Annotated in this window: 54 protein-coding genes; 35 read left to right on the forward strand and 19 right to left on the reverse strand. The window is 75.1% G+C overall.

The genetic code is table 11. The features are described 5' to 3' along the window. Both ABD994_RS22840 and ABD994_RS22845 read left to right on the forward strand, forming a co-directional pair. Positions 1-317: hypothetical protein (locus tag ABD994_RS22840; protein WP_345420650.1), on the forward strand; the 317-nt coding region annotated here is incomplete at its 5' end. Positions 318-496: 179 nt separating this feature from the next. After that, entirely contained in the window at positions 497-3,613 is a 3,117-nt protein-coding gene (locus tag ABD994_RS22845) for an arabinosyltransferase domain-containing protein (RefSeq protein ID WP_345420656.1), read from the forward strand. Here ABD994_RS22845 and ABD994_RS22850 read toward each other — a convergent pair. After that, complete coding sequence (locus ABD994_RS22850) at positions 3,610-4,236, reverse strand: endonuclease (protein WP_345420659.1); 627 nt, start codon at positions 4,234-4,236, stop codon at positions 3,610-3,612. The genes ABD994_RS22845 and ABD994_RS22850 overlap by 4 nt on opposite strands. A 42-nt stretch (positions 4,237-4,278) precedes the next feature. Between ABD994_RS22850 and ABD994_RS22855 the strand changes: the two genes are divergently transcribed. The 4 genes from ABD994_RS22855 (at position 4,279) to ABD994_RS22870 (ending at position 7,308) form a co-directional block, all read left to right on the forward strand. Beyond that, positions 4,279-5,088: an HAD family hydrolase gene (locus ABD994_RS22855; protein ID WP_345420662.1), complete on the forward strand. Its 810-nt coding sequence runs from the start codon at positions 4,279-4,281 to the stop codon at positions 5,086-5,088. Positions 5,089-5,246: 158 nt separating this feature from the next. Further along, on the forward strand, positions 5,247-5,792 hold the full coding sequence (locus ABD994_RS22860) for a phosphatase PAP2 family protein (protein WP_345420665.1): 546 nt from the start codon (positions 5,247-5,249) through the stop codon (positions 5,790-5,792). Next, positions 5,789-6,838, forward strand: coding sequence for a decaprenyl-phosphate phosphoribosyltransferase (locus ABD994_RS22865; protein WP_345420668.1), 1,050 nt, complete (start codon positions 5,789-5,791; stop codon positions 6,836-6,838). Before ABD994_RS22860 ends, ABD994_RS22865 begins: the two co-directional genes overlap by 4 nt. Next, the gene (locus ABD994_RS22870; RefSeq protein ID WP_345420671.1) at positions 6,835-7,308 is read left to right on the forward strand and encodes a GtrA family protein; all 474 of its coding nucleotides are present in this window, start codon (positions 6,835-6,837) and stop codon (positions 7,306-7,308) included. The genes ABD994_RS22865 and ABD994_RS22870 overlap by 4 nt, the downstream gene beginning before the upstream one ends. Positions 7,309-7,314: 6 nt before the next feature. Here the strand turns inward: ABD994_RS22870 and ABD994_RS22875 are convergent, their stop codons facing one another. The 3 genes from ABD994_RS22875 to ABD994_RS22885 are packed head-to-tail and all read right to left on the reverse strand — an operon-like array spanning position 7,315 to position 10,021. After that, positions 7,315-7,776, reverse strand: coding sequence for an FHA domain-containing protein (locus tag ABD994_RS22875; protein WP_345420674.1), 462 nt, complete (start codon positions 7,774-7,776; stop codon positions 7,315-7,317). Continuing rightward, a complete protein-coding gene (locus ABD994_RS22880; protein WP_345420810.1) occupies positions 7,773-9,005 on the reverse strand; it encodes a PP2C family protein-serine/threonine phosphatase in 1,233 nt (410 codons plus the stop codon). Before ABD994_RS22880 ends, ABD994_RS22875 begins: the two co-directional genes overlap by 4 nt. 5 nt (positions 9,006-9,010) lie before the next feature. Further along, positions 9,011-10,021 carry a protein kinase domain-containing protein gene (locus ABD994_RS22885; RefSeq protein WP_345420677.1) on the reverse strand — a complete coding sequence of 337 codons (1,011 nt, stop codon included), beginning with the start codon at positions 10,019-10,021 and terminating at the stop codon, positions 9,011-9,013. 365 nt (positions 10,022-10,386) lie between these two features. On the opposite strand from ABD994_RS22885, the gene ABD994_RS22890 reads away from it, so the two are divergent. Both ABD994_RS22890 and ABD994_RS22895 read left to right on the forward strand, forming a co-directional pair. Beyond that, positions 10,387-10,782, forward strand: coding sequence for a hypothetical protein (locus tag ABD994_RS22890; protein WP_345420680.1), 396 nt, complete (start codon positions 10,387-10,389; stop codon positions 10,780-10,782). A 131-nt stretch (positions 10,783-10,913) separates the two neighbouring features. After that, positions 10,914-11,291, forward strand: coding sequence for a hypothetical protein (locus ABD994_RS22895; protein ID WP_345420683.1), 378 nt, complete (start codon positions 10,914-10,916; stop codon positions 11,289-11,291). On the opposite strand, the gene ABD994_RS22900 is transcribed toward ABD994_RS22895, so the two are convergent. The 4 genes from ABD994_RS22900 to ABD994_RS22915 form a co-directional block, all read right to left on the reverse strand. Continuing rightward, positions 11,288-12,907: a peptide chain release factor 3 gene (locus ABD994_RS22900; protein ID WP_345420686.1), complete on the reverse strand. Its 1,620-nt coding sequence runs from the start codon at positions 12,905-12,907 to the stop codon at positions 11,288-11,290. The two genes, ABD994_RS22895 and ABD994_RS22900, sit on opposite strands and share 4 nt — an antisense overlap. Before the next feature lie 62 nt (positions 12,908-12,969). Then, a complete protein-coding gene (locus ABD994_RS22905) occupies positions 12,970-13,938 on the reverse strand; it encodes a TIGR03557 family F420-dependent LLM class oxidoreductase (RefSeq protein ID WP_345420689.1) in 969 nt (322 codons plus the stop codon). A gap of 162 nt (positions 13,939-14,100) precedes the next feature. Continuing rightward, the gene (locus tag ABD994_RS22910) at positions 14,101-14,385 is read right to left on the reverse strand and encodes a PASTA domain-containing protein (protein ID WP_345420692.1); all 285 of its coding nucleotides are present in this window, start codon (positions 14,383-14,385) and stop codon (positions 14,101-14,103) included. A 20-nt stretch (positions 14,386-14,405) separates the two neighbouring features. Next, positions 14,406-14,912 carry an ATP-binding protein gene (locus ABD994_RS22915; protein WP_345420695.1) on the reverse strand — a complete coding sequence of 169 codons (507 nt, stop codon included), beginning with the start codon at positions 14,910-14,912 and terminating at the stop codon, positions 14,406-14,408. Between the two features lie 170 nt (positions 14,913-15,082). On the opposite strand from ABD994_RS22915, the gene ABD994_RS22920 reads away from it, so the two are divergent. From ABD994_RS22920 to ABD994_RS22990, 15 genes are all read left to right on the forward strand, one after another. After that, positions 15,083-16,588, forward strand: a complete 1,506-nt coding sequence (locus ABD994_RS22920; RefSeq protein ID WP_345420698.1) for an alpha/beta hydrolase — start codon at positions 15,083-15,085, stop codon at positions 16,586-16,588. A 119-nt stretch (positions 16,589-16,707) separates the two neighbouring features. Continuing rightward, positions 16,708-18,003 (forward strand): Na+/H+ antiporter NhaA, encoded by a 1,296-nt coding sequence (gene nhaA, locus ABD994_RS22925; protein ID WP_345420701.1) that lies wholly within the window; start codon positions 16,708-16,710, stop codon positions 18,001-18,003. Between the two features lie 128 nt (positions 18,004-18,131). Beyond that, the gene (locus tag ABD994_RS22930; RefSeq protein ID WP_345420704.1) at positions 18,132-19,241 is read left to right on the forward strand and encodes a ParA family protein; all 1,110 of its coding nucleotides are present in this window, start codon (positions 18,132-18,134) and stop codon (positions 19,239-19,241) included. Continuing rightward, positions 19,238-19,954 carry a PadR family transcriptional regulator gene (locus tag ABD994_RS22935; protein WP_345420707.1) on the forward strand — a complete coding sequence of 239 codons (717 nt, stop codon included), beginning with the start codon at positions 19,238-19,240 and terminating at the stop codon, positions 19,952-19,954. The genes ABD994_RS22930 and ABD994_RS22935 overlap by 4 nt, the downstream gene beginning before the upstream one ends. Before the next feature lie 441 nt (positions 19,955-20,395). After that, positions 20,396-21,442, forward strand: a complete 1,047-nt coding sequence (locus ABD994_RS22940) for a hypothetical protein (RefSeq protein WP_345420710.1) — start codon at positions 20,396-20,398, stop codon at positions 21,440-21,442. Further along, entirely contained in the window at positions 21,435-22,670 is a 1,236-nt protein-coding gene (locus ABD994_RS22945; RefSeq protein WP_345420713.1) for an SRPBCC family protein, read from the forward strand. The genes ABD994_RS22940 and ABD994_RS22945 overlap by 8 nt, the downstream gene beginning before the upstream one ends. A 104-nt stretch (positions 22,671-22,774) precedes the next feature. Further along, complete coding sequence (gene gvpJ, locus ABD994_RS22950) at positions 22,775-23,158, forward strand: gas vesicle protein GvpJ (RefSeq protein WP_345420716.1); 384 nt, start codon at positions 22,775-22,777, stop codon at positions 23,156-23,158. A gap of 10 nt (positions 23,159-23,168) precedes the next feature. Further along, positions 23,169-23,975 carry a GvpL/GvpF family gas vesicle protein gene (locus ABD994_RS22955; RefSeq protein ID WP_345420719.1) on the forward strand — a complete coding sequence of 269 codons (807 nt, stop codon included), beginning with the start codon at positions 23,169-23,171 and terminating at the stop codon, positions 23,973-23,975. A gap of 17 nt (positions 23,976-23,992) precedes the next feature. Next, positions 23,993-24,226, forward strand: coding sequence for a gas vesicle protein GvpG (locus ABD994_RS22960; RefSeq protein ID WP_345420722.1), 234 nt, complete (start codon positions 23,993-23,995; stop codon positions 24,224-24,226). Beyond that, positions 24,223-25,263, forward strand: coding sequence for a gas vesicle protein GvpO (locus ABD994_RS22965; RefSeq protein WP_345420725.1), 1,041 nt, complete (start codon positions 24,223-24,225; stop codon positions 25,261-25,263). Before ABD994_RS22960 ends, ABD994_RS22965 begins: the two co-directional genes overlap by 4 nt. 27 nt (positions 25,264-25,290) lie before the next feature. Next, complete coding sequence (locus tag ABD994_RS31715) at positions 25,291-25,830, forward strand: gas vesicle protein (RefSeq protein ID WP_425550110.1); 540 nt, start codon at positions 25,291-25,293, stop codon at positions 25,828-25,830. Next, positions 25,827-26,597 carry a GvpL/GvpF family gas vesicle protein gene (locus ABD994_RS22975; RefSeq protein ID WP_345420728.1) on the forward strand — a complete coding sequence of 257 codons (771 nt, stop codon included), beginning with the start codon at positions 25,827-25,829 and terminating at the stop codon, positions 26,595-26,597. The genes ABD994_RS31715 and ABD994_RS22975 overlap by 4 nt, the downstream gene beginning before the upstream one ends. Next, a complete protein-coding gene (locus ABD994_RS22980) occupies positions 26,594-26,905 on the forward strand; it encodes a gas vesicle protein (RefSeq protein WP_345420731.1) in 312 nt (103 codons plus the stop codon). The genes ABD994_RS22975 and ABD994_RS22980 overlap by 4 nt, the downstream gene beginning before the upstream one ends. Further along, positions 26,898-27,185 carry a gas vesicle protein K gene (locus tag ABD994_RS22985; protein ID WP_345420734.1) on the forward strand — a complete coding sequence of 96 codons (288 nt, stop codon included), beginning with the start codon at positions 26,898-26,900 and terminating at the stop codon, positions 27,183-27,185. Before ABD994_RS22980 ends, ABD994_RS22985 begins: the two co-directional genes overlap by 8 nt. A 72-nt stretch (positions 27,186-27,257) precedes the next feature. Continuing rightward, the gene (locus tag ABD994_RS22990; protein ID WP_345420737.1) at positions 27,258-27,743 is read left to right on the forward strand and encodes an Asp23/Gls24 family envelope stress response protein; all 486 of its coding nucleotides are present in this window, start codon (positions 27,258-27,260) and stop codon (positions 27,741-27,743) included. 2 nt (positions 27,744-27,745) lie between these two features. Here ABD994_RS22990 and ABD994_RS22995 read toward each other — a convergent pair whose 3' ends face one another. Further along, positions 27,746-28,354, reverse strand: a complete 609-nt coding sequence (locus tag ABD994_RS22995; protein ID WP_345420740.1) for a dTDP-4-dehydrorhamnose 3,5-epimerase family protein — start codon at positions 28,352-28,354, stop codon at positions 27,746-27,748. Positions 28,355-28,422: 68 nt separating this feature from the next. On the opposite strand from ABD994_RS22995, the gene rfbB reads away from it, so the two are divergent. Both rfbB and rfbA read left to right on the forward strand, forming a co-directional pair. Further along, positions 28,423-29,448 (forward strand): dTDP-glucose 4,6-dehydratase, encoded by a 1,026-nt coding sequence (rfbB, locus tag ABD994_RS23000; protein ID WP_345420745.1) that lies wholly within the window; start codon positions 28,423-28,425, stop codon positions 29,446-29,448. Beyond that, positions 29,445-30,329 (forward strand): glucose-1-phosphate thymidylyltransferase RfbA, encoded by an 885-nt coding sequence (rfbA, locus tag ABD994_RS23005; RefSeq protein WP_345420751.1) that lies wholly within the window; start codon positions 29,445-29,447, stop codon positions 30,327-30,329. The genes rfbB and rfbA overlap by 4 nt, the downstream gene beginning before the upstream one ends. A 41-nt stretch (positions 30,330-30,370) precedes the next feature. On the opposite strand, the gene ABD994_RS23010 is transcribed toward rfbA, so the two are convergent. The 3 genes from ABD994_RS23010 to ABD994_RS23020 all read right to left on the reverse strand — a co-directional run bounded on the left by ABD994_RS23010 (position 30,371) and on the right by ABD994_RS23020 (position 31,329). Next, on the reverse strand, positions 30,371-30,766 hold the full coding sequence (locus tag ABD994_RS23010; RefSeq protein WP_345420754.1) for a DUF2267 domain-containing protein: 396 nt from the start codon (positions 30,764-30,766) through the stop codon (positions 30,371-30,373). 50 nt (positions 30,767-30,816) lie between these two features. Then, a complete protein-coding gene (locus ABD994_RS23015; protein ID WP_345420758.1) occupies positions 30,817-30,969 on the reverse strand; it encodes a hypothetical protein in 153 nt (50 codons plus the stop codon). 111 nt (positions 30,970-31,080) lie between these two features. After that, the gene (locus ABD994_RS23020; RefSeq protein ID WP_345420761.1) at positions 31,081-31,329 is read right to left on the reverse strand and encodes a hypothetical protein; all 249 of its coding nucleotides are present in this window, start codon (positions 31,327-31,329) and stop codon (positions 31,081-31,083) included. Positions 31,330-31,477: 148 nt separating this feature from the next. On the opposite strand from ABD994_RS23020, the gene ABD994_RS23025 reads away from it, so the two are divergent. Next, a complete protein-coding gene (locus ABD994_RS23025) occupies positions 31,478-31,738 on the forward strand; it encodes a hypothetical protein (RefSeq protein WP_345420764.1) in 261 nt (86 codons plus the stop codon). A 13-nt stretch (positions 31,739-31,751) separates the two neighbouring features. Here the strand turns inward: ABD994_RS23025 and ABD994_RS23030 are convergent, their stop codons facing one another. After that, complete coding sequence (locus ABD994_RS23030; RefSeq protein ID WP_345420767.1) at positions 31,752-34,994, reverse strand: arabinosyltransferase domain-containing protein; 3,243 nt, start codon at positions 34,992-34,994, stop codon at positions 31,752-31,754. A gap of 168 nt (positions 34,995-35,162) precedes the next feature. Here ABD994_RS23030 and ABD994_RS23035 point away from each other — a divergent pair, with 168 nt between their 5' ends. The 3 genes from ABD994_RS23035 to ABD994_RS23045 all read left to right on the forward strand — a co-directional run bounded on the left by ABD994_RS23035 (position 35,163) and on the right by ABD994_RS23045 (position 39,202). Further along, the gene (locus tag ABD994_RS23035) at positions 35,163-37,115 is read left to right on the forward strand and encodes an aconitate hydratase (protein WP_345420770.1); all 1,953 of its coding nucleotides are present in this window, start codon (positions 35,163-35,165) and stop codon (positions 37,113-37,115) included. A gap of 84 nt (positions 37,116-37,199) precedes the next feature. Then, positions 37,200-38,498, forward strand: coding sequence for a lipopolysaccharide biosynthesis protein (locus ABD994_RS23040; RefSeq protein WP_345420773.1), 1,299 nt, complete (start codon positions 37,200-37,202; stop codon positions 38,496-38,498). Next, positions 38,495-39,202, forward strand: a complete 708-nt coding sequence (locus ABD994_RS23045) for a class I SAM-dependent methyltransferase (protein ID WP_345420776.1) — start codon at positions 38,495-38,497, stop codon at positions 39,200-39,202. The genes ABD994_RS23040 and ABD994_RS23045 overlap by 4 nt, the downstream gene beginning before the upstream one ends. A gap of 13 nt (positions 39,203-39,215) precedes the next feature. Here the strand turns inward: ABD994_RS23045 and ABD994_RS23050 are convergent, their stop codons facing one another. Further along, entirely contained in the window at positions 39,216-42,578 is a 3,363-nt protein-coding gene (locus ABD994_RS23050; RefSeq protein ID WP_345420779.1) for an arabinosyltransferase domain-containing protein, read from the reverse strand. Positions 42,579-42,782: 204 nt separating this feature from the next. On the opposite strand from ABD994_RS23050, the gene ABD994_RS23055 reads away from it, so the two are divergent. From ABD994_RS23055 to ABD994_RS23065, 3 genes are read left to right on the forward strand one after another with little or no spacing between them, the layout of a single operon-like run. After that, positions 42,783-43,952, forward strand: coding sequence for a glycosyltransferase family 4 protein (locus ABD994_RS23055; protein ID WP_345420782.1), 1,170 nt, complete (start codon positions 42,783-42,785; stop codon positions 43,950-43,952). Positions 43,953-43,985: 33 nt separating this feature from the next. Then, complete coding sequence (locus tag ABD994_RS23060) at positions 43,986-44,723, forward strand: class I SAM-dependent methyltransferase (RefSeq protein ID WP_345420784.1); 738 nt, start codon at positions 43,986-43,988, stop codon at positions 44,721-44,723. Next, positions 44,720-46,192 carry a hypothetical protein gene (locus ABD994_RS23065; RefSeq protein ID WP_345420785.1) on the forward strand — a complete coding sequence of 491 codons (1,473 nt, stop codon included), beginning with the start codon at positions 44,720-44,722 and terminating at the stop codon, positions 46,190-46,192. The genes ABD994_RS23060 and ABD994_RS23065 overlap by 4 nt, the downstream gene beginning before the upstream one ends. Here ABD994_RS23065 and ABD994_RS23070 read toward each other — a convergent pair. From ABD994_RS23070 to ABD994_RS23090, 5 genes are all read right to left on the reverse strand, one after another. Continuing rightward, a complete protein-coding gene (locus ABD994_RS23070) occupies positions 46,189-48,069 on the reverse strand; it encodes a glycosyltransferase (protein WP_345420787.1) in 1,881 nt (626 codons plus the stop codon). The genes ABD994_RS23065 and ABD994_RS23070 overlap by 4 nt on opposite strands. Positions 48,070-48,124: 55 nt before the next feature. Further along, positions 48,125-50,209 carry an acyltransferase family protein gene (locus ABD994_RS23075; protein WP_345420790.1) on the reverse strand — a complete coding sequence of 695 codons (2,085 nt, stop codon included), beginning with the start codon at positions 50,207-50,209 and terminating at the stop codon, positions 48,125-48,127. A gap of 148 nt (positions 50,210-50,357) precedes the next feature. Continuing rightward, the gene (locus ABD994_RS23080; RefSeq protein WP_345420793.1) at positions 50,358-51,305 is read right to left on the reverse strand and encodes an SGNH hydrolase domain-containing protein; all 948 of its coding nucleotides are present in this window, start codon (positions 51,303-51,305) and stop codon (positions 50,358-50,360) included. 91 nt (positions 51,306-51,396) lie between these two features. Beyond that, positions 51,397-52,302 carry a class I SAM-dependent methyltransferase gene (locus ABD994_RS23085; RefSeq protein ID WP_345420796.1) on the reverse strand — a complete coding sequence of 302 codons (906 nt, stop codon included), beginning with the start codon at positions 52,300-52,302 and terminating at the stop codon, positions 51,397-51,399. A 4-nt stretch (positions 52,303-52,306) separates the two neighbouring features. Beyond that, positions 52,307-52,957: a hypothetical protein gene (locus tag ABD994_RS23090; protein ID WP_345420799.1), complete on the reverse strand. Its 651-nt coding sequence runs from the start codon at positions 52,955-52,957 to the stop codon at positions 52,307-52,309. Between the two features lie 187 nt (positions 52,958-53,144). Between ABD994_RS23090 and ABD994_RS23095 the strand changes: the two genes are divergently transcribed. The 3 genes from ABD994_RS23095 to lysS form a co-directional block, all read left to right on the forward strand. Next, positions 53,145-54,020 (forward strand): DMT family transporter, encoded by an 876-nt coding sequence (locus ABD994_RS23095; RefSeq protein ID WP_345420801.1) that lies wholly within the window; start codon positions 53,145-53,147, stop codon positions 54,018-54,020. Continuing rightward, entirely contained in the window at positions 54,017-54,778 is a 762-nt protein-coding gene (locus tag ABD994_RS23100) for a hypothetical protein (RefSeq protein ID WP_345420804.1), read from the forward strand. The genes ABD994_RS23095 and ABD994_RS23100 overlap by 4 nt, the downstream gene beginning before the upstream one ends. Position 54,779: 1 nt before the next feature. Then, positions 54,780-56,365 (forward strand): lysine--tRNA ligase (lysS, locus tag ABD994_RS23105; RefSeq protein ID WP_345420807.1); only part of this gene is annotated, 1,586 nt, incomplete at its 3' end.

Raw genomic sequence — 56,365 nt, forward strand, 5'->3', positions numbered from 1 at the left:
ACCTCGGCGTGCTCGACCGCCACCACCACCGCGCCAAACACCACGGCGGCTGGACCCTCCATCAACCCGCGCCGGGCCTCTTCTGGTGGCGCACCCGCGCCGGCATCCACCACACCACCAGACCCCGAAAGATCCTCCACGAACCCGTCGCGCCCCGACCCGCCGCCACCCCACGCCCGCTGCCCGACGACGGTCCGGTCTGGACCGACGACGACCACCCCGACTGGCGCGCCCGCTACCGACGCACCACAGGGCTCGCCGAGCCCGAGGTCACCGCACCCGCCGTCCACGCCGCCGACGACCCACCACCGTTCTGAGCCGGACAGCGCTGCTGACACTCTCGGAAGATCGACGTGGAGAGCAGCCACCACCACATCGAGGTGCGGGGACACGCGTCCACCCCACCCCCTTCACGGGGTCCTGACGACCTACGCTCCGTCCTGGTGCCTTCTCCCCGGTCGACCCCACCCGTGGTCACCCGCCCCCGGAGCGCGTGGTGACCGCGCTGGCGCACGCCGACCGGACGGCCTCTCCCCAGGATGATCCCGCCGACGCGGCGGCCCACCCCGGCGGTCGCACGGTCCTCGTCTGGGCCCTGATCACCCTCGTGCTCGGGATCGCCATCCCGCTCGCCCCGGTCACGGTGCAGGACACGACGGTCACGTGGCCCGCCCCGGCGGCGACGCCCGGCGCGCCGGTGTCCACCCAGCTCGCGCTCAACCCGCCCCGGCCCCTGGGCTTCACCGCGACCGTGCCGTGCACCGCGCTCCGCGCCGGCGGCGACGTCCTGCGCACCCTCCCCGGCAACCCCGCCAACGGCGGGTTGGTGCTCAGCTCGGGTGGCGGGCTGGCGAGCCTCGTCGTCTCGGGGCAGACGGTCGCCGCCGGGCTGCTGCCCGCCGGCGACTGCGGTGTGGGCATCACCGTCGACGAGGCCGGGCTGCGCGTCACCCAGGGCGGCGTGCGGCTGCCCCTGGCCTGCGGTGCCTGCGCCGACGTCCTGCCGCCGCGGATCGCCGAGCTCACCACCAGCACCGACGGCACCCCGGCGACGGCCGGACTCGCGGTGTCGGTCCGCACCGACGACCGCTACGACTCCTCGCCCGGCGTGCTCAAGACGGTGCTGCTCGTGGCGCACCTCGGGGCGCTGGCGGTCCTGCTGGTGCTCGTCTACCGGCGCGGCAGCTGGCGGCGCGCCCGCGGCTGGCTCGGCCCGCGGGCCTGGCCCGGGCGGCTGCGACGACACCTGTCGTGGGCCGACGGCCTGGTGGTCGCCCTGTCGGCGGGCTGGGTGCTCGTCGCGCCGATGAACTTCGACGACAGCTGGTACCCGCTCATGGCGCGCGACGCCGGCGAGGCGGGCTACATCGGCAACGCCGTCTACATGTTCAACGTCACCGAGAACCCCTTCGTCGCCTCGCAGTACGCGATGCAGGCGTGGGGCGCGATCGGTGGCTGGGGACTGGTCTGGCAGCGCTGCCTGCCCCTGCTCTACGGCCTGCTGACGTGGGCGCTGCTGCGCACGTTCTTCGTGCTGATCTCACGACGGACGGCCGTGCGGCGGGCCTGGGTGCCCTGGGCGCTCGCGCTGGCCCACCTGCTGTGGTGGCTGCCGTTCGGGCTGACGCTGCGCCCCGAGCCGCTGATCGTGCTGCTCTCGGTCGTGGTGTTCCTGCTCGTCGAGCTGGCCCGCGACCGCGGCACGCCGTTCCTCTACGTCATCGCGATCATGGCGGCGGCCCTGGCGATCGCCTGCTCGCCGACCGGCGTGGTGGCCATCGCCCCGCTGCTCGTGGAGATCCCGCGCGCCTGGCCGAGCCTGCTGGCGATGCCCCGGCGCGACCAGGTGACCTACCTGCTCGTGCTCGCCGCCGCGGCCACGGTGGCCATCCCGGTGGCGTTCGCCGACGCGTCCCTCGGTGACGTCCTCGAGGCGTCCGCGGTGCACGCGTACTACTACGACACCGTCCCCTGGTACGACGAGCTCGTCCACTACCAGACCCTGCTCGGACCGGGCCGGACGCCGTGGGCCCAGCGGGCTCCGATCCTCATCACGCTCGGGCTGATGCTGCTGGTGGCCGCGGGCAGCGGACGCAGCGGGCCGGAGGACGACGCCCTGCGCCGCGTCCTGCTGCACGCCGCGGCGACGACGGCGCTCGCCTTCGTGCTCGTCGCGGTGAGCCCGACCAAGTGGGTGCTGCACTTCCCGGCGATCGCCGCCTCGGGCACCGTGCTCATCGCGCTCGCCCTCCTGCGGGGCCCGATGCCGCGCCACGACCGCGCCCTGGCCACCGTCGGCGGCGTCGCCGTGCTCGTCATCGCGACGTCGGTGAGCTACGCGGGCTGGAACCTCTGGCGCCCGTACACCGACCGCGGCCAGTTCTTCGGCGACCACGCCAACCCCTACCCGACGCCGCTGAGCCAGAACCTGCTCGCGCCACACCTCGGGCCGATCTTCCTGCGCAACCCGCTCGTCTGGGTGGCTGTCGCGCTGCTCGCGTCGGTGTGGGCCCACTGGTCGCTCAAGCGCTGGCCGAAGCGGTCGCTGCCGCGGCCCGCGCCGGACCGTGCGCTGCTCGCGGTCGCCGCCACCAGCGTCGTCGTCGGGCTCGTCGCGGTGATGGTGCTGGCCCCGGCACGCCAGTACCCCGGCTGGACGGTGGCGCTCGGCAACGCCAAGGACGTCGTCCGCGCGGGCTGCGGGCTCGAGGACAACGTCACCGCGCTGCTGCCCACGCCGACGCCCCTCGGCGCCCCGGTCGGACCGGCCCGCACCACCGGCGACTTCGTCGACGGCGCCGTCGAGCCACCACCGAACCCGGTACCCGGCCTCGGCGAGGTCTGGCACGACGTCACCGACGACTCCAGCGGCCGCGGGACGCTGGTCACGGGCTGGTACCCGGTGCCGGCCGGCACCGGGGCGACCGACGTCGTCGTGCCGATGCTCGAGTCCGGGCCGCCCGACGAGCGGGTGTCGGTCGAGTTCGGCGACGGTGCCGCGGCCGCGCCCCGCGTGCTGGGGCGGACGTCGATCGACTACCTGCCGCAGGCCGACGAGCGCACCTGGCAGCAGCGGCCGGTGTCGCTCGTCGACGCGCCCGGGGATCCCACGTTCGTGCGGGTCGTGATCGACAGCACCGGCACCCGCGGCACCGACCGGCTCGCCGTCGCCCAGCCGTTCCTCGCCCGCCCGCAGCCGGTCGCGCCGCTGCTGGCGGGCCAGCCGGTGCTGGTCGACCAGATGTCGGCCGTGCTCTGGCCGTGCGTCGACCAGGTTGCCTCGCACGACGGCCTCGCCCCGCCCTCGACGGTCCGCATCCACGCCGACGAGGACCTCACCAACGCCTACTACGGCCTGCAGGACAGCCAGAACCGCGCGGGCGTGTGGCGCCTCGACACCGTGGGGGCGACGTACGTCCGCCTCGCCACGGCCGTCGCGCCGGGCCGCGAGCCCGCGAAGCCGTGGGGCCGGATCGACCTCGTGTTCCGCGACCTACCCACCGGCCGGTACGGCGTCAGCACCGTCGAGCGCTCGCAGTCCGGCTGGGCGCGCGGCCCGACGCTGGCGGGGGAGGGCTACGCCGGGGTCCAGCCCCAGGGCGCGGTCGGCTAGTCGTCGAGCACGTCCTCGCGGACCTGCTCCTCGCGGTCGGCGCGCACGAGGGCCGCGGCGAGGCGGGCGAGGTCGTCCCCGTCGACCTGGTCGGCGAGCTCGGCCGGGTCCTGCGACAGGCCGAGCGCCTTCGCGCCGGCGAGCGCCCGGGCGTCGAGGTGCGGGCGGAACTCCGGCCACACCGCCTGGACCTCGCGGGTGAAGATGTCGGCGCCGACCGGCCCCAGCCGCGGCACCTGCGTCAGGTAGCCCTGCAGGGTCCCGGCGTCGCCGCCGGCGGCCTCCCGCATCCGGCGCAGGTCGCCGCCCCACTCGTCGAGCACCAGCTGCGCGCCCTCGCCCAGCGCCGTCGACGTCTGCTCGGTGCTGCGGTACCGCGCCCGGGCCAGGACGTCGATGCGGTCCTGCCAGGAGGCGTCGCGCATGCGCTCTGGCGTGCCGAGCCCGGCGTCGATCAGCTCGCGGCAGGCCCGGACGCCCAGCTGCGCCTGCACCCGCCGGGACAGCAGGACGCTGAGCACGAGCAGGCGGTACAGCGGCGCCGGCTCGTCGGACAGCGTGATCCCGGCCTCGTCGGCGAACGTGCGGCCGGCCTCGTCGAGCAGCGCGTCGATGGTGGTCATCGCCGGCCGGTTACCCGGCGCCGCAGGTCATAGTCTCGAGAGGTGGAGAGACCGCGGCTGGTCGCCAGCGACGTGGACGGGACCCTGCTCGGGGACGACGGACCCTCGCCGCGCACCCGGGCCGTCATCACGCGCATGGTCGACGCCGGCGTGCCGCTGGTGCTCGCCACCGGTCGCCCACCACGGTGGATCCCGCGGGTGTGCGAGGCCCTCGGCGTGCACCCGCTGACCGTCGCCGCCAACGGCGCGGTGCTCTACGACGCCGCCGCCGACCGGGTGCTCGCGGCCGAGACGCTGGACGTCGAGACGCTCGCGGCGGTGGTCGACGGCCTGCGCGCGGCCGTCCCGGGCTGCGGGATCGCCGTCGAGCGCGTCGGCGCCGGCGCGTTCGACCGCCGCGAGGAGCAGTTCGTCTCCGACCCGGCCTACGTGCACGCCTGGCCGCTGCCCGACCACCGCCACGTCGGACCGGGCGACCTGCTCGCCGAGCCGGTCATCAAGGTGCTCGCCCGCCACCCGACACGCCGCAGCGACGACATGGCCCGCGCCGCGGTGGCCGCGGTCGGCCACCTCGTCGACGTGACGTACTCGGCCGGCGGCGGGCTGCTCGAGTGCGCCGTCCGCGGCGTGACCAAGGCCCGGGGTCTCGAGCGGGCCGCGGCGCACCACGGGGTGCACGCCGCCGACGTCGTCGCGTTCGGCGACATGCCCAACGACCTGGCGATGCTGCGCTGGGCGGGGCACGGCGTGGCCGTCGGCAACGCCCACGCGGATGTGCTGTGCGTCGCGCAGGAGGTCACCGCGAGCAACCTCGACGACGGTGTGGCGTCCGTCCTCGAGAGGTGGTTCTGAGCGCCCGCACGAGGGGATCCGCTCGAACCATCCGCCCGCGTGGCGCGATGGACCACTGCGGGCCCCTTGTCAAGGGCCGCGTAGCATCCGCTCAGGCGACACCGATCTCCGCGATCAGGAGGGACCACCACGTGCTCGATCGTGCCGAGGGACCCGGCGTGACCGTCGGGCCCGCCCGGGGCGAGGTCGCGGTCCTGCGGGCCGTGCAGGGCCGCCTGGGCACGCCGCCGGTGGTGGGCGCCGCCCGCGCGATGTCGTTCTTCGGCGAGCACGCCGCCGGCTGGATCGCCCTCGGCGCCCTCGGGGCCGCGCTCGACGCGCCCCGGCGGCGGCAGTGGGTCACCGCGGTGGGCGGCGTCGTCGCCGCGCACGGCGTCTCGATCGCCGTCAAGCGCGTGGTGCGCCGCCGGCGGCCCCACGACCCCCGGGTCGCGGTGCACGTCGGCACCCCCAGCCGGCTGAGCTTCCCCTCGTCGCACGCGTCGTCGACCACGGCCGCCGCCCTGCTCTACGCGGGACTCGTCGGCGGCGCCGGAGCGGGTGCGGCGACCCTCCTCGTGCCCGGCATGGCGCTCTCGCGCCTGGTGCTGGGCGTCCACTACCCGACCGACGTGCTGGCGGGCTCGGTGCTCGGGACGGCGTGCGCGCTCGGCGCGCGCCGGGCCGTGCGCCGGGGCTCGGTCGGCCGCTGGAGGACCGCATGACCCCCGTGACCCCCACCGGCTCCGCCCGGCAGCAGGACGACGCGGCGAGCACCGAGCCCGCGGACGCGACGGTGCCCGCGCCCGAGCCCGAGCCGTCCGCCGCGGAGGCACCCGCGCGCCGTCCCCGCCCGGTGGCCGTGCCGCTCGGGCTGCTCAAGGCGATGCGGCCGCGGCAGTGGGTCAAGAACGTCCTCGTGCTCGCCGCGCCGTTCGCCGCGGGCAAGCTGCTCGACCTCGACGTGCTGCCCGCGGTGGGCCTCGCGTTCGTCGCGTTCTCGCTCGCCGCGTCCGGCGTCTACCTGATCAACGACACCAAGGACGTCGAGGCCGACCGGGCGCACCCGAAGAAGCGCTTCCGCCCGATCGCGGCGGGGATCGTGCCGCCGAGCCTCGCGGTCGTCACGGGCATCGTGCTCTTCGCCGCCGCGCTCGGGGTCAGCCTCCTGGCCAGCACCAACCTGCTGATCGTCACCGCGATCTACATCGCGGTGCAGCTGGCGTACTGCCTGTGGCTCAAGCACGAGCCCGTCATCGACATCTGCATCGTCTCCTCGGGCTTCCTCATGCGGGCGATCGCCGGCGGTGCCGCCGCGGGCCTGTACCTCTCGCCGTGGTTCCTGCTGACGATGGCCTTCGGCTCGCTGTTCATGGCCTCGGGCAAGCGCTACGCCGAGATGCGCCTCTCCGAGCGCACCGGCGCCAAGATCCGCAAGTCGCTCGAGCGCTACTCCGCGTCCTACCTGCGGTTCGTGTGGTCGCTCTCGGCCACCGTCGTGATCATGGCCTACGGCCTGTGGGCCTTCGGCATCGGCGTGACGGCGATGCCGGGCCGCCTGCCCAGCGCCCCCTCCACCTGGGCGATCGTGTCGATCGTGCCGTTCGTCGTCGCTGTCCTGCGCTACGCCGTCGACGTCGACGGCGGCAACGGCGGCGAGCCCGAGGAGATCGTCCTGGGCGACCGCGTCCTGCAGGTGCTGGGCGTCATCTGGGTGGTGCTCATCGGCCTCGCGGTCTACACGGCGCCGGGCGTGGCCCTCCCGGCGTGACCACCCGGGCCCGTCCGCTGGCCGAGCTCGTCGCGGGCCTCGTCCGCTACGGGCTGGTCGGGCTGGCCAACGCCGCCACCTACTACGGCACCTACCTGCTGGTCCACCCGCGCGCCGGCTACCTGACCGCGCACGTCGTCGGGCTCGGCGCGGCGATGGTGGTGTCGTTCCTGCTCAACTGCCGCTTCACGTTCCGGGTCCGCCCGACGTGGACGCGGTTCCTGCTCTACCCCGCCTCGCAGGTGGTCAACATCCTGGCGACGACGGTCGGGGTCGTCGGGCTCGTGCACCTCGGGGTGGACGAGCGCCTCGCCCCGCTCGTCGCGGCCGGCCTGGCGCTGCCGGTCAGCTTCCTCGCGGCGCGCTTCCTCATCACCCGCACGCTCACCGGCGTCCCCGAGCCGGCGCGGCCCGAGGTCGCGTTCGTGGACGCCGTCACCCGCCCCATCCCGCTGCCCGACCGGTACTGACGCGCGTCAGCGGCGCTCGATCGTCAGCGTCGTCCACGCCCCGACGTGGATGCGGTCGCCCGACGACAGCACGACGGGGGTGTCGGGCGCCAACGGGTCCTCGCCGTAGTTGAGCGTCGTGCCGTTGGTCGAGCCCGCGTCGATGACGACCCACCGGTCGCGCGGCAGGGCCATCAGCACGGCGTGGAGGTGCGAGACGCCCGGATCGCGGGGCGGCCCGCTGAGGTCGATCTCGGGCGGGTCCTGGCCCGCCGGGGCGCCGGCCCGCCCGACCCGCACCTCCTCGCCGCGCAGGACGACCTCGCGCGGCGCGAGCGTGGTGGGGAAGTCGGCGGCGACCGAGGCCGAGCCCGCGGTCTCCCGCGCACGGACGAGCTCGTGGTAGTCGGGATCGGCCCAGACCGTGACGACCCACGACCCCGGACCCGTCGCCGCGGGGGCGTCGGCGCCGGAGGTCCCGCCGGTCACCGGTCGACCACTCCGCGCCCGTCGAGCGGGATGGGCCCGGTGCGCTCGTCGGGCCCGCGCGCGTCGACGGCCACCGACGGGCGGTCGCCGGCGTCGGCGGGCGGGACGACGGGGACGAGCGCAACCGTCGCGTTGTCGCTGCCGCCGTCGTCCAGCGCGGCGGCGAGCAGCGCCGTCGCGGCCGCCAGGACGGCGTGGCCCGCCAGCTCGTCGTCCTCGGCGCCGGGGACCGGCGGGGGCACGTCACCGCCGAGGGCGGGGGCGGCGAGCCGCGCCAGCACGTCGGGGTCGGGCAGGTGGTTCCACAGGCCGTCGCTGCACAGCAGTAGCAGGCCGGGTACGCCGACCTGCACCCGGCGGGTGCGCGCGGGGGCGCCGGGGGCGTCGCGGCCCAGCCAGCGGGTCAGGACGTGGGCGCGCCGGTCGCGGGCGGCCTCCTCGCGCGACATGATCCCGGCCGCGGCGATCTCCTCGGCCCACGAGTCGTCGGTGGTCAGCAGGCGGGACGACCCGTCAGCGGCCAGCCAGTAGGCGCGGCTGTCGCCGACCCACGACACCACCGCGTCGCCGCCGCGCACGACGGCCGCGACGTAGGTGCAGGCGGGGCTGTCACCGCCGCCGTGCCCGAGGTCCGCCGCGGCGGTCGCCGCCGCGGCGGAGGCGGCCGTGGCCAGGGCGTCGAGCTCGCCACCGACGCCGGTCCCGGCGCGGCCCGGGGTGTCGGGGTCGGGCTCGGTCTCGCCGACGACCGGGATCGGGCCGGTGTCGTGCGTCGAGGACACCACCGGGAAGCCGGTCGGCGGGGTGGCCGGTGCGGCGGCGGTCTCCAGGGCGGCCCCGACGGCCGCGCCGACCGCCACCAGGGAGGCCTCGTCACCGCGGCGGGCGGACGCCACGCCGTCACAGACGACGGCGACCCAGGTCTCGAGGCCCCGGTCGAGCCGCCGGCCGAGCTCGACGGCGTCCTCGTTGCGCCGCCGGCGCAGCCCGCGGTCGGTGACCGCGGCGGCGTCGCCGAGCGTCAGCTCGACGTGGTCGCGCAGCGCGGGGCGGTGGGTGCCGCAGGTCGCGCAGGCGCCGTCCGCGGCCGGCGGCGCGGTGTCCCCGCACTGCGGACAGGGCGGGGTGCCGCCCTCGGCGAGCTCGGCGCGCAGGTCGGTGCGCGCGACCAGGGGGACGTCGCCGGTCTCGGCGTCCCCGGTCCCGCGCGTCGGGGAGCCCCCGGCCATCTCCGTCACGGGATCGCTGCTCCTCGGGCGTCAGGGATCTGGTCATCCTCCGCGCCCGCACGGGCGGTGTAGCGGCCGCGTACCCGGCGGGCGTCCGCGGCGAACGCCTCGACGCTGCGGTGCCGCCGGGCGGGGTCGGGATCGGTCGCGCGGTCGAGCAGCGCGACCAGCTCGGGGTCGTCGCGCAGCACCGGGACCGTGGCCGGGTCGGGCAGGCGCAGCGCGTGCCGGCGCGCGTGGTCGAAGTCGGCGAGCAGCACCGCGAGCGTCCGCCCCAGGGCGAACACCTCGGACGCCACCGAGGGCCCGGGCCCGCCGGGGTGGATCTCGGGGGCGACGAAGCCCGAGGTCGACCAGACGTCGCTGGTGCGGTCGGTGACCCGCCGGACGCTGCCGAGGTCGAGCACCGTGATGCCGTCCGGGCCCGTGAGCAGGTTGCTCGGGTTGAGGTCGGCGTGCAGCAGCCCGTGGGTGTGCAGGGCGGCCACCGGGGCCACCGCGCCGAGGACCGCGTCGAGGGCCTCGGCGGGCGGGCACGGCCGGCGCGCGGACAGCGGCTCGCCCGGCACGTGGTCGAGCACCAGCAGCCGCACGCGCCCGTCGCGCCCGTCGGCCTCGACGACGTCCCGCGCGTGCACCAGCCCGGGCACGTCGAGCCCGAGCAGCACCCCGGTCTCGGTGACGGCCAGCTCGCCCGCCGCCGGGCCCTCGGGGCCCTCGAGGCGTCCGAGGACGACCAGCGCGCCCGCGTCGAGGCGCGTGGCGGTGTACGACCAGCCCCGCGCGCCCCGTACGAGCGGGGCGCGGATGCGGTAGCGGCCCGCGGCACCGGCCAGCTCGAGACCGGCGGGAAGGTCCGGACGCACGTCGTAGGCCGCGCCGCACCACGGGCACCGGCCACGCTCGGGACCCGGCCGGCCGTGCCGCCCCCGCCCCACCGGCCCGTCGCAGCGCACGCAGAAGCGCGCCTGCTCGGGGACCGGGGGACCGGTGGTCCCCGGGTCGGGTGCGTCCATCACGTCTCCGTCGGCCGGTGGTCACGCGCACGTCTCGCGGCCGCCATCGTGTCATCGCCGGGCGGCTCGGTGCGCCCGGTAGGTCCCTCTCCGGGCGTCCGCGTGGATCATGCCCGCCGGGCCCGGGCCGTCGTCCGCCCGATCGGCGGGGGTCGCTCCCCCGTCCGGGTGGCGCTCGTCGCACCACCCGGCGGATGCGCACGTCACCCGCGATTTCCGCCCTGCGGCGAGAGGAGGGTGCGCGGGCCGTTCGGGGCGTCGCCTGCCATGCTGGTCGGCGCACCGAAGCCGATCGGGGGGCAGGGTGCCGCGTCCACCAGGGGCCCGGCGCGCCGCACTCCGAACGAGAGTCCGGAGGTCGTGCCGTGAGCGCCACCGACGACGCCGACCGTCACGTCGCGTCCGACGAGCAGCTGGGTGACCGGTCTGCCCAGCACCGTCGCCCTGACGGCGACGACGTCCGGGGCGGCAGCAGCATGCCCGCTCCGGGCGCCCCGTCACCCGCCGCCACGCCGGGCGCCGCAGGATCCGCCGGCACCGCGACCACCGCCACCGGGAGCGCCGACACCGGTTCCTCGGTGGCGGACGCGGCCGCCGAGGCCGAGCGTGCGCTGGCCCAGGCCGCGCGCGACGCCGAGCAGGCCGTGCGCGACGCCCACTCCGACGGCACCCAGGCCGTCGCCAAGGGTTTCGCGGACGCCCAGCGCGCCACCGAGCGCGCCTACGAGGAGGCGGCGTCGAAGAGCGACCGCCTCAGCTGAGCGCTCCCGCGGTGCTCCGGGGGCGGACGTGTCGCCGGGCGCGCGCCCGCCCCCGATCATCGCGGGTCGAAGGAGTCCCAGTGCCGCGCCGACCACGGTGCGCGGCCGGTCCGCGACGAGACAGGTGAGAGATGCCGGTCCAGCTCCGCGTCACCGCGGACGGAGTGGTCGTCCGCTTCAGCGGTTCCGACCGGGTCTGGGCCTGCTGTCGCGGGGTGTACCTCCCGCTGAGCCGGGTGCTGCTCGCCCGCACGCTCCACCGGCGCGACGCCGTGGCGGCCAGCCCGCGCGTGCACCTGCCGGGCGTGAGCGTGCCGCGCGTCCTGCGCGCGGGCTCCTACGGCGTGGGTGAGCGCCGGCAGCTGTGGATGGTCCGCCGCGCCGAGAACCTGCTCGCCATCTACCTGCGCGGCGACCCGTACCACCGCGTCGTCGTCGAGGTCCCCGACCCGGACGAGACGAGCAGGACGATCAACGAGGCGCTCCCGCCCCGCAGACTCCCGGCCTAGAGCGCGTCCGCCACCAGCGGCGCCAGCAGCAGATCCGGGTTGTTCTGCGCGACCGCCTGCAGCCGCCACTTGTGCGGGAAGAGCGCCAGCAGCTGCCCGTCGAGCCGGCGGGTGAGCACCTCGATGCCCACCGCGCCCTTGAGCGCCTCCGCGCCGGCCGCGTCGGTGGCGCGGGCCAGCTGGTAGTCGAGGCGGTCGAGCTTCACCGGCGCCCCGAACTCGTCGGCGAGCCGGGCCGACACGACCTCGAACTGCAGCGGCCCCACCGCCGCGAGCACCGGCGCCTGGTCGCCGCGCAGGTCCGAGGACAGTACCTGGATGACGCCCTCGGAGTCGAGCTGCTCGACGCCCTTGCGGAACTGCTTGGTCTTCGACATGTCGGCCACCCGGCACACCGCGAAGTGCTCCGGGGCGAAGCTCGGGATCGTCGGGAAGGTCACCGGCTCCTCGGCCCACAGCGTGTCGCCGGGACGCAGGGCGGTGGCGTTGACCAGGCCGACGATGTCGCCCGGGAACGCCTCCTCGATCGTCGACCGGTCGCGCCCGAACATCGCCTGCGCGTACTTCGTGGCGAACGGGCGCCCGGTGGCGTCGTGGGTGAGCACCATGCCCCGCTCGAAGCGTCCGGAGCAGACGCGCACGAAGGCGACGCGGTCGCGGTGCGACTTGTCCATCGACGCCTGCACCTTGAACACCAGCCCGGAGAAGGGCGCGTCGACCGGCCGCGGGTCGCCCTTCTGGTCGGGCCGGGGCCCCGGCGGCGGCGCGAGCTCGACGAGCGCGTCGAGCAGGCGGGCGACGCCGATGTTCGACAGCGCGGAGCCGAACATCACCGGGGTCGCCGTGCCGGCCTGGAAGGCCTCCTCGTCGTAGCCCGCGCCGATCTCGTCGAGCAGCGCGAGCTCCTCGGTGGCGCGCTCCCAGTCCGGGCCCTCCTCGGCGGCCGCGGTCTCCGGGTCGAGCACCTCGACCGTCGCCCGCGACGCGCCGTGCGCGGCCCGGGTGAAGCGGTGCATCGTGCCGTCGGCGCGCTCGACGAGCCCGTGCAGGTCGCCCGCGATGCCCACCGGCCACGTGATCGGCATCGGGCGCAGGCCGATCGTCTGCTCCACCTCGTCGAGCAGCTCGAGCGGCTCGCGGCCCGGCCGGTCCCACTTGTTGACGAACGTCAGCACCGGCACGCCGCGGTCACGGCAGACGTCGAAGAGCTTGAGGGTCTGCGGCTCCAGGCCCTTGGCCGCGTCGAGCAGCATCACCGCGGCGTCGACCGCGGCGAGCACGCGGTAGGTGTCCTCGGAGAAGTCGCCGTGGCCGGGGGTGTCGAGGAGGTTGATCACCTGGTCGCGGTAGGAGAACTGGAGCACCGCGGACGTCACGGAGATGCCGCGCTCGCGCTCCATGTCCATCCAGTCGGACGTCACGCCCTTGCGGCCGCCCTTGCCGTGCACGGCGCCGGCCGCCGAGATGACCTCGGCGTGCAGGGCGAGGGCCTCGGTGAGCGTCGACTTGCCGGCGTCCGGGTGGCTGATCACGGCGAACGTCCGGCGGCGCCGCGCCTGGGACAGCGGGTCGTCGCCGGTGGCGTCGGCGGCCTGCGCGGTGCTGACCGCGGTCATCCCTGTTCCTCCCTCGCGGGCCGTTGACCTCCGGCGGCCCGTACCGAGGGTACGACCCGTGGTCAGGAGGAGGGGCGCAGCGCCCGCAGCGGCTCGGCGAGCTCCTTCGCGACGTGGTCGAAGAAGCCGTCGACGTCCGTCCCGGCGTTGATCAGTGCCAGGTGGTCGTAGCCGGCGTCGACGAACTGCTGCGCGACCGCGAGCTGCCTGTCGGTGTCCGGCCCGCAGGCGAACGCCTCGCGCATGTGGTCGGCGGTGACGGTGGCCGTCGCGGCGTCGAAGTTGACGGGGTTGGGCAGCTCGGCCTGCACCTTCCAGCCGGTGATCCCGAACCGGAACAGCCGGCGGGCCTCCTCGGCGGCCTCGTCCTCGGTCGCGCCGTAGGCCATCGGCACCTCGGTGTAGCGCGGGCCGTCGCCGCCGGCGCCGGTGAAGGCCTCGATGAGGTCGGCGCGGGGCTCGGTGGCGAAGATGCCGTCGCCGACCTCGGCGGCGAGCTTCGAGGCCTGCGGCCCCCCGGTCGCGACGATGATCTTCGGGAGGGTCTCGGGCAGGTCGAACACCTGCGCGTCCTCGAGCGTGAGGTGCTTGCCCTCGTAGCTCTGGTACCCGCCCTGCCACAGCAGCCGGATGATCTCCAGCGACTCGCGGAACATCTGGTGCCGCACGCTGACGCTCGGCCAGCCGTGGCCCACGACGTGCTCGCTGAGCCGCTCGCCGGACCCGACGCCGAGGGTGAAGCGCCCGTCGGAGAGCAGCTGGGTGGTCGCCGCGGCCTGGGCGATGATCGCCGGGTGGTAGCGGATGAACGGGCAGGTCACGCCGGTGGCGAGCTCGATCCGCTCGGTCTTCGCGGCCATCGCCGCGAGCATCGACCACGCGAACCCCGAGTGCTGCTGCTCGGACACCCAGGGGTGGTAGTGGTCGGAGATCTCGACGAAGTCGAAGCCGGCCTCCTCGGCGCGCACACACTGGCGCACCATCTCGGTCGGCGAGTAGGCCTCGGCGATGAGCTTGTAGCCGATCTTCACGGACGGACACCTCCGGGGGTGGTGGGACCCGGCAGGTGTTCCCGGTCCCCGTCCGCCGACACGCGTAACGCCGCTCTCCCGCGCGACGACAGACCAGGTGACCCCGCGGGGCGGTGGACCCCCGACCCGCCGCCTCGCGGGGCTTCCCGTCTGATCGGCGCGCTAGTTGGCCCCGGCGCCGTCGAGCGGCTTGTCCGGCTCGATGCGCGGCACGTTGCCGCCGCCCCCGCCGCCGGAGTCGGGCTCCACCCAGATCGTCACCGCCTCGCCCGCGGGCACGCGCGTGCCGGCCTCGGGCTGCTGGGCGGTCACCGTGCCCTCCACCGTCGCCGGGGTGTCCGGGTCGGGATCGACGGCGACCACCCGGGCCGTGATGGCGACCTCGTGCGCCTGCGCCGCCGGCAGCCCGACCAGGGCGGGCACGAGCACGAGCTCGGGTGTCCTCATGGTGCGCGACCGTAGCCAGCTCACGGTGGGCGGTGCCACCACAGCCGCACGCGGGTGCCGTCCGGCGCGCGCTCGACCTCGTGCCCGTCGGTGACCTGGGAGAGCAGCAGGAGCCCGCGGCCGCGGTGCCCGGGGTCGTCGTCGGCGGGGCGCCAGTCGCCGCGGTCGGCCACCTCGATCTCCAGCCACGGGTGCGCGGGCGCGTCGTGCTCCGCCCCGTCGGAGAGCGTCAGACGGGCGACCAGGTGGATCGGCCCCGGTCCGCCGGTGTAGGCGTGGTCGACCACGTTCGTCAGCGCCTCGTACAGGCCGGACGCGACGTCCTCGAGACGGTCGGCGAACGCGGACGTCGCCGGTGCCGCCGACGTCGCCCGCACCCACGCGACCAGCTCGGTGCGCAGGGCCCGCAGGTCGGCGGGGCGGACCAGCTCGTGGGCGACCTCGTGGACGACGCGACGCGGGGTCTCGACCGACCGGGTTCCGATCGGACGGCCCGGTCCGGTCCGGGACCCCGTACTGGCGTCCATGGCCCGGGGGTCGTCGGTGCGGGCCGGCGTCAACCCTCCGTGCCGGGCCCGGCCGTGTGATCCGATGGTCACGGACGGTGGGACGGGAGCCGTGCGAGGTTGCGACAAGCGGCCGGGCATGATGGGCCGCCCGGCGCAGCCGGGCGCGGTGGCGGACGGCGGGAGAGCTCATGGCGCAGCGGCACGACGGTCACGACCGGCCCGCGCGGCCGCGCCGCGCCCTCCGGCTGCTCGTGCCCCTCGCGGCCGCGCTCGCGCTGGCCGGCTGCGGCCGCGCCCCCGAGCCGTCGGTGCCGCCGATCCCGATGAGCTCGGACGCCCCGGCCTCCCCGTCGGCGCCGCCGCCCGGCGCCGTGGGCGCCGCCCCGGACTTCCGGCCGTGCCAGGCCGGCCTGCAGTGCGCGTCGGTCACGGTGCCCGTCGACTACGCGAACCCGGCCGGGCCGACGATGCAGATCGCCATCGCGAAGCGCCCGGCCACGAACCCGGCCGCCCGCGCCGGGGTGCTGCTCGTCAACCCCGGCGGACCGGGTGGCTCGGGCATCGAGCTCGTCCAGGCCGACGTGCTGCCCCGCGCCGTCACCGACCGCTTCGACGTCATCGGCTTCGACCCGCGCGGCGTCGGCCAGAGCACGGGGCTGAGCTGCCCGCTCGGCCCGGAGACCCCCTACCTCGCCGACCCGGACCCGGGCGACCCGGCCGACGAGACGGCGACCAACGACGCGGTCGACCGCTACGACGCCGCCTGCGGGCAGCGCTACCCGCAGCTGCTGCCGTTCCTCGGCACCCGCAACGTCGCCCAGGACATGGACCGCATCCGCGAGGCGCTGCGCGAGGAACGCATCAGCTACCTCGGCTTCTCCTACGGCACGGCGATCGGGCAGACCTACGCCCAGCTCTTCCCGACACGCCTGCGCACGATCGTGCTCGACGGCGTCGTCGACGTGACCAAGCCCGGCCTGGACTCGGCGCAGGCGGAGAGCTTCGAGAACTCGCTGCGCCAGTTCGACGCGGCGTGCCGCACCGACCCGACCTGCCCGGTGCGCGCCGACCCCATCGGCACCCTCGACCGCGTGCGCGCCCGGGTGACCGCGGCCCCGCTGCCGGTCGCCGGCACCAGCCCGCTGTCGCCGGGGCTGCTCGAGATCGGCGTCGTCTATCCGCTCTACAGCCGGTCGAGCTGGCCGCAGCTGGCGTCGGCGCTGGCGGCCGCGGACCGCGGCGACGGCGCACCCCTGCGCCGCCTGGCCAGCGCCTACTTCGCGGGCAGCAACTCCGACACCTACAACGCGGTGACCTGCCTCGACAACGCCTGGCCGACCGACGACGCCCAGGTGTTCGACTCGGCCCGCGCCACCGAGGCGCGCGCGCCGCACTTCTCCGGCAACGTGCTCGTGAGCGGCCTGACCTGCGCCGACTGGCCGGCGCCGCAGCAGCCGCTCACCCCGCTGACGAACTACGCCGGACCGCCGATGCTCATCCTGGGCACCACCAACGACCCGGCCACGCCGTACCAGAACAGCGTCGCGCTGGCCTCCCGCCTCCCGGGCTCGGCGCTGCTCACCTACCGCGGCGACGGCCACACGGTCTACACCAACGGCGTGCCGTGCGTGGACGACGCGGTGAACCGCTACCTCACCGACGCCGTCCTCCCGCCCCCGAACACGACCTGTTAGCCGGGGTAACGACAGGCACACGACAGGTCCGGGGAACCGCGGCATCACGTAGGGTCGTCGCCGGTGCGCCGGGAAGTCTGGTCGGCAGTCCCTGACGCCTGCCCGCCGGAGGATCATCCGTGGCCCGGACGACGCCCCGCCTCTTCGCCCGCCGCTCCTGGCCCGAGACGGCGCGGATCGCCGACGTCCTGCGGCGCGAGACGGTCGGGGGGATCCTCCTCGTCGGCGCCGCGGCCCTCGCCCTGCTGTGGGCCAACTCCCCGTGGCGGGAGGCGTACACGACCCTGTCCGGGGTGCGGATCGGCCCGGCCGCGCTGCACCTCGACCTGACCCTCGCGACGTGGGCCGCGGACGGCCTGCTCGCCATCTTCTTCTTCGTCGCGGGCCTCGAGCTCAAGCGCGAGTTCGTGGCCGGTGACCTGCGGGCGCCCTCGCGGGCACTGCTCCCGGTGGCGGCGGCCGTCGGCGGGATGGCGGCCCCGGCCGTGATCTACACCGTGATCAACCTCGGCGGCGAGGGGCTGGCCGGGTGGGCGATCCCCACCGCCACCGACATCGCGTTCGCGCTCTCGGTGCTCGCGCTCATCGGGTCGTGCCTGCCGGACGCGCTGCGCACGTTCCTGCTGACGCTGGCCGTGGTGGACGACCTGCTCGCCATCACGATCATCGCCTTCTTCTACACCGAGGACCTGGCGATCACCCCGCTGCTGCTGGCGCTGCTGCCGCTGGGCCTCTTCACCGTCCTCGTCCAGCGACGGGTGCGGTCGTGGTGGCTGCTGCTGCCGCTCGCCGTCCTGACCTGGGTGCTCGTGCACGAGTCCGGCGTGCACGCCACCGTCGCCGGCGTCCTGCTGGGCTTCGCGGTGCCCGTCGTCCGGCGCGCGGCGGGACCCGGTCCCGGGCTGTCCGAACACTTCGAGCACCGGTGGCGCCCCCTGTCCGCCGGCGTCGCCGTCCCGGTCTTCGCGTTCTTCGCCTCCGGGGTGACGGTGGTCGGCGGCGGGCTGACCGCCGCGTTCACCGACTCGGTGACCTGGGGGATCATCGCGGGCCTCGTGGGCGGCAAGGTGATCGGCATCTTCGGCGCCACCTGGCTCGTCCAGCGGGTGACGCGCGCGCAGCTCTCGGAGGATCTCGCCTGGTCCGACGTGCTCGGCCTGGCGCTGCTCTCGGGGATCGGCTTCACGGTCTCCCTGCTCATCGGCGAGCTCGCCTTCGGGACCGGGAGCGCGGCCGACGACCACGTGAAGATCGGGGTGCTGACGGCGTCCCTGCTCGCCGCCCTGCTCGCGACGATCACGCTGCGGTACCGCAACGCGGTGCACCGCCGGATCCAGGAGCGCGAGCGGGTCGACGCCGACGCCGACGGCGTCCCCGACGTGTACGAAGCGGAGGCCCGCGACCCCGAGCGGTGAGCGCGTCACGGCGTCCGACGCAGCGTGATGGGCCACCCGAGACCCGTGTGCTGCGCCTACCGGACCCAACCTGGGCGGGCGGGGGTGTCGGCCTTGCCGCGGGCGGAACGGGCACGCACCCTCGCCGCATGACCGGAGCGGCGGGCCGCGGCGCCCGCACCGCCGGCCGCCGTGGAGGCAACGGGGGGCGGGCCCGGACCGCCCGGACCGCCCCCGCCGCCGCGCCGCCGGCCCCCCCGGCCGCCCCGACCGCCACCGCCGCGGCGAACGCCCTGCCCGACCGGGACGCGCTGGCCCGGACCATCGCGATGGTCAACGACAAGGGCGGGGTCGGGAAGACCTCGCTCGTCGCGAACCTCGCCGGGCAGTTCGCGGCCGCCGGGTACCGGTGCCTGCTGGTGGACCTCAACCGGCAGGCGAACCTCGCCGACGACCTCGGCTTCCGCGACGGCCCGGCCGACGACCAGGGCGCGGGGCTCCTGCTCTCGGTGGTCGCGGGCACGCCGCTGCGGCCGGCGACGGACATCCGCCCGGGCCTGGACGTCGTGCCGGGCGGGGCGCGGCTCGCCGACCTCGTGCCGGTCATGGTGTCGCGGGTGCAGGAGCGGGGCCGGCCCGCGTTCCTGGTGCTCGCCGACGTCCTCGCCCCGGTGGCCGGCGACTACGACCTCGTGTTCGTCGACTGCCCGCCCGAGACCACGATCCTCACCGACCTCGCGCTGGCCGCTGCCCGCTGGGTGCTCATGCCGACCAAGTCCGACGGCGGCGGCCTCGTCGGCATGCGGCTGGTCGGGGAGCGCTTCGCCCTCGCCCGCGAGCTGAACCCCGACCTCGGGCTGCTCGGCGCCGTGCTGTTCGCGACGGGCTCGCGCTCGCGGGTCGTGCACTCCGAGGTCCGCGAGGCCGTCGCGCAGGCGTTCGGCGGGAACTCGCCGCTGTTCTCGACCTCGATCCGGCACGCCGAGCGCACCGCCCAGGACGCGCGGCGCCTCGGGCGCCTCGCGCACGAGCTCGAGCAGGAGGTCGCCGCCCAGCCCGCGTGGTGGGCGGCGCTGCGCCAGGGTGGCGAGCCCACGGCGCGACGGCTCTCGCCCACCGCGGCGAGCGTCGCCGGCGACTACCGCGACCTCGGCGTCGAGCTGCTCACCCTGCTGCGCGCCGCCGAGGACGGCGCCGACAGCACCGGCAGCCCCGCCGCCACCACCGTCCCCGACCGCGAGCAGGAGGCCGCCCCGTGACCGCCGAGCCCCACACGAGCCGGGACCACGTCGGCGATCACGACGCGGCCGACGACCCGCACGAGGACCAGCGGCGGGACCTCAGCGCCGCGTTCGGTCCGCCGGCCGCGGCGAGCCTGCGTGGCCTGCTCCCGCCCCGGCCGCGGCGCACCACCGAGGAGACGGGCGGGGATACGGGCGGGGACACGGGCGGGGACACGGGCGAGCCGGTGGCCGAGCCGACCGGGCCGCCGACGTCGTCGGCCGTGCCCGCCGACGAGGCCCCGGCCCCGGCCGGGCCACCCGCGGTGCCCGCCCCCCGCCGCCGGTCGACGACCACCGGGACGGCACGCCCGGCACCGGCCGCGGCGCCGGGCGCGGGAGCGGGGACGGGGCGGCGCTGGGGCACGGCGCGCCTGGCGTCGCAGGAGCACGTCGAGCTGCTGGTGCTGGCGGCGTTGCGTGCCGGGCCGGCCGACGGGCGAGAGCTCGTCGCACGCCTGCGCAGCGACAGCGGCGGGGGTCTCGCGGCCCCGCCGACGACCGTCCAGCGCACGCTGCACCACCTCCTGCGGCGCGGTCTCGTCGAGCGTGTCGCCGACCCCGATCGGCGGCGCCTCCAGCTGACCGACACGGGTACCCGCGTGCTCCGCGCGCGCGTCCGTGCGTGGCGCGCGCTGCGCCGCGCGGTCGACGCCGTGCTCGACGTCGCCGACGTCGCCGACGTCGACTAGAGTCCTCCACCACACGGTCCGTCGAGGCATCTGGCCGTATCGCGCCTGACCTATCCGGACTGCGAACTTCGGCCGTTCGGCCTCATTTGCAGGGCCGAGTGACGCCGATCACTGCGCTGGGTGACGAGAAGGCGCATTCTGCGTGCCCTCCGTGCGCATGATCGAGAGCATCGGTGTTCGCGCATTCAGCTCATCTCGCTGTGGCGACGTGCCCATCGTGAATTGGGCGAACGGCCGTAGAGGAATACGCAGAAGAATGACACCCGAATGCCGGATGTCGCTTCGTGCCCACGTGATCTTCAATTGCGGCGATCGGCGCAGGCCTTTTTTGATCTTCATGGTCTAGCGCTTTCCCGAACGGCGCGATGTAATGTCCGGCCCGCATGGCGGCGGGCGAGTGGTCCACCGCGAAGGTGAGACCAATCCGTTCGGAGGTGCACGGTGCCCGGAACCGGCCTGAAATTGGCGCTAGCGGTCATCGGCGGCTATCTGCTGGGCCGCACGAAGAAGATGAAGCTCGCGATCATGCTGGGTGGCGCGCTGGCGGGGAAGAAGATCACCACCGACCCCACGCAGCTGCTGGGGATGGTCTCGAAGCTCGTGTCGTCCTCGCCCGAGCTCCAGAAGCTCGACTCCGCGGTGCGGGGCCGGCTGCTCGAGGCGGGCAAGGACGCGGCGCTGGCCGTCGCGAGCTCGCGCATGGAGGCCCTCACCGACAACCTCGTCAACCGCGTCGAGAACCTCGGCAAGCCCGCGGCCGACGCCGCCGGCGCGGCCGGTCAGGTGGCCGGCCAGACCGCGGGTGCGGCCGGTGACGCCGTCGGCCAGGCCGGCGGCGCCGTGGGCGACGTCGCCTCGGGCACCGGCAAGGCCGTCGGGGGCGCCGTCGGCAGCACCGCCCGCGGGCTCTCGGGCCGTCGCCGCAAGAAGCAGGCCGCGGAGGAGCCCTCGGAGGAGGGCGTCGACGCCGCCGAGGAGATCGAGGACGCCGACGACCTCGAGGACGACGTCGACGACGTCGAGGCCGAGGACACCGAGGACACCGACGTCGACGACGTCGAGGACAGCGGCGAGGACACCGAGGACGACGAGGCGCAGGAGACCGCGCCGAGCCGCTCGGCCTCCGGACGCCGTCGTGCCTCCCGGCCGCCGTCGGCGGGCCGGTCCTCGAGCAGCGGCTCGTCGAGCCGCAGCAGCTCGGGCAGCAGCTCGGGCAGCAGCTCGTCGGGCTCGCAGGAGCGCCGTCGCCGCTCGACCGCGTCGTCGGGCTCCTCGGGATCGTCGGGTTCGTCGGGCTCGTCGGGCGAGGGCAGCTCGTCGTCGCGCGGCGCCAGCAACGGCTCGAGCGCGAAGCGCTCCAGCGGTTCCTCGTCGAGCGGCCGTTCGCGGTCGTCGTCGAGCTCCTCGGGCTCGGGGTCGTCGGGCTCGCGCAGCCGCGCGACGGCGGGCTCGGGCTCGCGGCGCGGGACGGAGTCCGCCGATGACTGACGTCGCCGAGCAGGCCTCCTCGAACGGGCACCGGCCCGACACCGACGCCGGTTCGCTCACCGACATGCTGCCCACCGACCGTCTGAAGCAGGCCGCGCAGGCCCTGCTGAAAGCGGCCACGGACAAGGCGGTCAACACGGCCCTCGACCAGGTCGAGGGCCTCACCAGCAAGCTCACCGGCGTCGCCGGTGATCCGAGCACCCTCGGCTCAGCGTTCGGCGTCGGCTCGTCGGACGACGATGACGACGACTCGTCGGGCGGCGGCATCGGGGGCGCGATCAAGAGCGGTCTCTCGACGGTGAAGGACAAGGCCCTGGGAGCGGTCGGTCTCGGCGGCGGCGACGACGACGGCGACGAGGACTCCGACGGCAGCGGCGGCGGGGGCGGCGGCTCCGGCAGCGGCCGCGGCAAGTTCAAGTTCATGAACATCTTCGAGGTCCAGGACGTCGGGGTGCCGCTGCGCGTCGCCTACGACCAGTGGACCCAGATGGCCGATTTCCCGAGCTTCATGAAGAAGGTCGAGACGGTCAACCAGGAGTCGGACGAGAAGGTCGTCTGGACGGCCAAGGTGTTCTGGTCGCGGCGGTCGTGGACCACGACCATCCGCGAGCAGGTCCCCGACAGCCACATCCTGTGGGTGTCGGAGGGCGCCAAGGGCCACGCGGACGGCATCGTCACGTTCTCGGAGCTCGCGCCGAACCTGACGCGCATCGTCCTGATCATGGAGTACTACCCGCAGGGATTCTTCGAGAAGACCGGGAACCTGTGGCGGGCGGTCGGCCGGCGGGCGCGTCTGGAGTTCAAGCACTTCTGCCGCCACGTCATGATGGACACCCTCATCAACCGCGAGGAGCTCGAGGGCTGGCGCGGCGAGATCCGCGACTCCGAGGTCGTCAAGACCCACGAGGAAGCCCTCGAGGAGGAGCAGCGGGCGGCCGAGGAGGACGGCGAGGGCGACGAGCTCGAGGACGCCGAGGAGACCGACGAGGACCTCGAGGGCGAGCCCGAGGACGAGCCGGACGACGACCTGGCGGCCGAGGACGAGGAGCTCGAGGGCGAGGACGACCTCGACGACGAGTACGAGGACGACCTCGACGACGAGGATCTCGACGGCGAGCCCGTCGACGAGGACGATCTCGAGGACGAGGACGCCCCGGCCGACGAGGACGACGGCGAGACCGACGAGCGGCCGCGACGCCGCTCCCGGCGCCAGCGCACCCCGGCCTGAGCCGCCCTCCCGGTTGAGAGCACAGCCGGGTTGACCGTCACACCACCCATCACGGCGCCGGCACGCGTGCCGGCGCCGTGCCCCATCAACAGAGAGGGGGCCCCGTGACCGTCAGCCAACGGCAAGGCGGAGGCGGCGTCCAGAAGGAGCCCCAGGGCGGGCTCGCGGAGGTCCTGGACCTCATCCTCGACAAGGGCCTCGTCATCGACGCCTTCGTCAAGGTGTCGCTGGTCGGGATCGAGCTGATCACGATCGACGCCCGCATCGTCGTCGCCAGTGTCGACACCTACCTTCGCTTCGCCGAGGCCACCAACCGCCTCGACCTGCACCAGAAGGGCGGCAAGGACCTCGGCGAGTTCCTCGGCGGGGCCACCGAGGGCGTCGCGGAGGGCGGGGCGAAGGGCAAGGCCAAGGGCGTGCTCGACGCCGGCAAGGAGAAGTGGGACGAGGTCCGTGGCGAGCGCCAGAACAAGCGCGAGAAGGCGTGAGGGGGCCGACGTGACCACCACCGAGGAGACCTCGTCGAGCCAGGGCACCACCCGTGGCTCCTACATCTACGGCATCGTGCCGGCCGGGGTCCGCATCCCCGACGGCCTCGAGCCCATCCCCTACGGCGACGAGGACGGCGAGCTCGGCCTCGTCACCGAGGGCCGCCTGGCCGCCGTGGTCAGCGACGTGTCGACCGACCGCGCGCTCGGCACGCGCCGCGACCTCATGGCGCACGAGGCCGTGCTCAACGGCATCGCGCAGGAGACCCCGGTCCTGCCGATGCGCTTCGGGGCCGTCGTCACCGACGACGACGCCGTCGCCGACGAGCTGCTCGGCCCCCACCAGGACTACTTCGTGCGGGCGCTCGAGCAGCTCGAGGGCCACCAGGAGTTCCGGCTGCGGGGCGACTACGAGCAGGACGCGGTGCTCACCCGCATCCTCGAGGCCGACCCGCGCATCCAGCAGATGCGCGAGAAGATCGCCGGGGTCGACGAGGACGCGAGCTACTACGACCGCATCCGGCTCGGCGAGGCGATCTCCAACGCGATGGACCAGCTCCGCGCCGAGGACGCCCAGGCGTGCGTCGACGAGCTGTCGAAGTTCGCGGTGGCGACCGAGGTCAAGGAGGCGGGCGGCGAGAACGGCGCCGTGCACCTGGCGTTCCTCGTGCGCACCGACCACCGCAGCGACTTCGAGCGCGCCGTCGACGAGCTGGGTGACGCGTGGGCGGGCCGGGTCGACCTGCGGCTGATCGGCCCGACCGCGGCGTTCGACTTCCTCCCGGAGTTCGAGGCGCCCGAAGAAGCACAGGCCTGAGGGCGGGGGCCGACGACGTGGGTTTCTTCACCGGGCTCCTCCTGCTGCCCCTGGCGCCGGTGCGCGGCGTCGCGTGGGTGGGGGAGAAGATCGCCGATCAGGTCGATCACCAGATGAACGACCCGGCCGTGATCCGGGCGCAGATCGACGAGCTGGACGCGGCGTTCGACCGCGGTGAGATCACCGAGGCCGAGCGCGACGAGCAGCAGGAGGTCCTGTTGCAGCGACTCGTGGGCGGGGGCGGCGGGTGACGCGTTCCGCCGACCGCGAGGCCGCGCCGGACGACGACCGTCCGGCCCTCACGGACCAGGAACGACCCCGCCGGCGGCGATCGAAGGGCGACGGGGCCGAAAGCACGCGTGGCGGCGAGCAGGAACGGCCGCGACGCCGGCGCAGCAACGGCACGGGCAGCGACAGCGGTGACGGTTCGGGCGGCGAGGACCGCCCGCGCCGCCGTCGCCGGGCCGAGGGCGACGACGCGGAGCGCCCCCGACGCCGCCGTCGCCCCGCGGGGGACGCCGGCGACGCCGACGCGCCCGAGGAGCGTCCACGGCGGCGCCGTCGTGGGGCGAGCACCGAGGACCCACCGGAGCAGGCGGCGGAGACCGACCGTCCCCGCCGCCGGCGCCGCACGGCCGAGGACACCCCGGACGAGGAGCGTCCCCGCCGCCGGCGCCGCGCGGACGGCGACCGGGCGCCCGACCAGGAGCGTCCGCGGCGTCGCCGCGAACCGGAACCGGAGCCCGAACCCGAGCCGGAGCCAGAGGACCTCGACGAGCAGCCGGTCGAGGAGGACGTCCCGGAGGACGAGCTCGACGACGAGGACGACGTCGACGGCGAGGAGCTCGACGAGGACCTCGAGGACGAGGCCGAGGACGACCTGGACGACGAGGCCGAGGACGACCTGGACGACGAGGCCGACGAGGAGCTCGAGGACGAGGTCGAGGACGTCGACGAGGAGCCCGAACCCGAACCTGAACCCGAACCCGAACCCGAACCGGAGCCCGAGCCCGAGCCCGAGCGTCCGAAGAAGATCAAGGCCCGCGACATCGCGCGGTGGGCGGCGGAGCAGGTGGAGGAGATGAGCGGGAAGCCGAGCGAGGCCGTCACGTCGGTGCGCAAGGCGGACGACGGCTGGGTCGTCGGTCTCGAGGTCGTCGAGACCCGCAAGATCCCCGAGACCAACGACCTCCTCGCGACGTACGAGGCGGAGATGGACGCCGACGGCGACCTCATCAGCTACCGCCGCGTCAAGCGCTACACCCGCGGGCGGGGCGACGACGACTGACGCCGGGGGACGCGAGAGGGAGAGATCATGAGTGACCCGGTGCGCTGGACCGGGCAGATGCCGTCGGTGTCCCAACAACAGGGCCGGCAGCCGGCCCAGCAGGGCGGCGGCGACGGCACCAACCTCGCCGACATCCTCGAGCGGGTGCTCGACAAGGGCATCGTCATCGCGGGCGACGTCCAGATCAACCTGCTCGACATCGAGCTCCTGACGATCAAGCTGCGGCTCGTCGTCGCCTCGGTCGACCGGGCCAAGGAGATGGGCATCGACTGGTGGGAGCGCGATCCCACCCTGTCGTCGAAGCAGGGCGAGCTCGAGGAGGAGAATCGCCGCCTGCGCGAGCGGCTCGAGGCCCTCGAGGCCGGCAACGGCCACGCCCCGGCCCTCGACCGTGGCGACGAGATCGAGGACGCCCAGGAGATCGAGGACGCCGAGATCGAGGACGCCGAGGAGGTCGACGACCTCGACGAGCCGGAGCCCGAGCCGGAGGAGGAGCCCGACCCGGAACCCGCCCCGGCCAAGCGTCGCTCCGGGCAGGGCTCGCGGCGACGCGGGAGCAAGCAGTGAGCGACACGCTGACGTACGTCTACGCGCTCGCCCGCGACGTCGACCCCGGAGCCGCGGGGGCGCTCCGGGGCGTCGGCGGCCGGCCGGTGCGCACGGTCGAGGCCGCCGGCGTCGCGGCCGTGGTGAGCGACGTGGACCGTGCGGAGTTCGAGGAGCGGGCGCTGGAGGAGCGTCTCGAGGACCTCGAGTGGCTGGCGGCGACGGCGCGGGCGCACCACCACGTCGTGGACACCCTGGGGCGCGACCACCTCGTCGCGCCCCTCGCCCTCGCCACCGTCTACTTCGACGACGACCGCGTCCGCGCCGTCCTCACCGAGGGCCGCGCGACGTTCGCGGCGGTGCTCGACCAGCTCGCGGGACGGGCGGAGTGGGGCGTCAAGGTCTACGGCCGCCCGGGGGCGGCGCGCGAGCAGGCGGGCGACGAGAAGCCGCGCTCGGGCGCGGACTACCTGCGCCGGCGCCGGGCGGCGCTGCGGGAAGGGGACACGGCCCTCGACGCCGCCCGGGAGGTCGCGGGGGAGGTCGACGCCGCGGCGACGGCGCTCGCCGTCGCGTCCCGGACCCACCGCCTGCAGGACGCGACGCTGTCCGGGGAGTCGGACCCGATGGTGCTCAACCGCGCCTACCTCGTGCCCGTCGAGCGGACCGACGCGCTGCGGGAGCTGGTGGCCTCCTACGGGGGCCACCGGCAGGTTCGCGTCGAGCTCACGGGCCCGTGGGTGCCGTACTCGTTCGCCCAGGCGGCGCCGGAGGGGTCCACGCCGTGAGCTCCGGCGAGCTCGAGCCGCGGGCGACGTCGCTGTTCGGGGACGAGGAGGTCGCCCTCGTGGACCTCCTCGACCGGCTGCTGGCCGGCGGGGTGGTCCTCGCCGGGGACCTGACGATCTCGCTCGCCGGGGTCGACCTCGTCCGCGTCTCGCTGCGCGCACTGATCACCTCGATCGCCCCCGTCGAGCGTCCCGGGACGCTGGCGGTGCGGGCCGAGCGGGCCGAGCAGGCCGAGCGAGGCGACACGGAGCGCAGCGGAGCTGGCGCGCCGGAGGCCGGGACAGCGCTGGAGGCAGGTCGTGGTTGAGCGTCCGAACCGCGTCGAGATCGACAAGGACGAGGTCCGCCGCGACCTCATGAAGCTGGTGCTCACGATCGTCGAGCTGCTGCGCCAGCTGATGGAGCGCCAGGCGATCCGGCGCGTGGACCAGGGCGACCTCACCGAGCAGGAGGAGGAGGACCTCGGCACGGCGCTGATGCACCTCGCCGAGGCGATGGACGAGCTCACCGAGGAGTTCGGGCTCACCCCGGCCGACCTCAACCTGGATCTCGGCCCACTCGGCCCGTTGCTGCCCCGGGACCGCTGACCAGCCCTGAAGAGTCCCTGAGAGCACCCATCGGGCGGACTCCGTCGTGGCGTCGCGGGGTACTCGGCCGCCATGACCAGCGCTCAGCGTCCGAGCAGCACCCCTGCGAGCCCGACCCCGACGGCGACGTCCGTGCCCGGTGCCGCCGGCGACCCGACGACCGTCGAGGGCACCACCGAGGTCCTCCCGTCGGTCGTGCAGAAGGTGACGGCCTTCGCCGCGCGGGAGATCCCCGGGGTGGTGGCGCTCGGCGGCAGCGCGTCGCGCGCGGTGGGTGCCGTGCGCCAGACCCTCACCGGCAACACCGAGAACACCGCCGGCGTGCGCGTCGAGCTCGCCGACCAGACCGCCCGGATCGGCCTGGACGTGGAGATCGAGTACGGCGTGGGCGCCCGGGAGCTCGTGCGCGCCCTGCGCCGCCACGTGCCGAAGGCCGTCGAGGAGATCGCCGGCGTCACCGTCGTCGAGCTCAACGTCGTCATCACCGACGTCCACCTGCCCGGCGAGGCGGTCGACGCGGACGGCGGCGCGACCCCGCCGCCCCCCGCGAGCCTCTGACCTCACCGGCCGAGGGCGGCGACCCGCTCCCGGCACGCCGCCATCGTGGGCAGGGCACCCGTCTCCCGGGCCTCCTCGAGGGTGGGTGCCCGGCGGTCCTTCTCGGACAGCACGAGGTCCTCGGCGGCGATGTGCTGCGTCCACGGCAGCGCGAGGGCGGGATCGAGCGGGTCGACCCCGTGCTCGCCGCTGGGGTCGTACGGCGTCGAGCACAGGTAGCTGGCGACCGTCCCGTCCTCCAACGCCAGGAACGCGTGGCCCAGGCCCTCCGAGAGGTACACCGCCGACATCGTCTCCGGGTCGAGCCGGACGGCATCCCAGCGGCCGAAGGTCGGGGAGCCGACGCGGATGTCCACCACGACGTCGAGCAGGGCACCGGCCACGCACTGGACGTACTTGGCCTGGCCGGGCGGGACGTCGGCGTAGTGGACGCCGCGCAGGACGCCGCGGCGTGAGGTGCTCGTGTTGGCCTGGGCGACGGTCAGGCCGTGCCCGACGGTCTCGCGGAAGGGCTCGCCCTGGAAGGGCGCGGCGAAGACCCCACGGTCGTCGGGGAAGACGCGCGGCGTGAACCGCCACGCCCCGGGCACGGCCAGCTGCTCGATGTCCACCGGTCGACAGCGTAGGTGCTCGCCCGTGGCACGATCGCTGACGCTGTCCGGGTGCCCGGAGGAGGACGATGGCGTCGGTGCTGGTGACGGGTGCGGCGGGGTTCATCGGGTCGAACTTCGTGCGGTACTGGCGTGCGGAGCACCCGGGGGACCGGGTGGTGGCGCTGGACGCGCTGACCTACGCCGGGGTCCGCGAGAACGTGGCGGGCCTGGAGGGTGTGGAGTTCGTCGAGGGGTCGATCGCGAACACCGAGCTGGTGGCGTACCTGCTGCGCAGCCGTGGGGTGGACGTGGTGGTGAACTTCGCCGCGGAGTCCCACAACAGTCTGGCGATCCTGCGGCCCGGTGATTTCTTCGCGACCAACGTGATGGGCACCCAGGGCCTGTTGGAGGCGGTGCGGCGGGTGGGGGTGTCGCGGTTGCACCACATCTCGACCTGCGAGGTCTACGGCGACCTGCCCCTCGACGTCGACGACGCCTTCACCGAGGAGTCGCCGTACCTCCCCCGCACCCCCTACAACGCGGCGAAGGCCGGCGGCGATCATGTGGTGCGCGCGTACGGGCTGACCTACGACGTGCCGGTGACGATCACCAACTGCAGCAACAACTACGGGCCCTTCCAGTTCCCGGAGAAGGTCATCCCGCTGTTCACCACCCGCGCCCTGGACGGGCAGGCGTTGCCGCTCTACGCCAGCACGAAGAACCGCCGCGAGTGGTTGCACGTCGACGACCACGCCCGCGCGATCGACGCGGTGATCCACCACGGGCGGGTCGGGGAGACCTACAACGTCGGCTCCGGGCACGAGGTCGACATCGAGGGCATCGCCGACACGATCCTGGGCGCGCTGGGTCTGGGCCCCGAGTTCAAGACGATCGTGCCCGACCGGCCCAGCCACGATAGGCGCTACCTGCTCGACAGCTCGAAGCTGCGCGCCGAGCTGGGCTGGGCGCCGCGGGTGTCCTGGGACGAGGGCATCGCGGCGACCGTGGACTGGTACCGCGCCAACGAGGCGTGGTGGCGCCCGCTGATCGGGCGCAGCCCCGTGGTCGAGGGCGCCGGCACGGACTGGAGCGGCGCTGGGGCGACCCGATGAAGGGGATCGTGCTCGCCGGCGGCAGCGGGAGCCGGCTGCATCCGGTGACCCGGGCGGTGTCCAAGCAGCTGCTGCCGGTCTACGACAAACCGATGATCTACTACCCGATCTCGGTGCTGATGCTGGCCGGTGTCCGCGACATCCTGGTGATCTCCACCCCGGTCGACCTGCCCGCCTTCCAGCGACTGCTGGGTGACGGCTCCGAGCTCGGGGTCCGGTTCTCCTACGCCGAGCAGGCCGCTCCCAACGGGCTGGCCGAGGCGTTCGTCATCGGCGCCGAGCACGTCGGCGACGACACCGCCGCGCTGGTGCTGGGCGACAACATCTTCCACGGCCAGCACTTCTCCACCCTGCTCGCCGCCGAGGCCGCGCGCCTCGAGCGCGAGAAGGGCTGCGTGCTGTTCGGCTACCCGGTGCGCGACCCCGGCCGCTACGGCGTCGGCGAGGCCGACGACACCGGCCGACTGCTCTCGATCGAGGAGAAGCCGGCACGGCCGCGGTCCAACCGGGCCATCACCGGGCTGTACTTCTACGACAACGACGTCCTCGACATCGCCGCCGGCCTGACCCCCTCGGCGCGCGGGGAGCTGGAGATCACCGACGTCAACCAGGCCTACGTCGCCCGCGGCGACGCCCGCCTCATCGACCTCGGCCGCGGGTTCGCCTGGCTCGACACCGGCACCCACGAATCCCTCATCGAGGCCGGCCAGTACGTCCAGGTCCTCGAACACCGCCAGGGCGTGCGGTTCGCCTGCCTCGAGGAGATCGCCCTGGTCAAGGGCTGGATCACCCCCGCCCAGGCCCTCGCCCTCGGCGAACGCCAGGCCAGCTCCGGCTACGGCGACTACGTCGTCGACGTCGCCCGCCGCGCCGGAGCCTGACCAGGCTCCTCGGCTTGCCCCAGTGCTTGCTCAGTGCTTGCTCAGTGCTTCTGGACCGGCTCCGTGCCGAGGAAGTCCTGGAAGTCCTGGGGGAGCTGGCTCGTGAAGTTCTGCCACTCGCCGTCGGTCAGGGCGGTCTCGAGGCCCTTCGCGATGGCGCGGGCGTGCTGACGTGCCTGCGCGACGGCCACGCCGTCGCCCTCCTGCTCGGCGATGCGCTCGTAGAAGGTGTCGACGCCGAAGCGCTCACCGCCGCCCTCGGCGGGCAGCACGTCCTTGAGCCCGCCGGGGAGCTGGGACGCCAGGTCCTTGGCCTCGCCCCCGGCGAGGCGCTGGCCGAGGACGGTGAGCGTCGCGCGCACCGCGCGCTCGGCACTCTGGTTGTCGGGGAGCGAGAGGCTTTCCTTGACGGCGCTGACGAACTCGTGTTCCTGCATGCCCGCGGGCTGCCCGACGTCCCCCCGGGCTCACACGTGGGTGCGCTGGTTCAGAACAGCGCCGTCACGAAGGTGACGAGCGATGCGGCGAAGCTGGCCAGGATCGCGAGGATGCTGCTCACCGTGGCGGCAGCCGACTGCGGCGAGTCGATGATCCAGAACAGCACGAGGGCCAAGGCGAGCAGCCCTACCACGCGTTGCATGCTGCGCACGGTAACAACACGCGGCACATGCGTCACCGCCGGTGCGGTGAGCGGTGCTCTTGTTGACCTTGACGGAAGATCGAGATGCTCCGGATGGGGCAGGCTCCCGGGTCAGGCGTCGTCGATGCGCGCCGAGAGGCCCCGGTTGAGCTCGGACACCTCGAGCGTCCGCGGTCCCTCGGAGAACGTCGCCGACGCGATGACCCCGTAGTTGACGACGACCGCCTGGGTGTCCGCGAACGCGTAGCGGTGGACCTCCCCGTCGCGGATCAGCTGCTGGAAGCGCGTGACGACGGTGTCCAGGTCCTCCTCGAACTTCAGCGTCAGGGGAATCTGGGGCAACGAGACGTAGACGGTCACGATTCCTCCACCTCGATCCGTCCGGCAGAAGGCCATTCGGCCGGGCGCCACACCGAAAATGCTCCGAGTGCCGCGCGTGAGGACCACGGCGGCCACCGATCCTAGATCGCGGCCCGCCAACCGGGTCTCGGCGGAGAGGCGGAGTGCCATGGAGATCGACGGCGTCGAGGTCTTCGAGCAGACGGAGGACTACGGCTATTCGTGGCACTGGGACGATCCACGCGGATTCCAGTCCGAAATCATCTGGCACCGCGAGGTGGGCACGCTGTCGCTCGGCACGCGCCAGCTGCCCGGCGGCTGGGTCCACAACCGTCTCGACCCGAACGCCTGGGGCAGCGCGCGCACGATCTACGACGCCCGCCAGGTCGTCGAGGCCTACGTGACGCAGGCGGCGGCGAAGCCGGGCTGAGCGGGGCCGGGGCTCAGAGCCCGGGGAGGGTCTCCCGGCCGCGGGTCAGCGTGTAGCCGCCGACCGGGTAGGGCGGGCGCAGGTCGAACAGGTAGACGTCGTCGACCCGATCGCCGACGTCGCGTACCCGTGTGGTCAGCCGCGTGGCACCGCGCTCGGGCGCGGCCTCGCGCTCCGCGTGGCCGAGCAGGCCGCCCCGGTGGGCGTCGAACGTCCAGTCGGCGAGCGCCTCGTCGACGGTGGCGCCGTAGGCGATCGCGGCCACGGTCGCCTCGGTGATGCCGGCCTGCTGCACGGGCTGGCGCAGGCAGGGGAAGAACGGGCGGATCTGCCACGCCACGCCGACGGGCGTGCCCGGCGGCAGGTAGGTGGTCAGCGGCACCCACGAGCGCGCGACCGGCGCGCTGACCGCGACCCAGCCGCCCGTCACGGTGCTGCGGTCCTCGGCGACGAGGCGCACGACGTCGGACCCGGCGGGCGGGGCGGCGCCGTCGACGAGGGGCACGGTGCGCCAGGCGGTGGCCTCGTTGTCGGTCGCCACCGGACGGGACCCCGACGGGACGATCCCGCTCGGCGTCGCCCGCCCGTACTCGGCGCGCACGGAGACGTCGCCCCCGGTGCGGCCGGCGACCCCGACCACCACGCCGGACGCATCGCCGGGCGGCAGCCGGAACCAGTCCGAGGTGAACGTGCCGGTGCGGGTGTCCGCGGTGGTCCCGGCCGGCGCCCCCGGCGCCTCCGCCGGCACCAGGAAGCTGCCCCACACCGGCGTCCCCGCCGGCAGGTCGGGCGGGACGGGGTCGGTGGGGAAGGCCGCGCCGGGGACGAACCCGTCGCCCTGGCCGGCGGGAGCGGGGGCCGCGACCGGTAGCGGGCGGTTCGTCCGCGGGTCGAGGACGTCCATCTGCTGGGCGAGGCCGCATCGCGCCCCCCGGGGATCCCGCAGCGCGTCGACCTGCGGCGACCAGGTGGTGGCCGTGCGCGAGACCGCGCGGGCGCCGTCGGCGAGCGTCCAGCCCGTAGCCCCCACGAGCAGGACGCAGACGACCACCGGGACGGCGGCGCCCAGGGCGAGCCGGCGCAGCCCGGGCGCCCGCCGCCGCGCGGCGAGCCACAGGAACCCGGCGACCGCGGCGAGCCCGAGCGCCCACCACTGCGGCCCGCCGAGGTCGATGCCGTGCACGGCGGGGAAGTCGCCGTAGGACGGCATCCCGAGACCCCACTCGTAGGGCCACATGTCCCGGCCGCGCCACACCAGGGCGACGACGAGCACGGTCGCGACCGCTCCGGCGACGAGCGCGGCCTGCGGCACACGCCGCCCCCGGTCCAGCGCGGCGAGCAGGCGGACCCCGTCGACCAGCGCGAGCGCGAGCGCGACCGCCCCGAGCCCGGCGAGCGCGCCGAAGTGGTGGGTCGGCTTGCTCGGGGTGGGCAGCAGCAGCGCGAAGCCCAGCAGCGCTGACCAGAGCGCGAGCGGCACGCGGGCGGGCACGAGCAGCTCCCGCGCGCGGGCCGCGACCAGCAGGACGACGTAGACCAGCAGCGCGAGCAGGCCCACCAGCACGGCGGCCCGGCGGGCGTAGGAGCCGTGGTGGAACGTGGGGTTGAGCAGCGCCGCGTAGCGCAGCGCCTCCTCGTACCAGGTCTGCGCCCGCTGCAGCGGCGCGAAGATCTGCTGGGAGCGGGCGAAGTCGCGGTAGGCCCCGTCGGCGAACCCGAGCAGGCTGCCCACCGCGGCGGGCGCGAGGACGAGCACCAGCCGCCCGGCCAGCGCCCACCACGACGCGGACCGCTCGCGCAGCAGGCGCCACGTCGCCGGCGCCCCCGCGATCACCGGGGCGAGCGCCACGAACCCCGTCGGCGCGGCCATCAGCCCCGTCGCCGCGAGGCCGACCGCGAGCCCGAGCAGCGGCAGGAGACGCCGCTCGAGGCCCTCGGCCACGGCCACCAGCGACGCGACGGCGCAGAACGCGATCGCCGACTCCGGGCGGACGCCCATGTCGAAGGGCATCCACCACGCCAGGAACGCCGCGGCCATCGCCCAGCGCGCCACGGCCCCGGCCCAGCGGCCCGACACCATCCGCGGCCCGAGCAGCGGGGTCGACGACACGTACGCCCGGGCCAGGAACCAGGTCCCGAGCGCCAGCGCAAGGGCCGGGAGGCGCAGCACCACCGGCGCGTCCCCGGCGAGCCCCTGCCACCAGGAGAGGGCGTAGTACGGCCACGAGAAGGGCGTGTAGCCCTGGTTGAACAGCTGGTAGTAGTTCGTGACGTACCCGGAGAAGGGCACGTTGGCGGCCATCGCGCTGTAGTAGCCGTCGTCGTCGGTCAGGGGGGCGAGGAACACCCAGGCGACGAGCACGGCCGGTACGACGACGTCGACCACCCGCGGCCGCAGGCCCCACGGACGGGCGCCCTGCCGGCGCGCCAGGCGGTGGCGCACCCGCGCGGCCAGGCGGGCGCCGGCCCGCCCCGGACCGCGGGGACGGCCGGCGAGTGCGGCGACGACCACCGCGACCGCCCCGACGGCCAGCGCGACGAGCATCGTCGCGACGAGCGCCGCCTTCACTGGCGAGGGCGAGTGGTCGAAGGCGTCGTCGAGCACCAGGCGCACCGACAGGTCGGCGGGCGTAGCGTCGGCCGCGGCGGGCGCCGAGGTCCGCAGGGCGTCCACCTCGGGCAGCGGGGTGATCCGACCGGGCGCGGGCTCCGAGTCCGGTAGCGCGTCCGGGTCGGTCGGCGCCGTGCGGGCGACGGTGGTCGAGAGCACGGCGCCGTCGCGCACCACCTGGACCGCGTCGGCGTCGCCGGCCACGACGAATCCGCAGTCACCGGCCGGCAGGGGCCCGGTGAACAAGTCCGAGCCGCCGCTGCGGATGCGCAGCGCGCCGTCGCGGGCGGTGACGGTGAGGCCCTCGGCGTCGGCGTCGCGGGAGGCCGGCCCCATGGTCGCGAGCACGACGCTGTCGGGCGTGGCCGCGGCGGCGCGGGCCGTCCGGCAGCTGAACCGGGCCTCCAGCGTCGCCGGCTCGTAGGCCGTCAGGGGGAGCATCGTCGGGGTGGGATCGCCCGGATCGGCGGGCCAGCTGACCTGCGACGTGCTCACCGAGACCGGCGCGAACGGGAGCAGCAGCGCACCCACGACCGCGACGAGACCCGCGACCACGGCGACCACCCCGGCGACCGACCGCAGCGTGCCGGCGCGCGGGGGTGCCTCGGTGAGGTCCGGGTCCCGGGGTCGGACGTCCGTGCTCACACCATCCCCCCTCCGGAACGGTCACCACGCTAGCGACGAGATCCGGGGCCGCCGGCACCGACACCGCCCGGCACCACCCGCCCGCCCGGCCGGTGCACGAACGGCAGCCGAACGGGGTATCCATCCCGCCATCGCTGCTCGCCCCACCACCGGCCTCGGGAGGCCCCCATGCCGCACGGCGTCGCCCACCAGCTCATCGCGTCCCACCTGGTCGACGGCGAGATGACGCCGGGCGAGGAGATCGCCCTGCGCATCGACCAGACGCTGACCCAGGACGCGACGGGCACGCTCGTCATGCAGGAGCTCGAGGCGATGGAGCTCGAGCGGGCGAAGACCGAGGTCTCGGTGCAGTACGTCGACCACAACCTGCTGCAGGCCGACGAGAAGAACGCCGAGGACCACGCCTACCTGCGCTCGGCCAGCCGCCGCTTCGGGCTCTGGTACTCCCAGCCCGGGAACGGCGTCTCGCACCCGACGCACATGCAACGGTTCGGCAAGCCCGGCAAGACGATGATCGGGTCGGACTCGCACACGCCGGCGTGCGGGTCGCTGGGCATGATCGCGATCGGCGTCGGCGGGCTCGAGGTGGCCCTCGCCATCACCGGCCAGCCGCTGACCATCCGCATGCCCGAGATCTGGGGCGTCGAGCTCACGGGCGAGCTGCCGCCGTGGTGCTCGGCCAAGGACGTCATCCTCGAGATGCTGCGCCGCCACGGCACCAAGGGCGGCACCAACAGGATCATCGAGTACCACGGGCCAGGGCTGGCGACGCTGACGGCGATGGACCGGCACGTCATCGCCAACATGGGCGCCGAGCTGGGCGCGACGACGACCGTCTTCCCGGCCGACGACGAGGTGCGGCGCTTCCTCGCCGGGGAGGGCCGCGAGGAGGACTTCTCCGAGCTGGTCGCCGAGGAGGGCACGGAGTACGACGTCACCGAGCACATCGAGCTCTCCGAGCTCGAGCCGCTGATCGCGCAGCCGTCGTCGCCCGGCAACGTCGTGCCCGTCCGCGAGGTCGCCGGCACCCCCGTGGGCCAGGTCGTCATCGGCTCGTCGGCCAACCCCGGCCTGCGGGACTTCGCCATCGCCGCCCGCATGGTCGAGGGCCGCCAGACCCACCACGGCGTCAGCTTCGACATCAACCCGACCTCGCGGCCGATCCTCGCCGACCTCACGCGCTGGGGCGGCACGACGTCGCTCATCCAGGCCGGCGCCCGCATCCACCAGTCGGGCTGCCTCGGCTGCATCGGCATGGGCCAGGCCCCCGCCCCGAACACGAACTCGCTGCGGACGTTCCCGCGCAACTTCCCAGGCCGCTCCGGCGGCGGCGCCGACGACCAGGTGTGGCTGTGCTCGCCGGAGACGGCCGCGGCCAGCGCGCTCAAGGGCGAGATCACCGACCCGCGGGAGCTCGCGCAGGAGCTCGACCTGACGTGGGAGGACCTCGGTCTGCCCGAGCCGACCGTCATCCCCGGCATGCTCGAGGAGCCGCCGTCGGCCGAGGACGCTGCGCAGGAGGAGCTGGTCAAGGGCCCGAACATCTCCGGGCTGCCGGAGTTTGACCCGTTCCCCGACTCCTTCGAGGTGCCCGTCCTGCTCGCCGTCGGCGACGACATCTCCACCGACGATATCTCGCCCGCCGGCGCCGAGGCGCTGCCCTACCGGTCGAACATTCCGGCGCTCGCGCGGTTCGCCTTCACGCGGATCGACCCGGACTATCCGGCGAACGCCGAAGAGATCAAGGATTCGACGGGCCACGCCATCGTCGGCGGCGACAACTACGGCCAGGGCTCCTCCCGCGAGCACGCGGCGATCTGCCCGCGCTACCTCGGGCTGCGCGTCGTCGTCGCCGAGTCGTTCGCCCGCATCCACTGGCAGAACCTCGCCAACTTCGGGATCCTCGCGCTGGAGTTCGCGCAGGAGGGCGACCGCGACAAGGTCGACAAGGGCGCCACCCTGGCGTTCGAGAACGTCCACGAGCAACTGCAGCAGGGCGACCGGATCACCGGCACCGTCGACGGGGAGGAGATGACGTTCCGTCACCAGCTCTCCGAGCGCCAGGTGCGCATGGTCCTCGACGGCGGGCTCATCCGGCAGCTCGCGGAGCAGGACGGATGACCCCCGGCGCGCCCACCGCCGGGCCGGGGCTCCCGGCGGGCTAGGCTGGCCGGCATCGCAGCACCCAGTGATGAGTCGCTCGCCGTGAGCGACTCGGCGCCCGGCCGCGTCGGGGCCAGGAGGCTGGTCGGCGCGGCCGGCCTCGGCGTCCTCGTGTCCGGCCTGATCGTCAACGTCTACCTGGCCGTCGTCGCCCGGGCCCTGCCGCCCGCGGAGTACGCGACGTTCGGGTCGTTCTGGGCGCTCGCCCTCGTCCTCGGGTTCGGCGCGTTCCTGCCGCTGGAACAGGAGCTCGCCCGCCGCCTCCCGCTGCCCGGTGACCGCCGCGCGCTGCTGCGCGCGGCCGTCGGCGCCGCGGGCGTGCTCACCGTCATCGCGCTGCTCGTGCTGCTGGTGACGCTGCCGGTGGTGTCGCGCTCGCTCGACGGGGACGTGTCCTCGCTCCTCGCCCTGGTCGCCCTGTGCGTGGTGTCGGCCGGGCAGTTCCTCGTGCGCGGCACGCTCATCGGCACCGACCGGCTCGTGCGCCACGCCTTGGTGATGGTGCTCGACGCGGTGGCGCGGCTCGGGATCGCGGTGGCCATCTTCGTCGTCGGCGGGGCGAGCGCCTCCGCGTTCTGCTGGGCGCTCGTCGCCGCGATCGCGCTGGCCCACGTCCCGCAGCTGCCGGGGGCGTGGCGTCGGGCCGTCGCCTGGGCCCGACCGGCGCCGGGACCGCGCCCGCCCGCGACCACCCGCGCCCTGACCCGCGACGCGCTGCCGCTGCTCGTCGGCTCGGTGTGCGCGCAGCTGCTGCTCAACGGGCTGCCGGTGCTCGTCGTCGCCGAGGCCGGCGAGGGCAGCGAGGCCGCGGCCGGCGTCTTCGTCGCGGCCTTCACGCTGGCCAAGGCCCCGCTGTCGATGGTGGTGCCCCTGCAGTCCGCGGTGGTCCCGACGCTGACCCGGCTGATGGCGGCCGACCGCCGTGCCGAGGTGCTGCTGATGCTCGTCAAGGGCGTCGCAGTGCTCGGGGCCGTGGCCGCCGTGGGCGTGCCGCTGGCGTGGTGGCTGGGCCCGTCCGTGGTCTCGCTGGTGTTCGGCCCGGACTACGTCATCGGCGGGCTCGACCTGGCCATCATCCTGTGCGGCGTGCTGGCCCACATCGGGCTCGTCGTCGTCACGCAGGTGCACGTGGCGCGCGGCCGCCACCGCGACGTCGCGCTGAGCTGGACCGCCGGCCTCGTGGCCGCCGGCCTGACGTTCTGGCTGGTCCCCGGCGTGATCCTCTCCGGTGAGGTCGCGTTCGGCGTGGGCAGCGCGGTGGGCGCCGTCGTGAGCGCCCTGATCCTGGCGGCCTCGCGCCGCCGGACCGACCACGGTCCCGACGAGAGGAACGAGGCGTGACCAGCGAGATCCCGGGCAGCAGCACGGACTACGACGAGGCCTACTACCAGGGCAACGGTCAGGCCGACGACCGCCCGGCCCTGCGCTGGTACACCCGCCTCGTCGAGCGGTACACCGCCGGCGGCCCCTACCTCGACTTCGGCTGCGGCACGGGACACCTCGTGCGGCGACTCTCCGCGCTCGGTCCGGCGGCCGGGTTCGAGATCTCCGAGTACTCCGCTCGGACCGCCCGGGCCAACGCCCCCGGCGCGACGATCACCACGGATGCGGCCGAGCTCGGCGACGGGACCTTCGGCGCGCTGACCGCCATCCACGTGCTCGAGCACCTCAACGACCCCACCGCAGACGCGACCCTCGCGACCTGGCGGCGCATCCTGCGTCCCGGCGGTCACGCGCTGGTGGTCATGCCCGACCCGGCGGGCCGCGGCCGGCGCCTGGCCGGCGACGCGTGGATGGGCTTCGCCGACCCGACCCACATCAACCTCAAGCCCCACGCGCAGTGGCGCTCGTTCCTCACCGAGCGCGGGTTCGTCGTGGAGCGCGAGGGCACCGACGGTCTCTGGGACGTGCCGTACGGGCGCCTGCCGAAGCTGCTGGACGCCGGGCTGCACGCGGTCCCGGCTCTCGCTCAGTTCCTCGCCGGTCGGCTCGTGCTGCGGTCCGGCACCGGCGAGTCGTCGGTGTTCCTGCTCCGCCGTCCCTGACGGTCGGCGCCACTCACCCCGCGGTGGGGGGCGCCGGCTCCCCGTCCGCGCGGTCACCACCGGCCTGCTGGTCGATCGGGACCGACATCGTCGTGTTCGGGGCCGGCGCCCACCCGGGCACCACGACCCGCCGTGCGTCGAGCCGGTAGGAGGGCTGGAGCGGCACTCGGGGGATCAGGCGATACACCTGGCCGGCCGCTCCGTCCGGGGCGACGCGCAGTCGGGTCGCGAGCTCGGTGACCTCGGAGTCGCGCAGGCTCTGGGCGAACAGGCCACCGCGCCCGGTCTGCCAGATGCCGTCGAAGCGGAACGCCAACGGGCGGTCCCCCCACACGACGCCGAGTGTGGACGGCTCGTTGATCCCCAGCGACTGCACGGGCTTGCGCTGGCAGGGAAACAGGAAGGCGTACTGCCAGCTCACCGCCGAGGCCTCGCCCGGCGCGCTGTACTGCTCCAGGGTGCGCCAGGTCTGGACACTCGGCGCGGTCAGCGCGACCCACCCGCCCTGCGCGACCGAGACGTCCTCCGCCACGAGGCGCAGCACGGTGGCCCCGGGCGGGGGGCCGTCGGGTCCCTCGAGGAGCTCCGAGCGCCAGATCATCGAGTCGACGGCGCTGCCGTCGGTGTCGAGGCCGAGCTCCTGGCCACCGACGGTCAGGACACGGTCGCCGACGATGCGGCCGTACTCGACCCGCACGCTGTTGCCGCCGCCGGTACGCCCCGCGACGGAGGTGGTCATCGCGGCGCCGTCGCGGTCGGCGGGGATGGAGTACCAGGGTGTGGAGAAGCTGCCGACCAGCCCGTCGGCCCCCGACGAGGCCCCTGGTCCGGGCGGTGGGGCGACGAAGCTGCCCCATGCCTCGGTGCCGGTCGCCGGCGGGGGCATCGTGGGGAACCAGCCGCCGGGCTCGAACACCGACGTCCCGTCACGCGTCGGGGCAGGAAGGGGCAGGGGGCGCAGCGGCCGGGCGGTGGCCGGGTCGAGGACGTCGATCTGTCGCGCCGCGGCGCAGTCGTGAGCCAGCGGGTCCCGTACGGCGTCGGCCCAGGGGGAGTACCCGTCGGCGGTGTTCACGGTGGCGAGCACGAAGCTGCCGACGAGGTACGTCGTGGACACCAGCAGCACCGCCCCCGCGGTCAGCGACACCGCGATCACCGGCGCCACCGGGCGCCACGACGGCGCCCATCTCCGGACGACCAGCAGCGTCGCCGCGGTGAGGAGGAGACCCCCGAGCAGCCACCACAGGGGCTGGTCGAAGGAGACGGACGCGACGCTTGGCACCCGGTAGGGGTCGGGCAGGCCGAGCATCCACGAGTAGGGCCAGTTGTGGACGCCGTGGCCGCTCAACGCCGCGAGGACGACGACGAGCGCGCCGACGGCGATCACCGCCGGCAGCGGGGGGAGCCACCGTGACGGGCGGTCCCGCGTCCCCTCGACCACCTCGGGACGCGCGCGGCGAGCCTCGCGCAACAGCACCGGCGCCCCGACCACCGTCAGCGCGATCACGGCCGGACCGACGGTGGCGAGGGTGCCGAAGTGGTGGGTCCACTTGCTGGGCGTGAGCCACAGCAGCCCGAAGGCCAGCACCAGCGTCCAGCCGGCTGCGGGCAGGCGCGACGGCAGGCGCAATCCGCACCCGCGCGCCAGCGACACGAGAGCGAGCAGGCACACCAGGGCGAGGACGCCGAAGAGCACCGGGTAGCGCTTGGCGTACGTGCCCATCGGGCCGCCGTCGTCGAGCAGGAAGCTCCACCGGACGATCTCGGAGTACCAGGTCTCCTGCGCCTGCATCCCGAGGAAGATCTGCTGGGCGCGGGTGAAGTCGCGCAGCGACCCGTCCGCGAACCCGAGCACGCCCACGAGCGCTCCGGGCGAGGCCAGCGCCATGAAGGTGGCCACCCGTCGCCACCTCGAGCCGACCTCCGCGAGCCCGCGCCACACGGCGGGCACCGACGCCAGCAACGGCGCGAGAGCCACGAACCCGGTGGGTGCGGCTGTCGCCCCGAAGGACGCGATCCCGACCGCGATCCCGGCGAATAGCCACCGGTCGCGCTCCAGGGCGACGTGCAGGCAGAGCAGGCTCGCGACGACGCTCGTCGCCACGACGGCCTCGGCCCGCACACCGACGTCGTAGGGCAGCCACCAGCCGACGAACGCGATGGCCAGCACCACGTGCAGCGCGATGGCCCGCCCGCGACCGCTTCCGGCGGGGAGGGCGCGGGCGACGTACGCGCGCAGCAGGAACCAGCTGGCGAGCCCGAGCAGGAGCGCGGGGATCCGCTGGACGACCGGGCTGAACCCGGCCACGCCCTGCCACGCCGAGAGCACGTAGTAGATCCACGTGAACGGGGTGAAACCCTGGTTGTAGAGCTGGTAGTAGTTCGCGACGTAGCCGGTGTGCGGCACGTTGGCGGCCATGGCGGCGTAGTAGCCGTCGTCGTCGGTCATCGGGCCGATGAAGGTCCAGAGCACCAGGATCAGCGGCACGACGAGGTCGACGACCCGCGGCAGCGGGCGCTGTCTCGGCGGCAGGGCGGCCCAGCGCCGGAACCGGCCGAGGCCCCACCGGCCGGGGGGCCCGCGGTCGTCCCAGCGCGATGCGCGGACCACGCGGTCGCGCTCCCACAGAGCGACGAGCACCACCGCGACCGCGACGAGCAGCAGGACGATGACCGCACTCTTGAGTGGCGTCGGCGAGGTGGAGAACTGGTCGTCGACGGTGAGCCGCACGTCCAGCCCGGCGCCGCCGGGACGCGGCGGCACCGAGGTGACCAGGGCGTCCACGTCGGGCACGGCCTCGGGGCCGGCGCGGCCGACCACCCGGCCGTCGACGGTCATGGTCATGCCGGCGAGATCGCCCGTGATCGCGATCGCGCACGGCCCGGGCGGGAGTGGCACCGCCGCGAGAGGGACGCCCCGGGAGACGACGGCGAGCCGGTCGTCCTCCACCGTCGCGATCAACCCGACCCGGGCCGAGCTCGAGGCCGGCGGAAGCGTGGCCAGGAGCAGCCCGTCGCCCGGGGCCCCGAGGGCGTCGCCCGTGCCGGCGGAGGCGGCCGCGCGGACCGCCTCGCAGTCCGCTCGGACGTCGATGGACAGTGGCCGCTGAGTCGTGAGCTGGAGCGTGGTCGCGCGGGGATCGGCCGGGTCGGCCGGCCAGGTGACCTCGGGCTGCGACACGGTCACGGGCAGCAGCGGCAGGAGGACCGCGCAGACGAGGGCGACGAGCCCGGCGACCGTCGCCACCGCGGGCCAGGTCGGGCGGCGCGCGCGCCACCCGCCCGCGAGGTCGGGCCCCTCGGGGAGCGGCGGGACGTCCGAGTCGGCGGCGTCGCCCTCGCCGAGGGGCGGCGACGGGCGCGAGGTGGCAGTCACCGGGCGCGCTCCCTGTCGGACGGTCGGATGACGCACGGTAGCAACGCCGACGCGCGCGGCGACCACACGGCACGACTCGGGGCCTCGCGCCGGCCCGCCACGTCCGGGGCACGTCCGGGGTCGCCCCGGCGCGCCCGTGGGTCGTCGCCTCTCCCGTCCCCTCTACAGTGACCAGATCGGACAGGCAGGGGCCGGAGGAGGGTGATGGACGGCGACGCGCAGCCCGACCAGCACGGCGACCTCCGGAACGACCTCTGCATCGTCCTGACCTACTACAGCCCGTACGTCTCCGGGCTGACCAACGTCGCGCGCGACCTCGCCGAAGGTCTTGCAGCCCGCGGGTGGCGGGTGTGCGTGGTGGCGTCCAAGCACGACCCGGAGCTGCCGACCCACGAGGTCGTCCACGGCGTACGGGTGGTGCGTGCCCCGGTGCTGGCCAAAGTCGGCAAGGGCACCATCGGCCTGAACCTCACGCGGCTCGCGCTGCGGGAGATGGCGAGATCGACGGTGGCTAACCTGCACCTGCCGCTGGTGGAGGCAGGCCTGCTGGCCCGGCTGTCGCCGGTGCCGGTGGTGTCGACCTACCACTGCGACGTCTCCCTGCCCACCGGCGACGGCCCGCTCGTGCGGCGCGTCGTCAACGGGGCGCAGCACCGGGCGATCGACCTCTCCAGCGGCGCTGCGCTGCGCCGTTCGGTGGCCGCGGTCGTCTCCAGCGAGGATTACGCGCGACACAGTCGCCTGTGGCCCGCGATCGACGGGCGCATGGTCGCCGTGCCGCCGCCCTGCCCGCCGCGTGGTCCCGGCCGGCCGGCCTTCCGGCGCGGTGATGGCCTGCACGTCGGTTTCCTGGGTCGCATCGTCGAGGAAAAAGGCGTCGAGTACCTCGTCGACGCGTTCCTCGCCCTCGACGACCCCGACGCCCGTCTGCTCATCGGCGGGGACTTCCTCGACGTGGCGGGCGGCAGTGTCGTCGAGCGCGTGCGCCGGCACATCGGCGACGATCCGCGGATCGCGATGCTCGGGTTCGTACCCGAGGAGGACCTCGACGACTTCTACGCCTCCATCGACGTGTTCGCCCTGCCCTCGGTCAACGCCTTCGAGGCGTTCGGCATCGTGCAGGTCGTCGCGATGATGGCGGGTGTCCCCGCGCTGGTCAGCGATCTGCCGGGCGTCCGCACGGTCGTCGAGGAGACCGGCTTCGGCGTGGTCGTCGCCCCCCGGGACGTGCCGGGTCTGACCACGGCCCTGGCCCGCCTGCGCGACGATCCGCCCGACGCCGGGGCCGGCGCCGGTGCGGCGGCCGCGCGCTACAGCGTCGACGCCGTGCTCGACGCCTACGACGCCGTGTTCGCCAAGGCTGCCGGGCGCTGACCCCGCGGCCCGACAACTCCGCCGGAGGAACCGTTGGCCACCCACCCGAGCGACGGGATCGAGGACGTCTCGCAGACGTGGACGCGCCTGGGGCGCGAGGATCCGATGTGGGCGGTGCTGACCGACCGCGAGAAGGCGGGCGGCGGCTGGTCGCCCGCGGAGTTCCTCGCCACCGGCGCCGCCGAGGTCACCACGCTGCTCGCGCGGCTGGCCGAGCTCGGGGCGGCGCCGGAGCGCGGCCGCGCGGTCGACTTCGGGTGCGGGGCCGGGCGCCTGAGCCACGGCCTCGCCGCGGCCGGGTTCGCCGAGGTCGTCGGCCTCGACATCTCCCCGACGATGCTCGAGAAGGCCCGCGAGATCGTCGACGACCCGGCGTGCGACTTCCGGCTCGCGACCGGACCGGAGCTCGACGTCGTGGAGCCCGGCTCGGCCGACCTCGTCTACACCTGCCGGGTCCTGCAGCACACGCCGACCGCGCTCGCGCACGAGTACATCCGCGCCTTCTACCACGTCGTGCGGCCCGGCGGGCTGGTCGTGTTCCAGCTGCCCACCGCCCCCGCGCCCACGGCAGCCGGGCTGGCGCTGCGCCTGCTGCCCGTGCCGGTGGCCCGGCGCCTGCGCCGCGGGATGGAGATGCACGGCAGCCCGGAGGCCGAGGTGCGGGCCCTCGTCGCGTCCTGCGGAGCCGAGGTCCTGGCCGCGGACGAGGACACCTCCGCGGGGCCGCGCTGGGGCTCGCGGCTCTACGTCACCCGGGCGCCCCGGGGATGACGACGACGGCCGGCACCGTGCCCCTGCGCGCGGCGGTGTCGCACCCGTCGCCCGCGCCGCGGGCACCGCACGGCTGGGGCCGCGGCGACGTCGTGGTGACCGTCCTGCTGGTCGCCGTGGCCCTCGTGTGGTTCCACTGGCTGGCCGCCGGCGCCTCCGCCCAGGGGGTCATCACCGGTGAGGAGGCGTCGATCTCCCACCGGGACGCGCTGGCCCTGCGGCTGGGCTGGCAGCCGTCGATCTGGAGCACGAACGTCGGCGGCCAGCTGTTCTTCTGGCTCGCCGGGCACCTCGACCCGGACTACGGGCTGCTCTACGCGCGCAAGTGGAAGGCCGCGGCGACGGCGCTGCTGCCCGCGGTGGTGTACCTCGTCGCGCGCCGCCGGCTGGCATGCGGGCGCCCCGCCGGCGCCGTGGCCGGCGTCCTGGCCGTCGTGGTGCCCGGCGTCGCGATGCTCGCCTGGGTCGGCATCGAGACCCCGCTCGACGTCGTCGCCGGCCTGGCCGCCGTGTACGCCGCGACCTCGCGGACGCGCTGGTGGTGGCTCGGCCTGCCGCTGGCCGGGGTCGCGGTCTCCTGCTACACGGCCGGGCTCGCGGTGGCCGCGGTCGTGCTGCTCCCCGCCGTGCTACGTGTCCGCGGCGTGCGGGACGGGGCGCGGGCCGTGCTCGGCCTGGCGCTCGGGCTCGCCGTGCTGTTCGTCCCGCTGCTGTGGTGGCGCAACGGCGGCATCGTCGTCACCGGCGGCGGCCGGGCCGGCGCCGACCCGGGCGCGGTGGGGGAGCACCTCCGCCAGCTCGCCGACTACGCGTTCGTGTCCGGCTCGTCGTACTACTACGTCGCCGAGCTGCCCCTGTTCGGCAGCGCGCTCGCCGCGGCGGTGCTCCTCGCGGGCGCGGTGGCCGGCGTGGCGCTGCGGCCGCGGCCCACGTGGCCCTGGGCCGCCGTCGGGCTCGCCTCGCTCGCGCTCTACGCGGTCTCGAGCGGCGTCCCCGGCGCTCGGCGGGTCGTCGTCGCCGTCGCGGTTGTGGCCCTGCTCGCGGGCGTGGCCGTGGACGCGCTGGTCCGGGCGGTCGCCGCCGCGCCCCGCCGCGGGGTCCTCGTCGCGGGCCGGGTCGTGCTCGCCGTCGCCGTCGCGAGCCTGGTGGCGGTGCCCGCGGGCGCCGTGGCCGGCTGGCGCGGGGAGATCGCGGCGGGTGCGGTGGCCCTGCCGCGCGACTGGCCGTTCCCCGTCGACCCCGGCGGCACCCAGACCACGACGCTGCAGCGTCTCGACGCCGACCTGCGTACCGGCCGTCTCGACGTCAGGGCCGTGGGCGACGGGTGGGGTGGCACGCGCACGCTGGCGATGCTGTACGTGCTCGCCGAGCGCACCGGCCGGGTGCCGCCGCTGACGCCCCGCCAGCTCCTCGACTACTACCGCGTCTCGGAGGACTGCCCGCCGCTCGACGGCCCGGCCTGCGGCTAGGGACGCTCCCCGAACAGCCGCGTCCAGTTGTCCGCCGAGGTCAGGCGCGGTGCCGCGGCGCGCCACGTCTCGCGGGCGGCGTCGCCCTCACGGGTCAGGCGCCAAAGGGCGCGGGCGCCGGCGCGGCCCAGGGCCTTCAGCGCCGCCGGGTCACGGCGCCGCACGCGGACGCCGCCCTGGCCCGCGTCGGTGACCGCGACACGGTCGAACAGCCCCACGTGCCACCAGTGGGCCTCGCCCGCGCCGACGAGGCCGGCGTGGTGCGGCGTGCGCCCCAGCAGCTGCTGCGCGAGCCGCTTGGCCATGACCAGCCCGGTGCGGGTCGGCTCCGGCCCGCTGCGGACGATCTCCATGTCGGTCGGGCCCATGTCCGGCGCCGCCGTGACGGGGTGGGCGACGGTCTCGCCGTGCCCGGCGCGCAGGGCCCGCACCCGCGCGACGGCCGCGACGCCGCCGTCGTCGAGCACGCCCGGGCCGGCCAGGAAGTCCTCCACCGCCGCGACGAGCGTCGCGGCGAGCCCGTAGTTCATCGACACGAGGTAGCGACCGAGCAGGTCGGCCAGCACCCCGGCGACGTGGCGCGCCGGGAACGGCGAGTGCAGCGCCGCGGTGATCATGGCGTTGCGGAGGTTGAAGTACCGGTGCCAGTCGTCCCAGTCCTTCCACGGGAAGTCCGCGTGCCACACGCCGGCGCCCGGCAGCGTGACGGTGGGGACGCCGTGGGCGCGGGCGCGGTAGCAGTACTCGACGTCGTCCCACTGGAAGAACAGCGGCAGCGGGTAGCCCGCGCGCGCCACCAGCTCGGACGGGATCAGGCACGACCACCAGCCGGTGTAGCCCGCGTCGACTCGCCGGTCCTGCACGTTCTTGGTGCCGTCGGGGAAGTGGGCGGTCACGTCCGACTCGCCGGACGCGCCCGGGCTGACGTGGCCGTTGGAGAGGTCGGTGAGCACGGCGTACTCGGCGCCCGCGAGCACCTGGGTCGGGTGCAGCAGGTTGAGCATCTGCGCGCCGACGATCGTCGGGTCGGCCACGCAGCGGCCGAACGCGGCGAGGCGCACGACCACCTCCGGCTCGCAGCGGATGTCGTCGTCCATGAACAGGACGTCGACGTCGCGCGGCGCCGCCGAGACCACCTCGTAGAGGCCCCGGGTGAACCCGCCCGACCCGCCGAGGTTGGGCTGGGGCAGGTAGCGGAACCGCTCGCCGAGGCGGGCGGCGACGCCGGCGAACCCGTCGCGGGTGTCGATCCGGTCGGTGCCCTGGTCGACGACCACGACCTCGTCGAGCAGCGCGGTGACGTCGTGCTCGGCGGTGAGCGCCTCGAGGGTGGCGACGCAGTCGTCGGCGCGGTTGTGGGTGCACACCACGACCGAGGCGCCGCGGTCGGTGGCCGGCGCCGCGACCGTCCAGCGGGCGTCGTGCAGCACCAGCTCGGCGTCGTCGGTGACGATCTCGATCCAGAGCCCGCCGCCGTCGAGGAAGCGGTCCAGCGGCGCGGACAGGGCGACGTCCTCGGCCTGCGCGTCGTGCACGGCGAGCGTGCGGGGCACCCCGTTGGTGTCCGAGGCCCGCAGCAGCAGCCGGCCCGCGCCGCGGGTGCGGCCCTCGAAGCGCACCTCGGTGGCCGTGGTCCAGCGCTGCCAGTAGCTCGCCGGGAAGCGGCCGAAGTAGGTGTTGGTGGCGACGTGGGCGTACGGCCCGACGCGCACGTGGTGGCGCCGCCGCTCGGCGTTCCCGCGCAGGACCTCGACGTAGAGCTCGTCGGGCACCTCGGGGGTGGGGCCGGAGAACAGGCCGCGGCCCACCACCAGGCGTCCGCCGTCGCCCGGCCGCTCCTCGCGGCGGGCGGTGGTCAGGGTGGCGACATCGGTCATGCTCCGGGGCTCCATGCGGGTCGGGGTCGGTCGGGTCTCTCGCCGCCAGTCTCGCTCACCGGTCGACCAGCGCCGCGACCCGCGGCCCGACGACGGGGGCGAGCGAGGCGCTGAACGTGGCGGTGAGGTGGTTGTCGTCCAGGTAGACCAGCACGTTCCCCATCTCCGGGGGGCACCACCGGTCGTCGCAGATGCTGTCGCTGAGGTCGAGCACCGAGGTGTTCGCGGGCAGTCCGCCCGGCGGCACGGCCAGGGTCGGCGCGTACAGGTCGTCGCGCGGCACGAGGCACTTCGCGGCGCCGCGGCCCCAGGTGTCGATGCAGCTCGCGGGCGCGGCGTCGAAGCGCGGGTTGTCGCGCACGGCGAGCACGGGCACGCCGGCCGCGCCCACCGCCTGCCAGGCCGCGACGAAGCCCGGGGGCGTGGTCTCGGTCAGACCGCGGCGCACGTTGCGGCTCGCGTCGGCGATCACCAGCGCGGGCCGTGTCGCGCGCACGTGCTCGATCGCGGCCTGGTTGGTGGCCGCGCACTCCGGCTCGCCGGTCGTCTCCGATCCCGTGGAGAAGGGGCAGTTCCCGCGGATGAGCGTCAGGACGCGCCAGCCGCGCTCGCGCGCTACCGGCGCCACCGCGGGCAGGAACTGCTGCATGTGCGAGTCGCCGATGAGCACGATCGCCGGCGCCGCGGGGTCGGGGGCGTCGACGTAGGTGCACTGCTCGAGCACCGGGTAGGGCTCCCACGTGCACCCGCTGCCGGCGTCCTTGTAGTAGACCCAGTCGTCGTAGGACGCCACGGCGGGCGGCAGCAGCTCCGCCGGGGTCGCGCCGCGGTACGCGAAGCCCGGCTGGCGGATCGCCGCCCCGGGGTGGTCGGGGTCGCCGAGCCGGCCCTGCGGGGTCGCCAGCACCGTCGTCAGCGCCTGCCAGCCCAGGGCGACGACGAGCACCGGCACGAGGGCGGCCACGGCCACCCGGTAGCCGTGCGCGCGGCCGGGACGCCGGGCCGCGAGCCGCCCGAGCGGGCGCTCCACCAGCGCCTCGGTCGCCGCGGCGAGGACGAGCGACGTCAGAATGATCGCCGCGCCGAGCAGCGGCCCCGGCTCCTCGCGGTGGGTGGCCTGCAGCGCGAGCAGCAGCACCGGCCAGTGCCAGAGGTAGAGCGGGAAGCTGATCCGGCCCAGGTACTGCGCGGCCGGCGCGGCCAGCAGCTGGTCGGCGGCGGCCGGGTGCCCGGACGTGCCGGCGACGAGCACCGCCGCGGCGCACAGGACGGGCCAGAGCGCGAGGTAGCCGGGGAACCCGCCCTCGACGTCGAGCACGAGCCCGCAGACCACCAGCCCGGCCACCCCGAGCCAGCCGAGGACGACGCGCAGCCCGAGCGCCGGGCGCAGCCGGTCGACGGCGAGCGCGAGCAGCGCGCCGGCCGTGAGCTCCCAGAGGCGGGTGCCGCTGTGGAAGTAGGCGAGCTGCTGGTCGGACGCGGTGAGCACGACGCCGTAGACGAAGGAGGTGGCGGTGACCACGGCGACGAGCACGAGCACGGCGGTGCGGGGGCTGCTGCCGGCCCGCCGGCCGAGGGCCACGGCGGCGAGCACTGCGACCGGGAAGAGCAGCGCGAACTGCCCCTGGATCGACAGCGACCAGAAGTGCTGGACGACGCTGGCCGCGTCGCGGGCGGCGTAGTAGTCCACGGCGTCGGCGGCGAGCCGCCAGTTCTCGGCGAAGACCGTCGACGCGGCCACCTCGCGGAGGGTCTGCGGCCAGCGCGACGGCGGCAGCCACACCAGCGAGGCGACCATCGTGCCGAGCAGCACGACCGCGGTGGCGGGCAGGAGCCGGCGCAGGGTGCGGCCCCAGCGGGCCACGACGTCGAGCGTGCCGTGCTCGGCCGCGCGCGTGAGCTGGCCCGCGGCGAGGAAGCCGCTGAGCACGAAGAACACGTCCACGCCGCCGGACACCCGCCCGACCCACACGTGGTAGACGACCACCAGGAGCGAAGCGAGGGCGCGCAGCCCCTCCACCTCGGGCCGGAAGCCGGGGCGCGGCGCCCGGTCCGGCGCCTGCCCGGGTGGCCTGGCGGGCGCGGTGGCGTCGGCCCGGTCGGCCCGGTAGGCGCCGTCGGGGCGTGCCGTCGAGGTCACCCGCGGGCCTCACCCGGTGCGGCGGCGCCCGGTCGGTGCGGTCGGTGCGGGCGGCGCCGCGACGTCGAGCGATGGACCGTGCGCACCCCGTGATCGTGCCTCGTCGGAGGTGCCGGTGGGGCGGAGGGGGGCACGGAACACAGGGGGCTTACCGCTCGACGATCGGGACGAGGCGGTCGGCGAGCACCGGCGCGAGGGTGCGGGTGAAGGTCGCCGAGAGGTGGTTGTCGTCGGCGTAGACCAGCACGTTCCCGACGACGGGCGGGCACGTGACCGGCCCGCACAGGTAGTCCCCGACGTCGAGGAACGACACGGTGGGCGGGACGTCGGGCAGCAGGCGGTAGGGCGCGGCCGGGGCGAGGACGGCGGCCCGCGGCACACCGCACGCCGGGGCGTCCTGGCCGTGCGCGGCGACGCACGCGGCGGGCGCCGTCGCGAACCGGGGGTTGTCGCGGACGGCGAGCACGGGGATGCCGGCGCGACCGAGCGCGCGCCACGCGGCGACGAACCCCGGCGGGGTCGACTCGGTGAGGCCGGGGCGGGCGTCGCGGGTCGCGGTGGTGAGGACGGCGTCCGGGCGCATCCGCACGATCTCGGCGATCGCCGCCGCGTTCCAGGCGACGCAGCCCGGCGAGCCGGGCACGGTCTCCGACGCCGTCGAGAACGGGCAGGCGCCGCGCAGGATGCTCAGCACCTGCCAGCCGCGCACCCGCGCGGTCTCCTCGAGGGCGCCGGCGTACTGCTGGCTGTGGGAGTCGCCGACCACGACGACGCGGCGGCGCGGGGGGCCCGCCGTCGGACGGGCGCACACCACGAGCGGTCCCACGTCCGGCGGCGTCCAGCACGGGTCGCCGGCGCCGACCCCGAGATCCACCCAGTCCTCACGCCCGGGCACCGGGGTCACGGGCGCCGCGGGCAGCGGGGGGCGCCGGCCGCCCCGGTGGGCGGCCGCGCCCGGGTGCAGCGGGTCGGTCGGCGCCCTGGACGACACCGCGGACACCGCGGACACCGGGGCCGCCGGCGAGGCGAGGACCGCCGGGGGCTCGCGGTCCGGGCCGCTCGCGACGGCGGCCCCCACCGCCGCGACGGTCAGCACGACCAGGACCGCCGTGCGGAGCGCCGGGCGGCGCGCGGCGGGCGGGACCGGGCGGCGGCGCAGGCAGCCGCTGAGGAACGTGGCGATGGCGCTACCCGTCGTGCCGCGCGGCCACCCCGTCCGCGGCGCCAGGCGCCGCCCCGGCGCCGGGGACGCCGGTGACCACGACGACGACCTGCTCGTTGTCGTGGGTGAACGCCTCGTAGGTGAAGGTCAGGCCCGCCCGCGCCACGTACTCGGTCCAGGCGAGGTGCTCGCCGGACTCCCAGCCGGGGTGGTTGAGGTACTCGTCGAACACCACAACCGAGCCGGGCCGCAGCCGCGGGCACACCTGCTCGAGCACGGTCGCCGTCGACGAGTAGAGGTCGGCGTCGAGGTGCAGCAGGTCGACCGGGCCGGGGTGCTCGGCCAGGAACCCGGGCAGCGTGTCCGCGAACCAACCGACAACCAGCTCCGCGCCGGGGACCTCGGGGGGCTCGACGTCGTCGAACGTGCCGGTGGTGAACCCGGCCCGCCAGGCCTCGGGCAGACCCTGGAACGAGTCGAACCCGTACACCCGGCCGTCGCCGCGCGCCGCGGCGATCGCGCGCAGCGTGGTGCCCGAGTAGACGCCGAACTCCAGCGCCAGGCCGCCGCGCGGGGCGAGCCCCAGGGCATGGGCGAGGGTCTCGCCCGGCAGCGGGAACGTCCGGGCGCCGGGCATCGCATCGCGGACGAAGGCCGCGCTCGAGGCGACAGCGTCCCGCTCGCCCGCGGCGAGCATGTCGCGGCGGTCGCGGATCTCGCGCGCGTGCAGCTCGTGTCGCAGCGACGCGATGTCGGCCCGCAGGCCCTCCACGGCTCGGCGGAGCTCGCCCACCTCGGCGCGCCCGGACCGCGCCTCGGCCTCTGCGGCCGTCAACCGCCCGCCGACGGCGGCCGCGACGCCCCGCTCGACGGCGCGGGTCAGCCGCACATTCAGGGCGTGGCGCAGCGCGCGCAGGCGGAGCGGAGGCACGTCCTCATGCAAGCGGAGCCGCCGCGTGGCGTCGAGGCTCGTGCGGGCGCCGGTCGGCCCGCCTCGACCGGCGGGCCGCCGCGATCACCAGCAGCGTGTGCCCGATCGCGAGCATGACCATCGTGGCGACGCCGTAGGGGTAGTAGATGTGGCTGGTCAGGAACGACCAGGCGCCGACGACGGCGAACAGCGCCCCCACCGCGGCGAGCAGCCGCCACGCCCCGGGCGCGCGGACCAGCGCCAGCACCGCGGCCAGGACCGAGGCCGCGAGGTAGGCGTAGGACCCGTAGACGCCGAGCTCGTCGGCGATCCCGAACAGCGCCGCGACCCACGGGCCGGGCCCGAGCACCATCGTCTCGTGGCCGCCGCCGATGCCGGCGAGGGCGTCGAGCGCCCCGTAGAAGGCCGCGTAGACGAGGCCGAGCACCGCGGCGGCGGTGCTGAGGACCCATCCGGCCACCCCGCGCGGCCGGGACACGTGCACGACCGCCCACGGCCCGAGGGCCAGCAGGGGGAAGAGCACCAGGCCGATGACGTGCAGGTCGCGCCACCAGGGCGCCGACTCCGGGGTGAGCACGGCGGGGTGGCTGCTGCCGAGGACCGCGAGGGCCAGGGCCGGGACGGCGGTGGCGGCCACCGCGACGATCGGGCGCATCGCCCGCCATCCTCCCGAACGCGACATCGCGGGAGCGTGACGGCATCCGTACGCACGCGGTGTCACTTCTGCGACAGGGAAACCGGACCGTCGTGCACCGATCGGGTGGCCTGATCGAGATCCTGTCGCGCTGCGTGCCGAGCGGGTGTTGCACTGTCCGGGTGACGACGGCCGATCGGGCGCACCGGTGACGCTCCTCGCCGGCGTGCTCGCGGTCGTGGCCGCCCTGCTCTTCGCGATCGCGTCGGTGGCCCAGCGCGGCGCCGCCGCCGACGTGCCGGACGACGACGCCCGCGGCGGACGCCTCATCGCCCGGCTGGTGCGCTCCCCGCGCTGGTGGGCGGGCACGGTCGGCGACACCGGCGGGTTCGTGGTGCAGGCGGTGGCCCTGGGGTTCGGCGCCCTCCTGCTCGTCCAGCCCCTGCTCGTCACCACGGTGCTCTTCGCGCTCCCGCTCGAGGCCTGGATCACCGGCCGCCGCATCGGGCGCTCCGAGATCGGCTGGGCGGCGGTGCTCGTCGCCGCGCTCGCGCTGTTCGTGGTCGTCGGGGAACCGACCGCAGGGCTCGACCGCGCCCCGTTCGCGACGTGGGCGCCGGCGCTGGGCGTCCTGGTCCTCCTCGGCCTCGCGTGCGTGCTGCTGGCCGGGCGCCGCCGCGGTCCCCGCCGGGCGGCGCTGCTCGCCGTGGCCACCGGCCTGGCCTACGGGCTCGTCGCGGCGCTGACCAAGTCGGTGGTCGACGCCCTCGGCGAGGGCGTGGTCGTGCTGCTGACGTCGTGGGAGACCTGGGCGCTGGTGGTCGCCGTCGTCGGCGGCACGCTGCTGCAGCAGACGGCGTTCGGCGCCGGCCCGCTCGCCGCGTCGTTGCCCGCGGTCACCGTCGGCGAGCCGGTGATCGCCGCGGTGCTGGGCGTCGTCGTGCTCTCCGAGCAGGTCCGCGCCGACGGCCCGGAATGGGTCCTCATCGCCGTGCTCGTCGCCCTCATGATCGCGGCCACCGCGGCGCTCTCGCGCTCGTCGGCGGCGGCCGTTCCCGCGCCCGAACCGGCGGAGGTGCCGTGACCATCACCCTCGACATCGAGCACCGCGCCGCCGCGGCGTGGATGCTCGGGTCGTTCATCGTCGTCTTCGTGGTCACCCGCGCGATCGTGCGGTTGATCCGGGCCGGCAAGGGCCCGTTCCGCAACCAGTCGGTGGGCGGGGTGCACCTCCACCACCTGGTGTGGGGCATCTTCCTCATGCTCCTGGCGGGGGTCGGGGAGTTCACCTACCAGCCGGAGCCGCCGTGGCTCTACGTCCTCGCCGCGGCCTTCGGGGCGGGCGCCGCGCTGACGCTCGACGAGTTCGCGCTCTGGCTGCACCTCTCCGACGTGTACTGGGAGCGGGAGGGTCGGGTCTCCGTCGACGCCGTGCTCGTGGTCGGCGCGCTGATGGCCCTGCTCGTCGTCGGGGCCAACCCCTTCGACTCCGACACCAACGACGGCGTCGTCGCCGTCGTGATCACGATCGTCGTCGGCGGCCTGCTGTCGGTGGTCGCGCTGTTCAAGGGCCGGCCGCTGCTCGGCCTGCTCGGGCTGCTGGTGCCGATCCTCTCGCTGATCGGCGCCGTGCGCCTGGCCCGGCCCACCTCGCCGTGGGCGCGCTGGCGCTACCGGGAGGGCTCGAGCAAGGCCCTGCGGGCCCGGCGCCGCTTCCCCGAGCGCGACCGGCGGCGGTGGGACGCCGTGGTCGAGGCGATCGCGGGCCGTCCCGACGACGAGCCGGGCACGCCCGCGGTGACCACGGACGACACCTCGCGAGAGCAGGAGGGCGCGCGCTGACATGGACGCCGAGACGTCCCACCCCGAGACCCGCGAGCTCGAGGACGCCCCCGACCCTGGTCCCCACGCCGACGCCGGGGTCCACCTCGGCCAGCAGGAGCTGCGCGCCGCGAAGCTGGCCGCGCGCCGGGCCGCCGGCGAGACCGAGCCCTACCGCTGGCCGGTCGACCACACCCTGGCCGGGGTCCGGGCCGCGCACGGCGACCTGCCGCCCGACACCGTCACCGACGAGGAGGTGCACGTCGCCGGGCGCCTCACCGGCCTGCGCCGCCAGGGCGGGCTGAGCTTCGGGGTGCTGCGCGACCGCACCGGACCCGTCCAGCTCTTCGTCGACACCGCGGTCGTCGGGCAGCACGCCCACGAGGCGTTCGACGACCTCGACCGTGGCGACTGGATCGGCGTCCGCGGCCGGGTGATGACGACCCGCCGGGGCGAGCTCTCGGTGCGCGTCGAGGAGTGCGCCCTGCTCGCCAAGGCGCTGCGCCCGCCGGCCGGCGGGCGGCACGGCCTGGCCGACGTCGAGACCCGCTACCGGCAGCGCTACGCGGACCTGCAGGTCAACGAGCGCACCCGCGAGATCTTCCGGATCCGCCACGCGGCGGTGCGGGCCATCCGCACCCACCTCGCCGAGGCGGGCTTCACCGAGGTCGAGGGCCCGGTGCTGCAGAGCATCCAGGGCGGGGCGTCGGCGCGCCCGTTCGTCACCCACCACAACGCCCTCGACCTCGACATGTACCTGCGGATCGCGCTCGAGCTGCACCTCAAGCGGCTGATCGTCGGCGGCATGGAGCGGGTGTTCGAGATCGGGCGGGTGTTCCGCAACGAGGGCGTCGACACCCGGCACAACCCCGAGTTCACGATGCTCGAGGCCTACCAGGCCTTCGCGGACTACCACGACATGATGGACCTGACCGAGGGCATGGTCGTCGCCGCGGCGCGCGCGGCGCTGGGGGACGACCTCACCGTCCACTACCAGGGCCAGGCCATCGACGTCCGGCCGCCGTGGCCGCGGCAGCGCTTCGCCGACATGATCGCCGACAAGACCGGCGAAGTGATGCACCCGGAGATGCCGCTCGCCGACGCCCGCGCCGCCCTCGACCGCCTCGGCCTCGCCTGGGAGCAGGGCTGGGGCGCGGGCCGGTTGATGAAGGAGGTCTACGACGAGCGCGTCCAGCACGACGTCGTCGGCCCCGTGTTCTGCATCGACTACCCGCGCGAGGTCTCGCCGCTGGCCCGGGCGCACCGCGACGACCCGGCGTACAGCGAGCGGTTCGAGCTGATCGTCGCGGGGTTCGAGCTGTGCAACGCCTACTCCGAGCAGAACGACCCCGTCGAGCAGATGGCGGCGTTCGAGGCCGAGGCCCAGGCCAAGCGCGACGGCGACCCCGAGGCCGGCGACATCGACCTCGACTACGTCCGCGCGCTGGAGTACGGCCTGCCGCCCACCGGCGGGCTCGGCATCGGCATCGACCGGCTCGTGATGCTGCTCGCGAGCGTCGACTCGATCCGCGAGGTCATCCTCTTCCCGACGCTGCGCCCGGAGTTCGCCCCGCCGCCCGGCGGCGGCCCCGGCGGCGCCCACCGCCC

Origin of the sequence: Actinomycetospora chlora, assembly GCF_039542135.1 — a bacterium.
Classification (GTDB): domain Bacteria; phylum Actinomycetota; class Actinomycetes; order Mycobacteriales; family Pseudonocardiaceae; genus Actinomycetospora; species Actinomycetospora chlora.

Excerpts from the sequence above, each read along its gene's own strand:
- ABD994_RS23035 (WP_345420770.1), top strand. The coding sequence starts at position 35,163 with ATGCCGCACGGCGTCGCCCACCAGCTCATCGCGTCCCACCTGGTCGAC.
- ABD994_RS22910 (WP_345420692.1), bottom strand. The coding sequence starts at position 14,385 with ATGAGGACACCCGAGCTCGTGCTCGTGCCCGCCCTGGTCGGGCTGCCG.
- ABD994_RS23070 (WP_345420787.1), bottom strand. The coding sequence starts at position 48,069 with ATGACCGATGTCGCCACCCTGACCACCGCCCGCCGCGAGGAGCGGCCG.
- ABD994_RS31715 (WP_425550110.1), top strand. The coding sequence starts at position 25,291 with ATGAGTGACCCGGTGCGCTGGACCGGGCAGATGCCGTCGGTGTCCCAA.
- ABD994_RS22885 (WP_345420677.1), bottom strand. The coding sequence starts at position 10,021 with ATGGACGCACCCGACCCGGGGACCACCGGTCCCCCGGTCCCCGAGCAG.
- ABD994_RS22865 (WP_345420668.1), top strand. The coding sequence starts at position 5,789 with ATGACCCCCGTGACCCCCACCGGCTCCGCCCGGCAGCAGGACGACGCG.
- ABD994_RS22880 (WP_345420810.1), bottom strand. The coding sequence starts at position 9,005 with ATGGCCGGGGGCTCCCCGACGCGCGGGACCGGGGACGCCGAGACCGGC.
- ABD994_RS23025 (WP_345420764.1), top strand. The coding sequence starts at position 31,478 with ATGGAGATCGACGGCGTCGAGGTCTTCGAGCAGACGGAGGACTACGGC.
- ABD994_RS23015 (WP_345420758.1), bottom strand. The coding sequence starts at position 30,969 with ATGCAACGCGTGGTAGGGCTGCTCGCCTTGGCCCTCGTGCTGTTCTGG.
- ABD994_RS22900 (WP_345420686.1), bottom strand. The coding sequence starts at position 12,907 with ATGACCGCGGTCAGCACCGCGCAGGCCGCCGACGCCACCGGCGACGAC.
- ABD994_RS22930 (WP_345420704.1), top strand. The coding sequence starts at position 18,132 with ATGACCGGAGCGGCGGGCCGCGGCGCCCGCACCGCCGGCCGCCGTGGA.
- ABD994_RS22990 (WP_345420737.1), top strand. The coding sequence starts at position 27,258 with ATGACCAGCGCTCAGCGTCCGAGCAGCACCCCTGCGAGCCCGACCCCG.
- ABD994_RS22915 (WP_345420695.1), bottom strand. The coding sequence starts at position 14,912 with ATGGACGCCAGTACGGGGTCCCGGACCGGACCGGGCCGTCCGATCGGA.
- ABD994_RS22920 (WP_345420698.1), top strand. The coding sequence starts at position 15,083 with ATGGCGCAGCGGCACGACGGTCACGACCGGCCCGCGCGGCCGCGCCGC.
- rfbB (WP_345420745.1), top strand. The coding sequence starts at position 28,423 with ATGGCGTCGGTGCTGGTGACGGGTGCGGCGGGGTTCATCGGGTCGAAC.
- ABD994_RS23055 (WP_345420782.1), top strand. The coding sequence starts at position 42,783 with ATGGACGGCGACGCGCAGCCCGACCAGCACGGCGACCTCCGGAACGAC.
- ABD994_RS23090 (WP_345420799.1), bottom strand. The coding sequence starts at position 52,957 with ATGCGCCCGATCGTCGCGGTGGCCGCCACCGCCGTCCCGGCCCTGGCC.
- ABD994_RS23010 (WP_345420754.1), bottom strand. The coding sequence starts at position 30,766 with ATGCAGGAACACGAGTTCGTCAGCGCCGTCAAGGAAAGCCTCTCGCTC.
- rfbA (WP_345420751.1), top strand. The coding sequence starts at position 29,445 with ATGAAGGGGATCGTGCTCGCCGGCGGCAGCGGGAGCCGGCTGCATCCG.
- ABD994_RS22895 (WP_345420683.1), top strand. The coding sequence starts at position 10,914 with ATGCCGGTCCAGCTCCGCGTCACCGCGGACGGAGTGGTCGTCCGCTTC.
- ABD994_RS23065 (WP_345420785.1), top strand. The coding sequence starts at position 44,720 with ATGACGACGACGGCCGGCACCGTGCCCCTGCGCGCGGCGGTGTCGCAC.
- ABD994_RS22850 (WP_345420659.1), bottom strand. The coding sequence starts at position 4,236 with ATGACCACCATCGACGCGCTGCTCGACGAGGCCGGCCGCACGTTCGCC.
- ABD994_RS22945 (WP_345420713.1), top strand. The coding sequence starts at position 21,435 with ATGACTGACGTCGCCGAGCAGGCCTCCTCGAACGGGCACCGGCCCGAC.